Genomic DNA, 57,671 nt, shown 5'->3' on the forward strand with positions numbered 1-57,671 from the left:
CCGACCCCGCCGTATCTGTTCCAAGCGAGAATGTCGCAATTCCGTGCGCCACCGCAACGGCCGATCCCGACGATGAACCACCGGGCACAATTGCCGGATCAACCGCATTCAGTGGTACCGGATAGGGGCTGCGCACCCCGACAAGGCCCGTTGCGAACTGATCAAGATTGGCTTTGCCAAGGCAGATCGCACCGGCCGCACGAAGCTGGGCCACTACAAAGGCATCACGCGTCGCATCATAGGCAAAATCAGGACAGGCTGCCGTAGTTGGCATGCCAAGAACATCGATATTGTCCTTGGCGACATAGGGCACTCCCCAAAGAGGACGTCCGTCATAACTGCCAAGTTCCCTGGCCGCGGCAAGGGCTGCATCGCGTGCAGTATGAATAAAGATGCCCGGGTCATTGGTGGCATCCAGTCGACGAAACGCCTCTTCGATGACTTGCGTCGGACTCACACCTGATGCGTATGCCTGCCGCAGGGCGGCAAGTGTAAAAGGAAGATCAGCAATCATTTTTGCATTCCGTCTGTGGCGTAATTGAAGTTTGAAGGCAGATATCGGTCAGGCGATTTCACGTTCCGGAGCCTGTGGGGCGGCCGAAAGCAATTCGCGGGTATAGGCATGTTGCGGGGTTTCCATCACGGTCGCGACCGGACCGGATTCAACGATTGCACCGTTCTGCATGACGATGACGTGATCACACAGCAACCGCACAACGTTAAGGTCATGACTGACGAACAGGTAACTGATGCCAAGACGCACGCGAAGATCCGCCAGAAGGTTCAAAACCAGCGCCTGGATCGACACATCAAGGGCAGCGGTCGGTTCATCAAGGATCAGAAAATCGGGTTCAGTGGCAAGGGCGCGCGCAATTCCCACACGGGCCTTTTGCCCACCGGAAAGCTGATGGGGGAACCGGTCCAGAAGATGGGCCGGGAAGCCGGTCATTTCGGCCAGTTCCTCGGTCCGTTTGATCACCGTATCCCCGCGCATCCCCATCAACCGGTATAATGGGTCAGCAATGGCCTGACGGGCGGTAAAGCGCGGGTTGAGGCTATCCGTTGCGTCCTGAAAAACCATCTGGATTTTCGAACGCAACGGATGCCTGGCAAAGCTCGCCGCCGGGAGGCTGGCAATATCTTCGCCACGGTAAAAGATGCTGCCCGATGTGGCATCAAGCAACCGTACCAGCATTGAGGACGTGGTCGATTTTCCACAACCGGATTCACCGACCAGACCGACACTTTCGCCTTCGTGGATGGTAAAACTGATCTTCTTGACAGCATGAACCGGGCCGCTTTTGCCCTGATAGGTCTTGGCAAGATTGACCACATCAATCAGCGGCTTCTGACCAACCACATGCGGCGCAAGTTCTGTGCGCTCGCTTTCAGGCAACAAGGCACGGATCGAACCGGTCCGGCGTGGCGTGGCATTGACCAGTTTGCGGGTATAGGCATGTTGCGGATCGGTAAACAGGGTCACCGGATCACCAGCCTCGACGATCAGGCCATCCTTCATCACGACAATCCGGTCGCAATATTGCGATGCCAGTCCAAGGTCATGGGTGATCAGGATTGATGACATGCCACGTGCACGCACCAGATCATCGACCAGATCCATCACGGCCTTTTGGGTGGTGATATCAAGCCCCGTGGTCGGTTCATCGGCAATAATCAGTTTCGGATCGCACGCAAGCGCAAGGGCAATCACCACGCGCTGACACATGCCACCCGAAAGTTCGAACGGATAGGCCTCATAACGGGCAGCGGCATCGCGGATTTTAACCGCTTCGAGTGCTTCAATCGCCTTGGCTTTGGCATTGTGGCGGGTTGCCCGGCTATGACGGCGCAACACGTCTTCGATCTGATGGCCGACCTTGCGGATCGGATTGAGTGCTGCACGCGGGTTCTGGAAAATCATGCTGATTTCACGCCCGCGAATGTCACGCATATCACGTTCGGATGCATTGCGAAGATCGATCCCGCTATAGATCGCATCCCCCGCCTTGATCTGCCCACCGGCATCAAGAATGCGCATCAGCGCATAGGACGTCACCGACTTGCCCGATCCACTTTCCCCGACAATGCCAAGGCGTTCGCCCTTTGCCAGTTCGAAATCGATCCCTTTGACCGCATTGACTTCGCCGTTTCGCGTCCGGAAGGCAACGCTTAATCCCTTGATCGAAAGCATGATCATGTCCTCCGGCGCGGGTCGACGATATCGCGCAGTCCATCGCCCATCAGGTTAAAGGTCAAAACCGCAATCATCAGTGAAAGCCCCGGAAACAGCGCCAGCCACCATTCCCCCGAGACGATGAAATTCGCGCCTTCGGCCACCATGATCCCCCATTCCGGGGTCGGCGGGCGCACACCCAGACCGATGAAGCTGAGCCCTGCGGCATTCAGGATCGCCCAACCCAGGTTAAGCGACACCTGCACCATCATCGGTGGCAGCGCATTGGGGAAGATGTGAAAGGCCAGAATGCGCGCATCACTGTTGCCCGAAAGCTTGGCGGCAAGAGTAAAGCCCGCATTGCGGCGAATATTGACCTCGGCCCGGACCAGTCGGGCATAGAACGGGATATTGATGATTGCGGTTGCGTAAATGATGTTGGCAACCGAATTGCCAAGGGCCGCAACCACCCCCATCGCCAGAACAAACAGCGGAAACGCCATGATGGTATCAAGCACACGGTTCAGCGTAATATCCGTCCAGCCGCCGCGATAGCCGGCAATCGCACCAAGGAATGATCCGATCACAAAGGACAGGGCAACAGCGGCCACCGAAATCACCAGATCAAGACGGGTTGCCACGACAACGCGGCTAAACACATCGCGGCCCAGATTATCGGTGCCGAACCAGTGGGCAAATGACGGCGGCTGCAAGACGCTGCTGGCATCGGTCGCAAGCGGATCATAGGGCACGATCATCGGGCCAAAGATCGCAGCAAAGATCAAAATCCCGAACATGGCAAAGGCAATGCCCGTCACCGGATTTTCACGCAGCACATAGATCAGATGTGCAAAGGCACCCGATTTCGATTTTGCCGGGGTCACGGGGCCATTGGCCGTCGCCACTTGAACCGATGCGGCATCAGACGCGGATGAAACGATCTTGTTCATTTGCCAGATGTCCCGAAACGCGGATCGATCAGCGAATAGGCCAGATCAATCACCAGATTAAGGAAGACGAAAAGAAACGCCATCGCCAGGACAAATCCCTGAACCGCGGCATAGTCCGAAACAATCAGAGCTTCGACCGCATAGGACCCAATCCCCGGCCATGCAAAGACCTTTTCGACCAGCACATTCGCGCCCAGAACAAAGGAAAACACCATGCCAAGCGTGGTCACGACCGGAAGAAGCGCATTGCGAAACGCATAGCCATAAAGAATGCGACCCGATCCAAGGCCCGCCGCACGCGCGGTCCGGATATAATCCGATGACAATGCCGACAACATCGCGGCACGGGTCATGCGGGCAATCGGGGCCAGCGTAAACAGCGACAACGTCACCGCAGGCAGGATCAATTGTTTAAGTGCGCCGAACCATGTTTCCCAATCCCCGTCCAGTGCCGCATCAATCAGGAAGAAGCCGGTCACATGGGGCGGATCAAGATAGATGAAATCAAGTCGCCCAAGCGGGGATGGCGAAACGCCCAGCAAATAATAGAAAATGTAAATCAGCATCACGCCGGTGAAAAATGTCGGAAGCGAAACCCCCATGGTCACCAGCAATCGACAGATCTGGTCAATCCAGCTTCCCGGTCGCGTTGCCGCCAGAACACCCAGCGGCACAGCTACCAGACAGGACAGCAAAAGCGCACTTAACGTCAGTTCAAGCGACGCCGGAAGTCGGCTTGCAAGTTCGGTCAGAACCGGTCGCCCGGTCGAAACCGACTGCCCAAGGTCCCCCTGAAACAATTGACCCAGATAGACCACGAACTGTTCTGGCAGGGGTTTATCAAGACCAAGCTTCGCCCGTGTTTCTTCGATGGTTTCGGGCGTTGCCATGATCCCGGCAAACTGGACAGCCGGGTCACCAGGCAAGGCGCGCGTCAGGACAAAGCTGATAACGATGACCCCGAACAGGACCGGAATGGCCTGTGCGATGCGCGTCAAAACGCTGGTTCCCCGGACTGCCATGATCCTAGCTTTCCACCGTTGTCAGGCCACGGATATCAAGCTGCCGGTGGAACCAGAATTCATATCCACCCGCCCCGTTAAGCGCGACGTTAAGGGCTGGCTGCCACAACGGAATACGCGGCAGGTCTTCATGAACGATGTCGATCATGCGCATGATTTTCGGCGCATATTCCGGATCATCCATGGCCATGTGCAGGGTTTCATTGGTCAGTTGTTCGACCTCGGCATTGGAGTAGTTTGACGAGTTGAACAGATGACCTTCCTGATAGGCCCAGAAGAAATAGTAGTCCGGGGTATTGAGCCAACCGCCAAAGTTTTCCAGATGGAAATCAAGGCGCTTTTCAACCAGTGCCGCCGTACGCCAGTTGGCACCCGGGATCTTTTCAATCTCAACCTTGATGCCAAGCTTGCCAACCGCTTCCTGAATAAGAAGGGCTGCGGGTTCCATCCATGATGACAGATCGGTCGAAATCGAAAGCTTGGTTTCAAATCCGCCGGCGAAGCCGGACTTGGCCATATGTTCCTTGGCCTTTTCAAGGTCGGTGTCATAGGGCGACTTGCGCGGCCATGCGATGTCGGTTGCTTTTGGCTCACCCCCCCAAAGCGGGGCACCACGTCCATATGCCGCCGCATTAAAGATCGCCTCATAGGGCACGGCAAAGGCAATGGCCTTGCGCACATCCGGGTCCTGGAACGGTTCGAACTTGGTGTTCAGGCAAAGCGCATGGATGCAGTTTTCAATCGGGGTTGAATGCACGGTGACCTTCCCTGCCAGCTCGGCTGCATCCTTGTCGGGAATATCAAAGGCAACCTGAACGTCACCACGTTCAATCAGTGCACGGCTGGTTGCCGCAGACGGAACTTCGCGCATGATCACGCGGCGTACCGGCGGGGTCGGACCACCAACCCATTTGTCATTGCGTTCAAAGACAACCTGCTGACCGGCATCCCAACGGGTAACGCTATAGGCGCCCGAACCAATGGTGTGGGTGTGCAGATATTCCATTGCCCAGGGATCATCGGTGGTCGCATTTTCCTTGGCGACCTTGGAATTGATGATAAAGGGCACCGGCACCGCCAGATCGGGCAATGCAAGTTTTGATGCCTGATCAAGCTTCACGACAAAGGTTTCATCGTCGATGGCTTCGAACTGTTCCGGGCGGATAAAGCCGCCTGCCTTCATCTGAACGGTCGGGAAACCACCGACACTGACGGCACGGTCAAACGACCATTTGACGTCTGCTGCGGTGACTTTGCTGCCATCATTGAATACGGCATCGGATTTCAGCTTGAAGGTGATGGTCATGCCATCTTCGGAGAAGGTCCAGCTTTCCGCCAGTTCCGGCACAATGGTCGAATAATCATAGGAAAGTCCGCCGCCTTCAGCCGGTTTGGAGCCAAACGACACCAGACGGTCATAGCAGTTTACCGCAATCTGATAGGACGCACGGTTGGTCCCGGTGCGGTGAAGATCAAGACTGTTGACCGTTTGCGACGATACGGCGACCAGCGTGTCGCTTCCGGCAGCAAGTGCGGAAAATGTCCGGGCGAAAGGCAAGGTACCGGCAAGAACAGCACTACCTTTTAGAAAATTACGTCTGGTAACCATCGTGAAAACCCCCATGAACAGCTTTTTAGAATCCGTTGCTGTCAGTTTGCAGTATTTTGCGTTCGCGAAAACTGCTATGTTTTCACCAATCCGGTGCAAAAAATGCAACACCATCGAAAACGGTTGAGATATGAGATACTTGCAAACCTTCCGACTGATCGAAGCTGTTGCACGGGCGGGTTCAATGCGCAAAGCAGCCGAGGATATGAACCTGACGGCATCAGCGTTGAACCGCCGCATCAACGGGTTTGAAGAAGAATTCGGCGCAGAACTTTTTGAACGTCTGCCCAGTGGTGTGCGTCTTAATCCGGCAGGCGAACTTTTGCTGCATCACTATCGCGCCATGGCGTCCGACCTTGAGCGCGTACAGGGACAGGTCGCCGATCTTAGCGGCGAACGGCGCGGTCACGTATCAATCGCCTGTTCGCAGGCAATGTTGCCCTATTTTCTGCCAGAACAGATTGCGATCTATCGTGCGGCCCATCCGGGCGTGACATTTAGCGTCAATGTCCGGGACCGCGCACAGGCAGAACAGGAACTTGCCAGCTATTCAAGCGATCTGGCACTTGTGTTCGAGCCGATCTATCTGGTGGATTTCGAAGTCATTCATGCCATCCCGCAAACAGTTGATGTTGTCATGCGCGCCGACCATCCGCTGGCCGCACGCGACGAAATCCGCTTGCGGGATTGTCTGGATGTTCCGCATGTCGCACCGACACACCGGTTTGGCGTACGCCATCTCCTTGATTTTGCAGCCCGGCGCGGATCACGACAGGTTTCCCCGGTGGTCGAAACCGAAAGTTTCGAACTTATTCGCCACTATATTCTGCATGAAAATGCCATCGGCTTCCAAATCCCGATTGGCCTTCAAGTACCTGATGATGGTTCCTTGGTCTTTCGGCCGATTTCGGAACGCGACGTACCACCGGGAAATCTGATCCTTGGGCAGATGCGTGGTCGTACTCTGCCTGTGGCCTCGGCACGTTTTGCCATGCAACTTGCCACTGCACTCAAGGATTATCAGATCACCCGCGAGGGTATTTTCTGATCCAATCCGACCTTCCCGGTGATCCACCCTGCATTCGCAGGCCGTATGTGAACTCGTTTACTTAATCAAGGCCAGTAGCACGTTTGTGATTTGCGAAAAGTCCGGCTTGGATGAAACTCATTCGCACATATTGGCGTGCCGCGAAGCGGGTGGCGCCGACGTGCATTGCCTTGCACTTACTTGTCATTGATACCGTCACCACCAGCCCCCCATTCCCCATGTCATTCAGGACAGGAGCGCATGATGGAACGTTTGACTGCCAAGGATTTTTCGCCTGAACTTCTCGAGCTATATGATTTCTATGCCCATGGCATGATTGATCGCCGCGAATTTCTGGATCGTGCCGGTCGATATGCAGTGGGGGGCATGACCGCACTTGCGATCCTGAATGCCATGAGCCCGAATTATGCGATGGCCCATCAGGTTGACTTTACCGATCCCGACATTGTCGCTGAATATATCATGTATCCTTCGCCCAATGGTCATGGCGAAGTACGTGGTTATATGGTCAAACCGGCCAATCTTGCCGGCAAGGTTCCCGGTGTTGTCGTGGTGCACGAAAACCGTGGCCTTAACCCCTATATCGAAGATGTCGCGCGCCGCGTCGCCAAGGCGGGCTTCATTGCACTTGCCCCGGATGGCCTGACATCGGTTGGAGGTTATCCGGGCAATGATGACAAGGGGCGCGAGCTCCAGCGTACTGTCGATCCGACCAAACTGATGAATGATTTCTTTGCCGCGATCGAATTCCTGACTGCGCATGAAGCCACCACCGAGAAAACCGGGATTACCGGATTTTGTTATGGCGGCGGCGTGGCAAATGCCGCAGCCGTTGCCTATCCCGAACTTGGTGCGGCCGTTCCGTTTTATGGACGTCAGGCTGCGGTCGAGGACGTGCCACGCATTCAGGCCCCGATCCTGTTGCAATATGGCGAGCTTGATGAACGGATTAATGCCGGATGGCCCGCCTATGAAGAGGCACTAAAGGCCAATAACAAGGTCTATGAGGCCTATATCTATCCCGGGGCCAATCATGGTTTCCACAATGATTCCACGCCGCGTTACGACAAGGATGCTGCCGAGCTGGCCTGGCAACGCACCATCGACTGGTTCAATAAATATCTGACATGACACGCATTGATACGTAATCGGCCCGACTTCAAGTCCGGGCCGATTACAGTTTCACGCCATGGATGACGTACTCTCGCGGAATATTATTGGCTGCGCACCGCATCAATGATGCCGTCGCGGACGTGACAAACCTGATCGGCGATATGGAACCAGCGATCATCATGGGTCACACAAATGATGACCTTGCCCAGCTTGCGCATGGCGGGCAGGATTTCCTCGTAAAACACCTTGCGGAAATGCGGATCCTGATCGGCGGCCCATTCATCAAGAACCAGAACAGGCTTACCTTCAAGGCGTGCTGCAATCAGTGCCAGACGTTTGCGTTGCCCCTGCGAAAGCGCTGTGGTCGAGAATGACAGGCCATCAAGGGTAACCTTGTGATCAACCTCCATTTCGCGCAGCAGCGCGTTGACCTTTTCCTCGTCAACCTTCTCAATACCATACAGCTCGGAAAACAGATGATAGTCCGAAAGCACTGTGGCAAAACTGTCGCGATAGGCCTGCATGTCATCGGGGCGTAACGCATGGCCATTGATCCGGATCGATCCGCTATCGACATCTCGAAGGCCGGTCAGCAAGGAAATGATCGTTGATTTCCCGGCCCCGTTCCCGCCACTGATAAAGGTAATTTCACCGCGCCTGAACACAGCGTCCAGTGGCCCGACAGCAAATCCGTTTGTCGAAGACCGATAGGCAAAGCGCACATCCTCAAGGGCAATTTCATCGATCTTCTCGTGCCAGTCTGACGATGCTGACGGACTGCTTTCCTGCGGCATTGATCCTGATTTATCGCGCATTTCCGCTTCTTGCGCATCAATGACCCCCGACAGATTGTTTTCAAGTTCAACAATCCGGCCAAGCGATGTTTCCGCATTATTAAAACTTGGGAATGTCATGATTACGGTGCCGATTGGCCCGATCAGGAACATGGTCGCGGTTGTGACCTGCACAGCAACATCATGATAATCCGAGGTAAAGATCGGAACGATAAACACCATGGCCGCCATCATCGCGTAGAAGGCCAGCTGAATGCTGGCGCTTTCGCGCGACCATTGCGCCTTGGACAGCGCCTTTGCGCTACACGCCCGTTTCGAGCGTTCCCCAAGCTGTTCGACGAGCGCATTCCTGCGCCGGGTATTCATTTTGACTTCCTTGAACCCGGCAAGCAGATCATTCAGGCCGTCAAACAGTTTGGCTTCGTCGTCTTCGGACGCACGGGTCGCAGCATTGACCCGGTTGATGCGATGCACATGGATAAAGCCTGCCAGAACAACAAGCACCGCCAGCATGACAAAGGCAAAGATCGACAACCATGCCAGATACAGCCCGACACAAACGACCAGCACAATCTGCTGTGCACCGTTAAGCATAATCGGCAAGCTGTTAGAGATCGTCTGCATTTCCGACGTGATGGCGGCATGAACCGATCCCTGCCCGACCTTTGCCAGAACATCGGGGCCGGCTTTTCGCACCTGATCAAACAGCCTGACACGATATTCGTGCAGCATGGCTTCGACTTCGTCTGAAACCATCACATCGGACTTGTGCTGTGCCCACATATAGCCGCCCAGCGACACAACCATCATCAGCAACAGTTGTAGATTGACCTTATGTTCCTGCGCCTGATCCGAGGCCAGATTGACCACCACCAGCACAAGTGTCGTGGCAATCGCCGACATGGATGAAAGTGCAAAAACAGTCCGAAGGTTCAGACCGACACGAGATTTGAGCAGACGGAACATCAACATGGCTCAGATCCTCCCGCGCGGATCATCAAGGGTGACTTCAGAAAGCTTGCCGTTTTCGAGATGAAGTCTTCTGTCTGCCATTTCGAAATAGTGATCGTCATGGGTCACAGCAATTACCGTGATGCCGCGCTTTTTCAGATCCGGCAGGATTTCTGTATAGAACTTTTTGCGGAAATACGGGTCCTGATCGGCGGCCCATTCATCCAGAACCAGGATCGGCCGTTTTTCCAGAATGGCCGAAATCAGGCCAAGACGTTTACGCTGCCCCGATGACAGGGCCGTTGTTACAAACCGGCCCTCACGGATTGCTGTAACATGCGAAATTTCAAACCGTTCAAGCCAGAAATTTGCCTCGTCCGTATCAAGCGTATCAACGCCGTGCAATTCAGCAAAAAGATGGAAGTCGGAGAACACCGTCGCAATCAAATTGCGGTACGGCGCAATGCTGTGCACACCAAGCTGGGTCTTGTCGATACTGATTTTCCCGCTTTCCGGACGATAAAGACCGGTCAGAAGTTTGACCAGGGTCGATTTCCCCGAACCGTTCCCGCCGGTCACAAACAAAAGTTCGCCGGATTTGACCGAAAGATCAATCGGCCCAAGGACAAACCCGTGTCGCGGGTCGCGGTTGGGATAGGTGAATGTCACAGCTTCGAAGTCGATATGCCCGAATTCCGCGGGAAGTTCCTTGGCGTTTTCTTCGTCGGCCTCTTCACGGATCTCGGCCAGATCATCGGACAATGCCAGCATCCGCGATGCAGAACCTTCGATCTGGCTAAAAACCGACATCGACTGAACCATCACCGAAATCGGGCCGATCATGAACAGGATCGCAACACTGATTTTGGGAATATCAGAGGTCAAACTGCTGGAATAAACCGGGACAATGAAAACAACAATGGCCAGCAGAATGTAAAATGCCGACATCCCCATGATCATCTGACGCGAGATCAGGTCATGGGCCTTGTGACCATATTCTGCCTTTTTCGTCGAAGAAGCATCAAATGCTGCGTAAAGCCTGTCACTGCGCTTTGACCACATCCGGACTTCCTTGATGCCCCGGAACAGATCGGCAATCTTTTCAAACATCTCGGCTTCGACCTGCAGCAGCTTGCCAAACCATTCACCAAGCGCACGCCCCATCCGCAAATAAATGACGATCCCAATCCCGATCACACCAATGATCAGGAAAAAGGCCAGACTTGAAATCCAGAACACATAGATCATCACCGCAATCAGCAACATCACACTGCGGAAACACATGCCGATCAGATGCGCGTTTTGCGAAATGACCTGTGTGCTTTGGGTGATATTCTTGAACAGTCGTTCCTGCCCGATTGCCTCAAGCTTGACGAAGTCGGCCATGGCGATCTGGGTGAACAATCTTTGACGAATGCGGTCAATGCCCTGTTCGATCTGGCGCGCGATGTTGCTCAGAAGGAAAACCTCGGCAAAGAAATAAATGAGTGTGATGGCGACAAAACTGCCTGCCAACACCCAGTTGACACGATCCAGACCATTGTCACTGATTTCTTGGGCGGCGGTATTTACCAGCCCCAGAAGGGCTGCACTTCCCAATCCGGAAAGCAGCCCGGATACGGCAAGCCGGAGCTTTAGTTTGTTATCTTCCAAAGATAACAATTCCAGCAACTTCATTGATTTAACAGCCCCCAAGAACCGACCGATTGTCGACCGTTTCAACTGTAACCACCGGTATGAAATGTGTCCAGCGACGCTTCACTTTTATGAACACACGGTGACCTAAAGATATTCGGGCGGTATTCGGCCTTCGCTATTTACCACCAGAATACGACTATCGGCATCAAGCCCGTGTTTGCGACGAAGTTCCGGATCGCGCGCCACATGCCAAAGCCCCGCGAGGCCTGAAATACCGGTATCCCAGGTATCCACAGGATCATCACCCCCGATACCCGACATAAGCGCGTCTTGCGCTTCCTTGGCGCAGGCATCGTCAATCGCGATGCTGTCAAAACAGACATCTTCAAGAATTCTCAAAGCCGGCAGGCTGGGATATCCGCAAGAAAGCCCGACCATGCGTGTCAGCAACTTTCCCGGCACGCGCGTTGGCCGACCATTTTCAATACTTGCCTTAACACAGGCAGCTGTCTCCGGCTCGACGCTACAGACTTGTGGCTTGGTGCCACTTTCATGCCAAAAGCCAATCGCACAGCCGGCCGCCATGCCACCCACACCACATTGCAAATAGAACTTGTCGATATCCGCACCAAAAGCACGTAACTGACGGGCACATTCGACACCCAGAACGGCATAGCCCGCCATGATATCGCGGGTCACCACAAGATCACCGTGATAATCGGTATCCGTGATCAGCAAAACATGATCGGCCCTGGCATATTCCTCGGCGGCAAGCACGGCATCATCATAGGTTCCGTTGATGGTGACAAGTTCACCACCACAATCAACAATCCTGCGCATGCGGGCCGGATCGACATCCTGCCCGACAAAAATCCTGGCCCGGCAGTTAAACTTTCTTGCCGCCCAGACAACTGCAAGACCGTGATTGCCGTCGGTTGCCGCCACAGCGATAAATGCGTTGCACGCGGCACTACCCGGTTCCAGCCCCTGTTGCAAAAGCTGTTTCTTAAGGCCATAGGGCGCCCCCAGTGCCTTGACCCCGCCCAGCCCGAAGCGTTTGCTTTCGTCCTTGATCCAGATGGTGCGCACGCCCAGTTCCTTTGCCAGCCCCTGTGCACAGATGAGCGGGCTTTCACCATATTCCGGCCAGGACGAAATCAGGGAAAATGCCTGAGCGATTTCTGCCCCTGTCGGTTCGAAGGTGTCCTTTGGGCTCATGCTTTACTCCTGACGGCCGACAACGGCATCTCTATGGTAGGGGCAGGTCACCCCGCCGATCAACCTGCGCATAATGATTGGTTTAGGTGGCGAGGCATACTGCAAAAAGACGCAACTATCTGAGAAACGTATGTTTAAGCGATATTGAATCTCGACGGGCGTGTGTCAAATCCTTTAGACTACCCACTATCGCGCAAACTGCTTTCGGACGTTATCAACTTGCAAAGCTCCGCCCGTCGATCTGCATCGCTCACTGGATGTTTCGTTCTCGGGACGTTGTTGGCCACGCTTGCCGGAAGGCCCGCCATCGCGCAAGCCCCCAATCCCTCGAATATGGAAAACACACAGTCCCTGTCATCGACTGAGGCCATAGAGGCTTATGATGGGGATCAACTTGATATCGACAATTTTGACGATAGCCCGGCGAATGTCGCGTTACCGCAGGATATCGTCGATGGTTATGTTTATAAGCCCGACGCTATTCCCTTGTCACAGTATCGACGGAATTCGCTGGTGGAAGATGGCTTTGCCAATTTCAGCAATAACGCGGAAATCACCGGAAATGGGTCACGTGAAAAATCCTATTACGCAGCGATCTATAGCGGCAGTACCAATGGCGTCTATTTTCAGGTAGCCGCTACCATCTGTGACATGATGAAACGTACTTACAAGCGGCATCGAATTCATTGTGTTCCGTTGCGCTCGCAAGGTGTGGGCAGCAATATCCGCCTGATGAAGGAAGGCCGCGTCCAACTGGCACTGGTGCAGTCCAATAATAACTGGGAAGCCTTCAAGGACATCAATCCGATCCCCGGTGCGCAATCGGTTATGTCGCTCCATGATGAAATGGGATTGCTGGTTGTCCGAAAAGATTCAGGTATCCACAGTGTCGCCGACCTTAAGGGCAAGCGCATCAATATCGGGCCGGAAGGATCCGCAACCCGTGAGTTGTGGCTGGAACTTCTCAAGCAATATGGCATTGCGCAAGACGACCTCGAAACCGTCTATAATGTTGCACAGGACTACAACCGGCTTGGCATCTGCGAGAATTATATCGATGCCTATGGGTTGTGGATCGGTCACCCGGCATCCCTGATTGAGGAAAGCCTTGATTGCGACGCCGAAGTTGTCGGCATGGGTGGCCCTTTGACCCAGAAACTGGTCGAAGCCAACAATTATTTCTTCAATCAGGTTCTTCCTGCGCGCACCTATGCCGGACAGGAAGCCGATATTGAATCTTACGGGTTCAAGGCATCGCTGATCGCCTATGAACCAGCCGACCCTTATGTGGTTTACTGGATCACCCGCATCATCCACGAAAATATTGAACAGCTTAAGGCCGAGAACCCGACCTTCCGCAGTGTGAATGGCGACGATCTCTTTAAAAAGGGTAACTTTCTAACCTTCCACAAAGGTGCAGCATGCTATTGGGAAACCGATCCGCATGCCTGTGACTGGCAATCGCATTATCAGCAACCGGTTGCTGTTAATGGCAGCAACCAGCCAGCTTATCGCCGGACAATGCAATAGGGTCGGAACGGATCAAGCCCGCTCTCTGCGCATCCAACCAATATCCGGACCATTATGCCCGGCCTGCCCTTGACGATACCCAGCACCAACCATTCCATCTGCGATCATGTTCTTGCCAGATATGACATCTGAAACCGGTGACCAGTCATCCATGTGGAGTGTTTCCTGTAACTTTGCCGGTTTATCGCCCGTCAGGTCACATCGAAACAAATATCGCACACCGCCAAATTTTTCCTTCACCCCGCAAATCCGCATTCCGGCGGCCAGAAGGTTAATCACACTTGGCACATTTCCGGGTGCCGCGGTACTCAGCGCAATGACCCGGCCGCATGCCCGCGCGGCTTCAAGCCGGTGTATCACCATGCGTTGCTGCCACTTTGATCCGCGATGGTCCTTGCGAACGGCGACCCCGTCAATATGGGCGACCTGTTGCAAGTCCCCGGCTGACAAGTGATGATCAATCCCGAAATTCGGATCTTCAATACGCGGCAGCCCCAATACACTATAGGCAATCAGGTCACCATCCGACAAAGCACCAAAAATCTGACCGCAATCGTTCATATGGGACTGGAAAAATGCGTCTGTTTCGCTTGCAACCGTTCCGGCAGGCATATCGGCAATAACGTCATGATGAAGTGCTATCACCGCATCAAGATGCGTTTCATCCAGTCGCCTGATGACCGCCGTCATTCGATGATTTCCGCATAATCAAGAAGCAACAAAGGCGGATAAAGCGAAAGCCTGCGTGCCGATGAAAGCCTGATCAGATAGGAAAACCGATCAAGCGTTTCAACCGGTATATCGGCAGGCGAAATCTGGTTGACCAGAATGTCTTCAACCTTGCTGGCGGCCAGTCGCCCGACAAGCTCATATCGACTGACCAGCCCCAGCATCGCCTGACCGTCACGGACTTCAAGTTCGGTGGCACTAAAGGCTGCAAGACCATTGACAAATCCTGCCTCGGTCAGTTCATCACGATACGTCCCGATGAAGTTATCCGGCCCGATATAAAGGAAATCAGCCCCATTTTCCGCCAGCATTTTGACCGCCGGGGCAATGTCTTCGGGTTTGGGTTTTGCATTCTGGCCCAACGGTGCTTCAAGGACTTCGAACCCCATTTCTTCGCCAAGCGCCTTAAGATCGCTGATATTGGACAGGGAATTGTCTTCCTCGGCATTGTAAACCACGCCAAGCTTCGTCATCGGACGATAGGCGCGAATGGCCTGAATTTGCGCCGATAGCGGGGCGATATGTGCTGCCCCGGTGACGTTGGGGCGCCATTGGCCGCGTGGCGCAGCAATGCCTGTTTTCCAGGGTGCAGACACCATGACGAAAACCACCGGAAGCTTGGTGATGTTCTTGGCCGGATCAAAGTCATTATATTTTCCAACCACCCGCGAGGTTACGCCAGTTCCCCACGTGTAAACCAGATCAGGCGGGTCTTTGCGAATTTGCTCGATGATCGCAGGTATCTTGTCAAGATCGCGGGCAATATCATGAATTTGCAGATCAATCGCAATGTCGCGGTCCTTGAAATAGGCACGGAATCCTTCCTCGACCCGGGTCTCTCCGCGCCAAAGGATCATCGCAATTCTCAGGGGATCGTCTTTCTCGCCCTTGGCCTGGACTGCCTGAGCACTAAAAAAGTTCACGGCGACAAGGCACAACAAAAACAAGACAATACTGCTCAAAGACCGGGCAGCATTTCGCGTAAACTGAATGTGTTTCACGATGACGCCCCTTCTTCTAGCGGTTCGGTCTGTTTCTTGGGGCTTGCGTCAACATGCCCGATCAACAATTCGAAACACAAAACCGAAACAAGTGCTATGACGCCAAAAACAGTCACGGCACCAATCGTTCCAAGCCACAAGGCAAGTCCCGCAGCAAGCAATGGTCCTGTCGCCCCACCCAGACGTTCAGCCAACCGCAACACCGCAAGCACAGCCCCCGTACCATGTTCTTCGGTAAAGTCGCGGCTGATCTTCAAACTTGCCGAAACCTGAGCCGGAATTGACGTCGCCTGTGCCAGTCCCAGCAATCCGACGGCCACCGCAAACACACCGTAAAGCGGCATGAAACCCGCCAGAAGAAGACCAAGTGCTGTCAATCCACCACCAATTCCGACCGCCCGGGTTTCGCGCTGTTTGCTATCCGTCCAGCGCGCGACACTCCATCCCGTCAGCAATGCGACAAGACCATAGAGCATGATCACCCGGCCGGTCTCAGCGATTGTTGCCCCCTGTTCGATCAGGATCAGCGGGGTCAGGTAGAATAAAAATCCACTAAGGATCATTTTGGCAGGAACGGCAGCAAACAGGATAAGCACCTGGAACTGCCGGTTTGCCAATAATGCCTTCATGGCTTTACGTGTCGGAACGGGGAGCGGTGTTTGCCCGCGCACATGCGTATCAAGAAGGAAAAAGGCCAGAAATACAGCAAGACTTGCGACAACGGCACCGGCAATGAATGTTGTTGCCTCGCCAAAATGCCCCGCGAAAATCCCGCCGATTGCCGGCCCGCAAATATCTGCAAGCATGATCCCGCTAACCATCATTGCTGTACCCTGGGTACGATTGCGCTCGGTTGTTGCATCAATCACATAGGCCTGGCAGGCGACAAACGTCGTGGCATAGCCGATACCCGAAAATGCCCGCCAGATCAGCAAATCCCACATGCCGGTGGCAAAAGCCGTTCCACAAAGACCAATCGTCGCCAGAAACGCCCCCGTGAGATACATACGAAGCGATCCGACACGTTCCTGAAACAGGCTGCAAACCGGCATGGCAATCGCCACCATCAGCAAGTGAACCGCCATGATGATACCGGCCGCCATATTTCCATCGGCCATGCTCGACGTCACCTTGCCAAAGAAGGTTGGCATGATCGGACGTGCAAGTTCCTCGGCCAGAACAAACAGGAATGCCAGCAACCTGACACCGATCAGCTTGACCTCGCGTTCGGACCGCGGGGTTGTTCCGCGCTTCCTTGCCGTCTGGGTGACGACGGCATTGATGTTTTCCATGAACTTGCCGATTTCGTCCCGCGACGATTGCCCGTGCAGAAGCGTGAACTGCTTTTCGCGAACACTGGTCAAAACCCGCTGCGCCACACGCACCGGCAAGGCGACATTCACCGTCAAAACCAGAAGGACCAGCTCAAACGACAGGGCAAGCGAAATGATCAGGATCACCGCAATATCAAAAAGATTATCCGTCAGGGGCCGCATCAGTGCGGCCCGGTCATGCCCGATTACAATTTCAATATCGTCGGTATTATCGATCTCGTGAGGAAGACTGATTTGGGTGATGATGTAATCGTTGCTCAGCCCGTCATGCTGATCGGCAAGCGCACTTTCCAAGGCACCTTTGCCGAGGCCGCCCGTATGAAGAAGATCGCCATCATGGACAACAGCTGCAAATCGCAAATCCGGGTCTGCTTGCTTTAACTGAACAAGAACATCAGAGAAGCCGACAATTTCCGCGAGTGGAATACCCAGATTGATCGCGCGATTGATCTTGCCTGCCAGTGTTTCGGCCTCGATCTCGGCCTTCTGACTGATTTCGAGTTGCAGGTCACTGCGTGCAAGTTCCGCAGCCCGCCAGGAAATACCGATCAGTGCAACGCACAGCATCAGGATGCTGAACAATGACAAAATCCAGACCGTCCCCTTGGGCAACATACGCCCACGTGGCACGCCGGACTGGGTCTGATCTGTTAACAGAGTCTGCTTATCGGGATGGGTCATTGCGGCTTCTCGTTATTGGTCGGTGACGGAGCATCTGATGACGTGCCATCGCGCAGGTTTTTACGGATATCGCGATACAGCGCGACCATTTCGATTTCGCTTTCCGTCAACAGGTCCCGATCATGGAAATCATCCGTGGAGTTCTGACCAAGAATGGCGCGTTTGACATCGTTATTCAGACTGACAAAGACCCGATGCCGCCGGTTCATCAGCCATAGCAACAGACAAAGGATGGGAAGAACCGCGACCATGCCGATCCCGGCTGACTTCATCATTTCAGCCAATGCGCTTTCAAGGCGCCCGTTCATCACCGACAGATCGGCCGTCAGGCGAAGGCTGCCGGCACATTTGCCAAGACTGTCTTCGAGCTTCGTATCAAGCAATGCGATCGCATCATTGAACTGGATACCACCGGTCTGAACCGGCATTGTGGAAACGGTCGCGCCCTGCTTGGATAATTCACCCGAAATCAGATTTCCCGTGCAATCACGTACCGACATTTCGGCAATCTCGTCAGACATGCCCAGACGGCGCATCAGGATGCCATCAAGGTTTTCCATGTTCTCAAGGCGCAACCCGATATCAATAGCAGCCCTGAGATCCTGAGCGGTTTCATTGGCGATCACATTGATGCGCTGGGTAAGGACGGTTCGAAGCGTCTGTTCAAACCGCATATAGTTGAGCATCGTCGTCATGCCGAGTGCTGCGACAAAGATCAAAATGATCGCCAATGCTATTTTGGCCGTTAAGCTCAAGTGATTTCCCCCAAGTGCATCCTGATCGAATAATGCAAAGCATCACCCGTTCATAACATATTTCCCGCATGGATATTATATCGTTGATTACCAATGTAACAGCGTCGAATGGCTTCTAACCCTCTGAAACAAATTGCAGTGTCTATATTTAGTGTTTATGGTTTCACGAGGAATGAAACTGGGGGGCAATATGGACAGTGAACGCCTTGAACTGCTTAGACGCAAAAAGCTTCACCGCAGGTCCGATGCCATAATCCGGAAAAACACACTTTGGGCAGCTGGTACCGGACTGATCCCGATACCCGTACTGGATTCTGCTGCGATCGTCGCCGTACAGTTGAAAATGCTGGCCGAGCTTAGCAGCATTCACGAGGTGCCCTTTACCGAAAACAGCGGCAAATCGGTGATCGCCAGTTTCGTTGCCAGCCTCACCAGCAGTGTTTTGGGTAAATCCCTGTTGGCGACGGGGCTGTTTTCCAATGTCGCCAAGGCGCTTCCTGTGGTCGGCTCTGCGCTGAGCATTCTGACCATGCCCGGCTTCAATGCAGCCTTCACTTATGCGCTGGGCAAGGTCTTTCAGCAGCATTACGAAGCAGGCGGCACAATGAGCAACTTTGATCCCAAAGCGGCTGAACCATACTTCAAGGAAAAGTTCAAAGAAGGTTTCAAGTTCGGCAACAAGGCACAGGCTGTCTGAGATGCGCGAATTTAACGTATGCTACTTACAGGGCCACGATCCATGCATCTGGTAATTGCTATACTTTATATCCTGGCCGCAGTGATTTGCGGCTTGCTTGGCCGCCGGACATCGTTTGGCTTCCTTGGCCATTTTATTGTGGCCCTGATCATTACTCCGATCGGTGATTTTCTCGTGCAGCTCATCGCGCGCCCGTCCCGTGATGTCCGCGAAAAAATGAACAACTTGGACGATTACTGACGTGCAAACACCATTTTCCGAACGACACCTGAAGACGAGATGATGAATGGCTGAAAGCACGACAGCGCCAAATAGCGGGCCTCAGGGCAATCCTGCGCAAAGCGCCACGGAACAGCGTGGCTTTGGTCATCGGCTGGTGTCCTGGCTGCGGCGTCTGGTTCAGCGTTTTCAGACCAGAATTCTGATCACCCTGTTCTTTATCATCATCGCGATGATTGCCCTTGCACCGCAAATATTCATTACCATCCCTGCTGGCCATGTCGGTGTCATGTGGTACCGGTTCCTTGGGGGAACGGTTGTTGACCGGACCTATGGTGAAGGCATTCAAATGATCTTCCCGTGGGATGAAATGTATGTCTATGACGCCCGCTTGCAAAATCAGGCCCGCGTCTATGACACCATTTCGTCAAACGGCTTGTCTATGGAAGTCGATATCGCGGTGCGTTACCGGATCAACCGCGAAGCTGCGGGTATGCTGCATAAACTTGTTGGCCCGAACTATGCGGAAATTCTCGTCTATCCTGAAATCGGGTCGCATGCCCGTGAACTGATTTCGCGCTACACCCCGGAACAGCTTTACACGGAAACCCGTGCTTTCATTCAGGCCGAAATCCTTGAACGGATGGTCAATGAACTTGGGTCGTCGCTGGTTAATCAAAGTTTCCGCGGGCGTCTGGTCACGGTTGAGGATGTCCTGATTCGTTCTGTCACCCTGCCGCCGCGCGTTGCCGACGCGATCGAGCGCAAGGCAGAACAGTATCAGGCCATGCTTGAATATGATTTCCGTATCGCACGCGAACAGAAAGAAAAAGAACGCAAGAAGATCGAGGCCGAGGGTATCCGCGAGTTCCAGGACATCGTTGCCAAAACAATTACCGAGGAATATTTGCGCCTGCGCGGGATCGAAGCGACCATGTCGCTCGCAACATCAAGAAACAGCAAAACCATCATCATCGGCGGCAAGGATGGCCTTCCGGTTATCCTCAATACTGCAGACGCACCGGTTGCCCGGACCAGTGCAGAAATGGTCGATGACAATGATGATACGCTGCCCGACGCCACACAATTCAATGCACGGTCACAGGAACTTGCGCCACAGAATGCGATTTCTCCGGGATTGAAAATGCCCACCGATCCATCGGGCAAGCCATCCAAAGGCACAAATAGTGCAACCAGCGCACAAACCGACTCCCAACAGACAGATCAGACAAAGTCGGGGAATGAGGCCTCATCGCCGGGAACAATGAGCGAATTGCTTAAGGCTGTTTCGCCAAACTATGACAAAACAGCCGGTGGCAGTGCAAATAGCAACACCCCCAATGCCGATACCATGACATCCCAACATGAACCGGCAGCAACGCCAGAACCCAAGAGCAACCTGAAACAATAAAGCTTTCTGATTGTTGCGACCAACCCCAAGTTGAGATAGTCTGATTTTTGAGTTGAAGATTGAATTTCGGGATAAAGATCAACAGTTCTTATCAAGAGGCGAGAATGACAGAAGCAGAGAACGTACAAGAGACTGATGACGTTGCCGTTGCAGAGGCGGATGAGATCCGTGCACAGTCGCGCGACTGCATTCATCGCCACAGCGTTTATGCTGCTGTTGGCGCACTTGTTCCGATCCCCTTCCTTGAAATGGCCGCATGCAGCACAATTCAGCTGCGCATGATTGCCAAACTTTGTGACATTTACGGGGTATCCTTCTCGGAAAATGCCATCAAGAACTCGGTCGCGACCCTTGTTGCAACGGTTCTGCCGGTTACCGGCATCGGCATTGCGACGGCGAACCTGATCCGTCGCGTGCCGGTCGTCGGAACCGTGTTTGGTGTTGTGGCCATGCCGACTTTCACCGCTGCTTGCACCTACGCGCTTGGCCGTGTCTTTGCCTGGCATTTCGCCAAGGGCGGTACGGTCAGTGATTTCGACGCAGACGAAATGAAAGATCGCTTCAAAGACGAATTTGCCGAAGGCAAGCGTAAGGCATCCGATTTCGTCAAGGGCGGGAAGACAACAGCAAAATCGACCGGTGGTCCGGCGACAGCCAAGGCATAACAAGCCTAGCTTTTCTGATGCAGAATGAACGGAATGCCCAAGGCACTTGTCTTGGGCATTCCTGCTTTTTGAGCCCTGCTTTTGCCGAATGTACCACATGTCAACCTGACTGAGACAATCAGGTTTGACTTGCTGCCGTGCAACATTTGCTTCAGAACTATGACAAATAAAGAATACGCGTTGAAAAATTCAACGTAAGGGAGCCCGTCTGTGTCCGGTTTTCATTGGTCACGCAATCAACGTCTGAGCCTTGTGGGCCGATATACATTATTATCGGTCGGCGTTGTCGTGTGCGCGCTTGTCGCACTGAGCTTCTTTTATCAGCGTTTTTCCAATGAACTGATCGACCGCCTGACCGGCGAACGCCTTAGTGCCCAGGTTGCTGCAACATCGAACAAGTTGTCTGCCTTTCTTGATGCGCGCATTTATCAACTGGTGACGCTATCCAATCACCCTGCGCTCCCTGCATTCATCGAAGCACCAAATTCGCCACAAGCAGAAGAAGCCCTGACCCTGCTTCGAGTTGAGGCAGATTCACCTGATCTTTATGGCGTGCTGTTCTTTGACTGGAACGACAATCTGGATCGTCTGGTCGCCGGGCAAGCGGCATCTGGCCCCCCATACTGGTCAAAAACCGGATGGGATATTCGCGGCCTTCCGCGGGTCGAACATGAAGGTATCGAATTTATCGGCCCGCAACTGCCTGAAAATGGCAATTCCGGCTGGCTTTTGATGCGCCAGCATATTCGTGACACCGGATTTGGGCAGAATACATCGGTTGCCCTGCATGTGCGCCTGTCATCCCTGACCGAACTTCTGGTCAGTGCCGGTGTGGCCGGGGTTATTGAACCGCTTTTGCGCACCCCGGGCGGTATTGTTCTCGACCCGACAGGGCGTCCGGCCGAGGTAACCGGCGAGCTGATCGAAGGTCCCAGCATTCTTCCGGGCTGGAACATCGTCATGAGTGTCCACCCCGGCACCATTTTGCAGCCGATTGATCAGACGCGGTTCTGGCTTTATGTCACGGCGACCTTGATCATCGTGGTTATTCTGGCGATCTTTTTTGCCCTGTCGCGCAGTCTGCGCCGACGGGTTGATACGCTGGTTCAGGGTGCACACAGCATCGCGTCAGGTGATCTTTACTATCGCCTGCCCGAAGGTCGTCGCCGTGATGAGATCAGCACGGTTGCCAAGGCGTTCAACACCATGGCATGGCAACTCAAAGACCTGATCGACCGGACCGTGCGTGCCGAAAAACTTGCAGTTCTCGGTCAGTTTGCCACTGGTGTTGCCCACGAGGTTCGCAATCCGCTTGCCACCATGAAAACCACCGTTCAGGCCCTGACTCGCAAGGAACAGGATGTTGAACGCAAGGTGTTGCTTGATGACATGGGTCATCAGATTGATCGCCTGTCACGTGTGGTGAATGATCTTCTGGCCTATGGCCGTCCGGGTGAAGCAGCCCCGCAAAACACTGAAATTCGCGACCTGTTCCGCCAATCAGCCCGCGTGCTGGAACCGATTGCCAAGGATGCCAATGTCAGGTTCTACACCAGTGGCGATTCCGGCCTGAAACTGTATATCGACCCGGATCAGGTTTTGCAGGTTTTGCTTAATCTGGGCATCAATGCCATTCAGGCCTGCAAGGCGGGCGGCACGGTCGGCTTGCGTGCTGAACAGAACGAAGCGTGGGTGGAAATCCGCGTCACAGACGATGGCGCAGGCATACCCAAACAGCATTTGCTTGACGTGGTTCAGCCATTTTTTACCATGAAAAGCAAAGGAACCGGTCTTGGCCTGACGATCAGTCAACAGCTGGTCGAAGCCAATCATGGTAAAATTCATATTGAAAGTGCCCCGCAAGAGGGCACGACAATCACACTGAAGTTCCCGGCCACAAAGGCGGGAACCGCCCAGGAGGAAGACCCCGAAGATGTCCAAGAGGATCAGATTACTGATCGTCGACGATGAGGAATCATTCGTTCGTTCCCTGAGCTTTGCGCTCAGGACCGAAGGCATGGACGTCACCGGCGTTCATTCCGGCGAAGATGCCTTTCTCGAAGTTCGGAAAAACCAGTTTGATATCATCCTGCTTGATCTGCGCCTTCCCGGTGCCGATGGCATGGAGGTGCTTAACAGCATCCGCAATCTTGATATCGATGTCCCCGTGATCATGATTTCCGCACATGGCGACACCCGTGCTGCGGTAAAGGCCGTCAAGCTCGGTGCTGCGGATTATCTCAGCAAGCCGTTCGAACTTGATGAACTGATCCACACGATCAACAGCGTGCTGGATCAGAACCGGACAGCTCTGGAACTGGCATATCACCGCAAACGCGATGTTCCCGCCAACGGACTGATCGGTGATTGTGCCGCCATGAGCGAATTGCGCACCACCATCGAACGCGTCGCCAAAAGCAGTGCGAGCCGTATTCTGTTGCTGGGTGAGTCCGGAACCGGCAAGGCATTGGTCGCGCGCGCCATCCATGGCGAAAGCCCGCGATCATCGCGCGCCTTTATCGAGGTCAATTGCGCAGCACTGCCAGAACAACTTATTGAGTCCGAGCTTTTTGGCGCGGAAAAGGGATCCTATACCGGCGCCCATCAGAAACGCACCGGTCTGGTCAAACTGGCCGATGGCGGCAGCCTGTTTCTTGATGAAATTGGTGAACTTCCCCTGGCGTTGCAGGCGAAGTTCCTGCATTTCCTTGAAAATGGCGATTATCGACCGGTTGGCAGCGAACATTCGGCGTCGGCAGACGTGCGTGTGATCGCGGCAACCAACCGTGACCTTGCCGAAGAAGTTCGCCTGGGTAACTTCCGTGAAGACCTGTTTTATCGTTTGAATGTCATCACCATTGATATTCCGGCCCTTCGGGCACGCGGTGAGGACATCATCAAGCTGGTCGAACATTTCGCGGACAAACAAGCCAAGGCAGAAGGATGCCATCCGATCAATTTTGCACCGGAAACAATTGATATTTTGCTGGCCCATCGCTGGCGCGGCAATGTGCGCGAGCTCAAAAACCTGATCGAGCGGCTGACAATTCTATATCCTGCCAAGACAATTTCGCCCGAATTACTACCAACCGAGTTTCATGAAACCGATATCTCCGGCGAACGTGAAGCCCATCAAATGGCAAATTCAAACGGGCCGCAATTGCAAGACCGCCTAGATAACACCGAGCGCAATCTTGTACAGGATGCGCTTGACCAGGCGGACGGTCACAAGGGCCGGGCGGCTGAGATTCTTGGAATTTCACGTCACGCCCTGAAACGCAGACTGCAACGGCTGGGTCTGCAATAGTCGTCCTGAGCGATCTCGCATTCACAAACCAAAAGCCATTGAGCGGTTTTCGCTCAATGGCTTTTTCAATTTGGAGCGCCAACCGCTCATTTCTGCGCTCATCCCTCGCAAACAAACCACACATCTTTTGCGCAAAGCCCCGATCTCCCTGCCTTTTTCATTTAGCGGAACAGTTGGCACAGCCTTTGCCAATTACCCGGACAAAGGTACAAACACGAATGGAACAACCATTCGTAGGGAGGATACATCATGGAGATGCTCACACGCCCGGTTTCCGGGTGCATCACCATTATTATTGCCGCGTTCACATTGCTTGTCGCCAATGGCGCACAGGCCGAACGTTTTGAGCTGGGCGCATCGGCGGACGAAGCCGATGCGGTGATCGGCTGTTTGTACCCGATGACCGGTCGCTCGGCGACATATGGTCGCGACAGCATTGTCGGCATTCAAATCGCACTTGATGATTTGGCGGCAGAAACCAAGGCAGGACTGACACCACCAAAACTGCGCGTGATTGCCGATGATCCGCGATCAAAGGCATCCTATGCCGTCCGTCTGGCACAGGATTTCGTCGCAAAGGATAACGCCCGGTTCTTTTGCGGGATCGTTTCATCAGGCGTTGCTCATGCGGTAAGTGACCTTGCACGTCAGGAAAAGATCATCATGGTCGGGACCGACCATGCATCATCGCGGCTGAGCATCGAAGCCGGACACGACTATTATTTCCGGGTCACGAATGACAGCTGGACCAGCATGGCAGCAGGCGCGCGTTATCTGCGCGATCTGCAAAAGGAAACCGGCTGGAAACGTCTCGCTTTTGTCGGACCGGATTATGACTATGGGCATGTTTCCTGGACTGACTTGCAGCTCGCCCTTGATGGGCTTGGCGTTGAGTATGAAACCGTCAGTGCCCTGTGGCCCAAGCTGTATGAACCGGACTATTCGATCTATATCAATGCCCTGCAATCGGCCAAACCCGATGTCGTGGTGACTGCACTTTGGGGCGGTGATTTCATTGCCTTTATCAAACAGGCATCAACGACCCGTTTCTTTGAAACCACCCGTCTGGCAAATTTCGATACCGGTGCCAATTACGATGTGATGATGGCGCTGGGCGATCAGCCCTATCCCGGCCTGATCCTGTCGGCTCGTCATCACAATAACTGGCCGGAAACCGGGCGCAACAAACGATTTGTCGCACAGTTCCATGACCTGACCGGTCGTTATCCGACCTATGCTGCCGAAGGTGCCTATACCGGCGTCATCGCGATAGCACGCGCCATCGAGAAAGCCGGTGGCGCTGATGATGACAGGGCACTGATCAAGGCGCTTGAAGGATTGCAACTGGCCCTGCCCGAAGATCCTCCGGGCTTTGCATCCTATATCGATCCCGACACTCACCAGATTGTCCAGGCGCAAGCCGTGGGCACGGTCGTCCATAACGAAGATTTTCCGCCATCAAAATTGATGGTGGGGAATTGGGCGATCTACGACGCCGAAGACCTCAAACCGTCAAAAGAGATGGTCAAACGCCGCCGCGATGCCGTGGCTGGCGGGTCCGAGGCTGTTCCACCGCCAACTCCATAGACCTTTCCCAAGGGAGGAAAAAAAGTGAAGAACAATAAAACAACTTTCAGCAATTATCTGGTTTCGGGCGTCGCTGCCCTTGCCCTGACGGCTGGCCTTGCATCGGGTGCATCCGCAGCCGAAAACGGCAAGTTCCGCATCGGTATTGTTACCTTCCTGTCCGGTCCTGCGGCCGGCCCGTTTGGTGTTCCATCTGCCAATGCCGCCAAGGTTCTTGTTGAAGCGCTGAACAAGGGTGAACTGCCCGCTCCGTACAACAAGATCGGCATCAATGGTGCAGAAATCGAAGCCGTCATCATTGATGAGGCCGGTGGTGCGACCAAGCAGGTTGAAGAATATCGCAACCTTGTCCAGCGCCAGAAAGTTGATGCCGTGATCGGCTATGTTTCTTCGGGTGATTGCCTTGCTGTCGCACCGGTTGCCGAAGAACTGAAAACCTTCACCATCGCATATGATTGCGGGACCTCCCGCCTGTTCGTTGAAAACAGCGACGCAAAATACATGTTCCGTACCGGCCTTGATGCATCGGTCGACAATATCGGTGCCGTACGTTACCTCGCAGCAACCCGTCCGGATGTAACCCGTCTTTCGGGCATCCAGCAGAACTATTCCTGGGGTCAGGACAGCTGGGCCGACTTCACCGCTGCTGCGGCGAAACTGCTGCCGGAATCTGAAATCGTCGAAGAACAGTTCCCGAAAATCTATCAGGGCCAGTATGGCGCAGAAATCTCTGCCCTGTCGGTCAAGCGTCCGGAAATCGTTCACAGCTCCTTCTGGGGTGGCGACATGGAAGCACTGGTTCTTCAGGCAAATGCCCGTGGCCTGCTTGAAGATGCCACCGGTCTTCTGACTTGCGGTGAAGCAAGCCTTGCGACCTATAAGGATCAGGCGCCGAATGGCATGATCATTGGTGCACGTGGTCCGTTCGGCGCGTTCGCACCGGAAAACGAACTGAACACCTGGTTCAAGGGTGTCTATAACGCCGCCTATGATCTTGATCCGGTTTACCCGGCAACCAAGATGGCGCAGGCGATCCTCGGCCTGAAATTTGCCGCTGAAAATGCCGGTCTGGCAGACAAGGAAATCCCGACCGCAGATCAGCTTGCTGCCGGTCTGAAAGGCGCTTCCTTCCCGTCCGTTTCAGGTACTGTTGAAATGGCACGTGGCAATGGCCATCAGGCAATGCAGGGCATTTCTTACGGCGAATACCACTATGAAGACGGCAAGGCGTCCATCGTCAATTCCGTCTCGTTCTCTGGCGAATGCGTAACCCCGCCAGAAGGTGTTTCTGCCGCAGACTGGATTGCCCAGGGCTTCCCGGGCGCTCAGTGTAACTAAGCACACGCAATCTTCCTGCGATGCGGGCATCTCTTTTGCGGGATGCCCGCCCTTTTCCCTGCACACTGGATATTTGTGATGACAAGTCTTCTTGCCGTCCTGATTGATGGCTCGATCTATGCATCGTGGCTGTTTCTCGTGGCCGCTGGCCTGACCGTAATTTACGGGGTGATGCGCATCCTGAATATGGCCCATGGCAGCTTCTATGCCATCGGTGCCTATTCCGCAGCATCCCTTGTCGGCTGGTATTTCAATAACGGTATTGGCCCGGCCTGGATCAGTTATCTTTTGCTGGTTGGTGCGGCACTGGTTGCCGGACTGATTGTTGGCGTGATCATTGAACGTGGATTGCTGCGCCTGATGTATGGCCGCGATGAAATCCTGATGGTGATCATTACCTATGCGCTTTTGCTGATTCTTGAAGACACGATGAAAATCGTCTGGGGGGTCAACCCGTATTTCGCCTATCAGCCCTATTCCGAACTTGGTCGAACGTCGCTTGGATTATTGAAAGTCTCAAACTACGACCTGTCACTGGTCGGGGTTTCGGCAGTCATCGGTCTTGTTTTGTGGGGACTGCTTGAACGTACCAATACCGGCAAGGTCTTGCGTGCGGTGATCCATGACCGCGAAATCGCGGTTGCGATGGGTGTGAATGTCCGCCTGATGTTCACCATCACCTTTGTCATCGGTACCATCCTTGGCGCGCTTGCCGGTGCGCTGACCGCTCCGGCCATTTCGGTCGTGCCGGGTATCGGGATCGAAGTCATCGTGCTGGCCTTTGCAGTGGTCGTGATTGGCGGACTTGGCAGTATCGGCGGTGCCGCCGTTGGCGCACTGCTTGTCGGATTAAGCCGTGCCGCAGCTGTCCATTATGCCCCCGAGTTCGAACTTTTCGTCATTTACGGCGTGATGTCGCTGGTTCTGGCGTTCCGCCCCGAAGGTCTGTTTGGCCGTACTTTGGCGAGGAAAATCTGACATGCGTTTTGATAAAACTGAAATCTCGCTTGCGGCAGTTGCGATTGCCTTAGTGCTGTTCGGGTTTGTGTCGCCCGGTTGGCTGATCTTCCTTTTGACCATCGCCTTTGCCAAGGCCCTTGTTGTGCAGGGTGTCGTCATGCAGATGCGTTCCGGTCTGGTATCTTTCGGTCAGGGACTGTTTTACTGCATCGGCGGTTATACCGTCGGCATGGGCGGCCAGTTCTTTGGCATCCATGATGCGATTGCCGCCCTTTCGCTTGGCATGCTGGTCGCCATTGCGGTTGCGATGGTGCTGGGCCTGCTGCTGACACGTTATCGCGATATCTTCTTTGCGATGCTGTCGCTGGCCTTTTCGATGATCCTGTTTGGCATTCTGGTCAAAAGCCCGGAACTGGGCAGCACGGACGGCTTTAACGTTCATAACTGGACGATCTTTGGCTGGGCTCCCGACGGCGGGGAAAGCAGCCAGCACACGGTCTTTACCCTGACCATTCTGGCCGGTCTGGTGATTGCTGTTCTGATCCACCGTTACACCAAGGCCGGGATCGGTGTGATTTGCGAAGCCGTTCGCGAAAACGAAGTTCGTGTTGAATATCTTGGTCTTTCGCCGCGCTGGTTGCTGTATGGCAACTATGTCAGTGCGGCCGCGGTTTCCGCCCTTGGGGGTGGATTAACCGCCCTTGCCACCGGGCACGTTGACCCGGAAATGGCCTATTGGACCACGTCAGGCGAATTCATCTTTATCGCGCTTCTGGGTGGATTGGGTCATGTCGCTGCACCGTTCATTGCCGCCGTGGTTTTCTCGGTCGTGCGGACCTATGCCATCGAACTGGTTCCCCATACCTGGCAGATGATCCTCGGCTTTACCCTTCTGGGTGTCATCGTCTTCCTGCCCAAAGGCCTCTGGAGCCTGGTATCGCGTAAAAAAGCAGGAGAACGCGCATGACTGTCATTCTTGAAACCAAATCGCTAAACAAGGAATTTGGTGCGGTCATCGCCGCAAAGGATCTTGATGTCCGGATTTCCAAAGGTGAAATCGTTGGCGTCATCGGGTCCAACGGCGCGGGCAAGACAACCTTCATCAATATGGTGACCGGTTATCTGAAGCCGACCCGTGGTGAAATCCTGTTTAACGGCAAATCAATCCTTGGTCATTCACCGCGTGCCATCACACGCGCAGGCATGGCCCGCTCATTTCAGGTAGCACAGCTGTTTCCTGAAATGACGGTACTCGACAACCTGATCGTTGCCCTTGCCGCTGCCGAAAGCCCGCGTCCTAGTTTCCTAAGCCCGCTTCGCAATGACAAACGCATCGCACGGGCTGAAGACATTCTGCGTGAATTCGGTGTCGAGAACTATCGAGACTCACTGGTAACAGCGGTCCCGCAAGGTGCCCGCAAACTGGTGGATATTGCCATGGCCCTGATCGGAAATCCGCAGATGCTGTTGCTTGATGAACCGACCAGTGGCGTCAGCATGGATGAAAAAACCGGATTGATGGACACCGTGATGAATGCGGTCCGCCAACATGGTGTCACCGTGCTGTTTGTTGAACATGACATGGATGTGGTCGAACGTTACGTATCACGTGTTCTGGCGTTCTATAGCGGCGAGATCATCGCCGACGGGCAGCCTTCGGCGGTTCTTGCCGATGAACGCGTACGTGATCTTGTCACCGGCCATCGTCCCACCCACAAAAAAGGGAATGGCGCATCATGACCCTGGAAATCAAAAATCTGAACGTCTCGATCGGCAATATCCCGATCCTTCGTGATGTCTCCCTGACTGTTCCGTCCGGACAGATGTTTGGCCTGATCGGACATAACGGTGCGGGCAAAACCACATTGATGCGTGCCATCATGGGATTGCTTGAGGCCGATGATGGTTCCATCACCTTTGATGGCAAGGATTTGCGCAAGACGGCTGATTTCGGTCGTGCAAAAGGCGGCATCAGCTATATGCCCGAAGACCGACGCCTGATCCCGTCCCTGACGGTTGAGGAAAACATTCTTCTTCCGGCATGGACCAACGGCATTGCAGATGCCAGGGAACGTCTGGAATGGGTTTATGACCTGCTTCCGGAAATTGCACAGTTCCGTGCCCGGCGCGCCATGCAGCTTTCCGGAGGTCAGCAAAAACTGGTGGCCCTTGGCCGCGCATTGATGCCGGGCCGGAAATTGTTGCTTCTTGATGAACCGTTCGAGGGCGTTGCCCCGGTTCTGTCGCGCCGTCTGTCCGAGGTCATATCCAACCTTGGCAGCAGTGGCTTGTGTGTTCTGATTTCAGAATCGGATGACACCCATTCCGCCGATCTGGTGACAGGCAGCTATCGCATCGAACGCGGCACTGTTTCCTCATCAAACACCCAGCCCGCATAAGCCCGGCCAACGCGAGGATCACCATGTCAGATTTTACATTTGAAACCACGCCCCGCGTCATCTGCGAATTTGATGGCGCACTTCAGCTGGGCAGCCTGTGTAACGAGTTCGGCGCAAAACGCGCCGTTCTCATCACCGATCCGGGCTTGCAGAAAGTCGGATTGATTGATGCCCCCTATCAGGCCCTGATTGATGCCGGGATCGATACCCTTTTGTGGACCCGGGTTGAAGCCGACCCGCCTGAAAGCACCATCCTTGAAGCGGTCAAGGGCGCCCAGGATTTTGGTGCAGACATCATTATCGGCCTTGGCGGCGGATCATCGATGGATACAGCCAAGCTGGTGGCTTTGCTGTGTGGCAATCCCCAGCAACTTGATGCGATCTACGGGATCGGTCTGGCAAATGGTCCAAGATTGCCACTTATTCAGGTTCCGACCACCGCAGGGACCGGATCGGAAGTCACCCCGATTTCCATCGTCACCACCCCGACCCAGGAAAAGAAAGGCGTTGTATCACCGCTTCTTTATCCGGATGTCGCTTTGCTTGACGCCAAACTGACCATGGGTCTTCCGGCATCGATTACCGCAATGACCGGTATTGATGCGATGGTTCATGCCATCGAGGCCTATACCACCAAGCACAAGAAAAACGCGTTGTCTGATGGTCTGGCCATTCGTGGCATGCAGTTGATGACTGCCCATATCGATGATGCGGTTTCGGCAAACCCGTCCCGTGAAGCCCGCGAAGCCATGTTGCAGGGATCGATGATGGCCGGTATGGCATTCGCCAATGCCCCGGTTGCAGCGGTGCATGCGCTGGCCTATCCGCTGGGCGGGCATTTCCATGTTCCCCATGGTCACAGCAACGCACTTGTCCTGATCGAGGTTCTGAAGTTCAACCGCGATGCGGCCTGTACGCAATATGCGGAACTGGCCCGTGCGGTTCTGCCCGGTGAACGGTTTGCCGATGATGATGCCGCCTGTGATCGTTTCATCAGCTACATGACTGACATGGTCGAACGGATGCCCTTTACCCGTCAGTTACGCGATGTTGGCGTGACGGAGGCCGATCTCGACATGCTTGCGACCGATGCGATGAAGGTCGAACGCCTTCTGATCAACAACCCGCGTGAGATGACCTTTGAGGCCGCGCGGGCCATCTATGCCAGCGTACTTTAACCACAGGATAGCCCCATGACGATTGAACTCAATGATACCGGTCTTTGGCAAACCCTTGGTCATGTCGATGGCAAATGGGTGTCGGCCGACAATGGCAAAACCTTTGCCGTGACCGATCCGGCCACCGGCGAACATCTTGCCGATGTCCCCGATATGGGGGCGGCGGAAACCCGGACAGCAATTGATGCCGCCAACGCCGCCCTTCCGGCATGGCGGGCAAAGACCGCCAAGGAGCGGGCCAATATTCTGCGCAAATGGTTTGACCTTTGCATGACAGCGCAGGAAGACCTTGCGTTGCTGATGACCCGTGAACAGGGCAAACCCCTTGCCGAGGCGCGCGGTGAAGTGGCCTATGGCGCGTCCTTCCTTGAATGGTTTGCCGAAGAAGGCAAACGCATTTATGGCGATGTCATTCCGTCACATGGTGCAGATAAACGCATTATCACCGTCAAACAGCCGATCGGTGTTGTGGCCGCGATTACGCCATGGAACTTCCCGATGGCGATGATCACCCGTAAATGTGCCCCGGCGATTGCTGCGGGGTGCACGGTTGTCATCAAACCGGCCGAAGATACTCCCTTGACCGCCCTTGCCCTTGCCGAACTGGCCAAACGTGCCGGTTTCCCCGATGGTGTGATCAATGTTGTCACCGCATCGCACGGTGCGGATATTGGCAATGAACTGACGGCCAATCCGATTGTTCGCAAGCTGTCCTTTACCGGCTCGACCCAGGTCGGCAAACTTCTGATGCGCCAATGTGCCGATACCGTCAAAAAAGTCAGTCTCGAACTGGGCGGCAATGCGCCCTTTATCGTCTTTGACGATGCCGACCTTGACGAGGCCGTTGCCGGTGCCATCGCATCCAAATACCGCAATGCCGGTCAGACCTGCGTCTGCGCCAACCGCATTCTGGTTCAGGAAGGCGTTTATGATGCCTTCGCCGAAAAACTGGCCGCCGCAGTTGCCAAACTGCGCGTCGGTCATGGCACCGAGGATGGCGTAACACAGGGGCCATTGATCAACACCAAGGCGATTGAAAAGGTCGAAACCCTTGTCAATGACGCGATCAACCACGGTGCCAAAGCCGTGCTTGGCGGTGAACGCGCCAAACCGGGCAGCAATTTCTTTAGCCCGACCATTCTGACCGGTGTCACCGCAGAAATGCGGATCTTCTCCGAAGAGATTTTTGGTCCGGTTGCTCCGCTGTTCAAATTCAGTGACGAGGCCGAGGCCATTCGCATGGCCAATGACACGCCCTTTGGACTGGCGGCCTATTTCTATGCCCGTGACATCGGTCGCATCTGGCGCGTTGGCGAGGCACTGGAATACGGCATCGTCGGGATCAATGAAGGGATCATTTCCACAGAATCAGCCCCGTTTGGCGGCGTGAAAGAGTCCGGTATCGGTCGTGAGGGGTCGAAATACGGCATCGATGATTTTGTCGAGATTAAATACATGTGCCTCGGCGGTCTCGCCGGGAAAGCCATCTAACCGGAAACGAGGAGCCCCACCATGAGTTTCATGTTTCGTAGTGTGCCGCGCATCGTTTGCGAGGCAGGCGGCATTACTAAAACCGGCACCCTGATGAAAGAACTGGGCGCAACCCGCGTCACCGTTGTTTGCGATCCGGGCATTGTCACACTTGGCTATGCCGACAAGGTGCAGAAATCACTGGAAGCCGCCGGCATTGCTGTCCAGATCTTTGCCGATGTTCAGGCCGACCCGCCCCAGAACATCGTCCAGCAGGCCATTGATGGCGCCAAGGACTGGAAGGCAGATGGCGTGATTGGTCTTGGCGGCGGCAGTTCGCTTGATAGTGCCAAACTTGTCGCCTTGCTTGCCAATAGCGATCAGACCATCGAAGGCATTTACGGCATCGACAAGGCAACGGGTGACCGTTTGCCCCTGATCCAGATCCCGACCACCGCCGGGACCGGATCAGAAGTCACATGGGTGTCGGTGATTACCGATAACAACAATCTCAAACAGGTTGTTTACACCCCGCAATTGATGCCCGATATCGCGCTTCTGGATGCGGAACTGACCTATGGCCTGCCACAGAAAGTTACCGCAGCAACCGGGCTTGATGCGATGGTGCATGCGATTGAAGGTTACACCAGCCGTACGCGCAAAAACCCGATTGCCGATGGTATGGCGGTGACGGCCTTGTCGCTTTTGGGCAAGAACCTGATGAAGGTGATTGAAAATCCGGGCGACAAGGAAGCACGTTCTGCGATGCTTCAGGGATCATTGATTGCCGGGATGGCCTTTGCCAATGCATCGGTTGCCGCCATTCATGGTTTGGCCTATCCGTTGGGCGCACGGTTCCATATTCCGCATGGTCACGCCAATGCACTGGTCATGGCACAGGTGCTGCGGTTTAACCTGCCAGCAGCGGGTAAACTTTATGCCGAACTGGCCCCGTGCCTGATCGAAGATTGCGATTTTGCATCCGAGGAAGAAGCCGCCGAGGCCTTTGTTCGCCGGATCGAGGAAATGGTCCCGGCCAGCGGCCTTGAAACCCGCCTGCGCGATCTTGGCGTAACCGAAGACTCCCTGTCCGAAATGGCCGAGGAAGTCTTTAGCAAAATCTATCGCCTGATTGAAAGCAACCCGCGCGATATGACGGCAAGCGATATCGAAGCGATCTATCGCGAAGTCTACTGAGCCCGGAGGGTGCTCTGAAATAGCACCCTCGTCTACAAACCGGCGGCTTGCTTGGTCGCTTGGCCGCCGGTTTGTTTGAGGTGCCAAATGGCGCTCGAAGCCGTCATTCGGCTTTCCCCTGACATTGTCCGGCACTCCCCAAACACTATTCTTGGCCCGAACATAAGCTGGTCAGGAGTACATGGAATTGGTTGGGGCAGCTCCCAAATTTGTCAAACGCAATCAGACAAACAAATTTGCTCTGATGCTCTTGCCCTGTTTTGTGCTGTCCCAAGAAATATTCGATCATTTCTGGCCGCTTGGGTGGAAAGTGGCATTTCTCAAACTATTGGTTGCTGATGCGGTGATGATCTTGTTTAAAACGGATCAAGACAATCGCCGAAGGTCGCGATGCCATGAAGCCGTTCCTTGGTGCCTTTTGGGGTCCATATTCCTGGAAGATGGCACCCAAAAAAACTGATGCCCTTTCATCCGGGCGCTGTGAACTATTTTAAAAAGCCGGAATTCCGGTTGACCAGTAAGGAACGCTTGATTGGTACGGCATCGGCATGATGGACGATTGATGCACTTCCTTACGCAAAGCGACAGGAGCATTTTGACATGATGAAAACCATTACCGCAGCAGATGGCCATGCGCTTGATTGCTGGTTTGAACCAGCGGCTGGCGAACGCCGTGGCGGGATTGTCATCCTGCAGGAAATCTTTGGTGTGACCGACCAGCTCAAAGGTGTGGCTGCAAAATATGCTGCCCTTGGTTACGAAGTCGCCATACCTGCCCTGTTTGACCGTCAGGAACGCGATGCGGTTGTTCCCTTTGATCAGGCACTGCGCGGCCGCGACATGATGCTGGCATCCGATCTTGAACAAACCACCCTGGACATTGATGCAGCGGTCAAGGCCCTTGCCGCAAATGGTGGCAAAGTCGGAGTTATCGGTTTTTGCTGGGGCGGCGGCCTTGCCCTGCGCGCAGCACAGGATCTTGACGTTGCAGCCGGGATTGCATTCTATGGCACGCGTTTACCGCAATATCTTGATCGGCCACTCAAGGCCGCATTCCTTGGTCACTTTGGCACCCTGGATGACCATGTTCCGGTCGAAATGCTTGATCAAGCCAAGACTTATTTCCCGGATATGGAAATTCATATGTACGAAGCCGGTCACGCCTTTGCCAATGATGCACGCCTGTCCTATGTCGCGAATGCTGCCGATCTGGCCCATGCCCGTACGATCGAATTTCTTGCAAGGCATGTCGGCTAAACCACGTGCAAAAAGTTCCGGTTAACGCAACTTGCTGATTAACGTCATCCGTCGCAGCCCTCATGACCGGGGGACTGCATCCCTAACCATGATCAAGATCATTGCAAGGCCGCATAGCCCCGATCCCGCTGGCCTTCCATCCCAATCCTTAGAACTAACTCCGTATTCCCCCATCCAAAGGCACATGGGATGCACATTCCCGCTCGTTTAGAGATAGCGAGTTCTGAAACACGTTCGGAAATCCCGAGAAAGGTCGACTAAAATGCAATTACACCGGACAGAAACCAGTCACTGCTTAATGGAAATCGTGACTGTCAATTTTAAGGACCGGAGCCTTTTGCGTTTGTGAGACATGCTCCGCCTCCAATGCATTCAGACCACTGGCCCATTGTAAATTCCGGGGGTGATTGTGGTTGCTGCGGGCGATTTTGGTATTATCCGTCAGTCCTTGCAACATCCCGGTCAGATCGACCAGTCTGTCGGCAATAATATGGGTAACGCCATCTTCACGCTGAAGCTTGCCGGTAACCCCCAGAACCGTGGCCGTCATGACTTCGCGGCGATATTTTTCCATCACCTTGTTCCAGACCACCAGATTGGTGATGCCGGTTTCATCCTCAAGCGTGATGAAAACCACCCCCGATGATGTCCCCGGGCGTTGCCGAACGATGGCAAGACCGGCATGAGTTAACCGTTCACCATCACGCACACCGGGCAGGTCACTTGCCTTGCAGATCCCCGCTTCTTCAAGCGCATTGCGCAACATGCTGACCGGATGACCTTTAAGCGACAGACGCAGGCTGGCGTAATCCTCGATGATCTCCTCGCCCGGTTCCATGATGGGCAAATCGACCGGTGCTTCGGCCCCGAATTCGGCTGAGACACCCATATTATGGTTAAAGTTCTGGGCGGCTTCAAACAAAGGTAATGCAACCGGGGCCTTGCGCCCCTTGCCAAAGCGACGCACCGCCCAAAGGGCTTCTCGCCGCGACAGGCCAAGGGAACCAAAGGCGTCGGCTTCCGCCAGTTTTTCCAAGGCTGCAGGTGACAGACCGGTCTGGCGCGCCATCAGATAGACATCCTGAAATCCGCCAGCCGGACGGTTGGCAATCAGGGCAAGGGCATCAAGTTCGCCAAATCCCTTGATCTGGCGAAAACCAAGTCGCACGGAATGATAGCCACTGGCACGGCCCAGCTCGCGTTCAAGCTGGTTGTCCCAGAAACTGTGATTGATATCGATTTCAAGAACTCTGACCCCATGATTGCGCGCATCATTAACCAGTTGTGCGGGGGCATAAAACCCCATCGGCTGCGCGTTTAAAAGTGCACATAAAAATACATCGGGATGATGGCATTTCAGCCAGGATGACGCATAGGCCAGAATGGCAAAGCTTGCCGCGTGGCTTTCGGGGAAACCGTAATCGGCAAAGCCTTCGATCTGCTTGAAACAGCGTTCGGCGAAATCCATGTCATAGCCGTTTTTCAGCATTCCGTTGATGAATTTGGTCCGGTGTTCGCCAATCGTACCGGTACGTTTGAATGTTGCCATCGCACGTCTGAGATTGTCGGCCTCGCCACCGGAATAGCCCGCAGCAACAATGGCGATCTGCATTGCCTGTTCCTGAAACAGCGGCACACCACAGGTGCGCTTCAAGACGGCTTCCAGTTCCTTTGAAGGATACTCCACCTTTTCCCGGCCCATGCGCCGTTGCAAAAACGGATGAACCATACCGCCCTGAATCGGTCCGGGGCGGACAATCGCCACCTGAATGGTCAGGTCATAAATGCTTTTGGGTTGAAGGCGGGGCAGCATGCTCATTTGCGCACGCGATTCCACCTGAAAGGTGCCAATACTGTCGGCCTTTTCGAGCATCCTATACGTAGCCCTGTCTTCCTTGGGCAGGGTTGCAAGCGTGTAATCAATGTTCTTGTGATTGCGCAGTTCCTCAAACGCCTTGCGAATACAGGTGAGCATTCCCAAGGCCAGCACATCGACCTTAAGAATACCAAGCGCATCAATATCATCCTTGTCCCACTCAATGGTGGTGCGGTCCGCCATCGCCGCATTGGCGATCGGCGACAATTCACAAAGCGGTCCGCGCGTAATGACAAAGCCACCAACATGCTGCGACAGGTGGCGGGGAAACCCTGTCAGTTCCCCCGCCAGATCAAGAACGGCTTTGAGGCGCGGTTCGTCTGGATGAATGCCCGACTGGCGCATCATGGTCTCATGCGCGCCCTTGCTGCTTGATCCCCAGATGGTTTTGGTCAGCTTGACGATGGTGTCCTCGGACAGGCCAAAGACCTTGCCGACATCGCGAATGGCACTGCGCGACCGGTATGAAATCACCGTAGCGGTCAGACCGGCGCGCTCGCGACCATAACGTTCATAGATGAACTGGATGACTTCTTCGCGGCGTTCATGTTCGAAATCGACATCAATATCGGGCGGCTCATTGCGCGCATTGCTGATGAAGCGCGAAAACAGAAGTTCCACCTCATTGGGGTCAACCGATGTGACATGCAGACAAAAGCAGACCGATGAATTGGCCGCCGATCCACGCCCTTGACACAAAATGTCCTTTGACCGGGCAAAGGCAACAATGTCATGCACGGTCAGGAAATAGGGGGCATAACCCAGCTCGTCGATCAGTTTAAGCTCCGTCTCGATCAGTTTCTTGACCTTGTCAGGCACACCATCGGGATAGCGTTTATGTGCCCCCTCCCAAGTCAGGCGGATCAGGCGTTCCTGCGTGCCTTCCCCCGATCCGTCATTTTCATCGGGATATTCATAGCGAAGGTCACTGAGACTGAATGTGCACTGATCGGCAATCTCGACCGTGCGCGCAAGCCAGTGGGGATGATCGGGAAACAGCCGTGCCATTTCCTGCGGGGATTTGATATGGCGTTCACCATTGGGAAACAGCCGATATCCGGCATCCTCAATCCGGCAATGATGGCGAATGCAGGTCAATACATCCTGCAAGGGTTTGCGGGATCGAAGGTGCATATGCACGTCATTGGTCACCACGGCAGGAATGCCAAGACGGGTTTCGACGTCTTCGGCAAAGGCAAGGCGTTCGCTATCAAACCCGTCCATGAAGCGCCCGACAGCAAGCCAAAGCCGATCATTAAAACGGGCTTTCAGATTGATCAATTCGGTGCGAAACCCGTCATCGGGAACCTGCGGCGGGAGAGCAATGAACAAAAGGCCGTCGCCATGATTGATGATATCGCTCTGGTAAATCTCGCACGATCCCTTGGGGGCGCGGCGCTTGCCAAGGGTCAGCAACCGGCACAGCCGGGCATAGGATGCCCGATCCGTCGGATAACACAGCATGGATGGCCCATCCATCGGATCAAGACGGCAGCCGACAATATAATTGAGCCGGTCAGCATAATTACTGTGTGCCGAGTAACCGCGTACGACCCCGGCCAGCGTATTGCGATCCGTAATCGCAATGGCATGAAGCCCCTTGGTCGCAGCCGCAAGCACCAGTTCCTCGGCATGCGATGCGCCGCGCAAAAAGGAGAAATTGCTGCTGACCTGCAGTTCGGCATAGGCCGGTTCCGGGGCGTTTGGGGTACGACCGGTTTGGGGTTTCGTCATGGCATCACCCTGCAAAAAGCCCGTGGACCGACCAGATATCCTGACCGGCAGGTCCGGTACGAAACAGCCACAACATCCGCCCTTTCTGATCACAGATACGGAAATAGTCGCGGGTCATCTGTGACAGGGCGTAATGATCCCGATCAAGATGCCCCCACCATTCAGGACAGAGGCGTTCCGGCCCGTCGGCATGTAAAATATCCACAATCATTTTTCGCCAGCGCAGGCGTGTCGGGGTGCCGGTCGGGTTACGGTCAATCACCTCAACCGGTTCTGGCGGATCGAGCAACCGGACCGGTCGTCTGGGCAAGGTGACATCGGGTAGGCGCGACGTTTTTGCCGGGCCGACCGGGGGTTGTCGAATAGCGGCCCGTTCGGGCAAGTGGCTTGCATGATGGGCAGGGCGATACAGGATATCGTTGGGGCCCAGATGATGACTGATCCGGTCAATCAGTTGGGCGAGCGCGATGGCATCACCGGTCTCATCCTGCTGACGGTCAAGACGCACCTGACGAAAGGCAACATGTTCGACCCAAGGGGCATAGACAATGACCTGTTCAATCCCAAACCCGGTATCGACACCGGGCATTTTTTCTTCCAGTAACCGCAAGACATGGGCTGCTGACTGACAGGGAGCGCCGGTTGTGGTCGTGATGGTATGGGCATGGCCATCAACCCGGATCGACCGGATTACAAGCCGGCGCAGACCAAGGTTATCAGTCTGGAGCCTGTCACAGAGTTTTTCGGTCATGGTCCGAATTGCCAGAGCCAGATTGTCTGCATCGCCCAGTGGCTCGCCAAAGCTTTGCCTTATCAGCCATGGACTATCGGGTAGTTCGAAATTCAGATATTCGGGCAAACGACCATAAAACTGGTCAAGCCGATGCAACACATCAGGCCCCAGTCGGGTGGTGATATTGGCACGCGGCAAGGGGGTAATATCGCCCAGTTGTTTCAGGCCAAGACGCGACAGCAATGTGATGATGTCATCAGACAGACGCAGGGCCGAGACCGGAAATCCGGCCGCCGTCGCGTGATCATTTGGAAGTGACAGGGTACGTTCAGAAACATTCCCCGGATGATGGCGTGCGCAGGCCCATGCAGCCCCGGCTGTATCGGCAATGGCAATCCGGGCCGCGTAACCACGTGCTTTCACATCACGCAGGATGTGCGTGATCATGGCAGTTTCGCCCCCAAACAGATGGCTCCCCCCGGTGATCTCCAACCACAATCCACCATCGCCCTGCAGGCTGTTGTCATGCAGCTCCCGATCCGGGGCAACCCACGGGCTGTATCGATCCATCGCGCGGATCAGACGCGCCAGATGGGCTTGATAAAGATCGACATCCTCGGGGGTATCGATCAGATCAGGCAGGATGCTTCGGGCATCGGACAAACGCATGCCCCCGTGCAGACCAGCCATCCGCGCCGCATGATTCAGCCCGCAGACAAAGACCCCCTTATGATCGACACGTGTCACCACATGCGCACGATCTGCCGTGGGCTTGGTTGCGGTTTCAGATATGGCTGTACTGCCGATTTCACGGGGATGATCAGCCGTGGAGAGGCTGATCGTCTGACAGTCGGTTTTCCAGTGGGTCAACCACAGATAAAGAAAGCGTTGCTGCATCGGTTTTGACTTTCCAGCTTCCCGGTCGGACCCCGCGTCCCCCGATCAGGCTGAGATGATGGATGCTCCCTGTCATATTCTGCTGCGTGTTCAGTTCCGGCTCGATCTTCCAGCGTGTCAGCGCACTTGACGGCATCAACCGTCCGATCCGTGAAGCCTGGCGTAACACAATGATTCGCGTCCCCGCGGCCTCGCACGCCAGCTGCAAGCGCCGCGCAACCGTCAAATCGTAATCCGTGGTTTCAAGAATGATTGATGCGATCTGCCCGGTTCTGGCGATCTCGGCACACGCCCACATTGCTGTTGCTTGCTGATCAACTGTCATCATCAAGGGGCAACATTCCCCCCCGGATCGGGCAGGAAAGCTCAGATGATAAAATCGCCCCTGATCAATGGCCCGTCTTTGCCGGATCCAGAAAACAGACCGTCCTGCTGATTTACCATCCTGATTTCTCTGATCAATCTGGGCCAGGGACCAGGCCAAAACCGATGCAGCACCCGCGTCATGACTGCAAATAATCTCATGCAGACCAACCGGTGCGAAACCGCCCAGACTGATATTTCCAGATAACACGATGTGTCCGAACACACGCGGTATTGCTTCTCCTGCTGCATCAGAAAAACAGGAGGCACTTATTTTCCACTGCTTCTCTGCCTGCGCCAAAGCGACACGGGCATCATGAAGTCGTTCCGCCAGCATCATACCTACACAAGACAAATGTTCACTATTTGTTCTTATTTAAGGATTGTCCTTGGCAGAGTCAAATCAAAAGCCTTCCTCAAGACGTGCGGCCAATGCTGTCTTGCGGATACCTCAACAACAAAGTCAGGCTGAACTGCAACATAAAATTCAACCCTTGATAGAAAATCATCGCGTAATTATATCGCATCATTGAGTGCACTCAACCTGGCCCCGGGCCGGGTGCCAACCATCAAAATGAAAAGAAGCCTCCACTTGATCACTATCAATAGTTTGCCCTCCTCGTTGTAGTACGAGAAAAACTATGAAAAACATGCTTCGCACACTCCTGTCGCTTCTGATTGTCCTGTCCGTGATCGGCACCGGGACAAATCAGGCCTTTGCGCAAACGGCGAAGCATTCTTCTCGTGCAGATCTTGTTGAAATCACGATCTGTTCCGCGGAACAAACTCCTAAAACGATACTGATTGATCAGAACGGAAACCAGGTTCCCGAACCTGCCCAATGCGACTGCCCAACATGCCCGAACTGTCTGATCGGATCTGCATTCAAACTTCCGCTTCCAATCGGTGAAATCGGGCATGACCGCAAAGTCATTCTGACCGTCATCCCGCAGTCATTTGACATCACAGGCGCAGCTTCGACTGCGCCTGCGACAGCACGCGCGCCCCCGCACAAGGTTTGAATTCATGAAAACGCCATCTTACCAATGCTGTCCTCAAACAATCACTTGTTCGCGTCGCCCGCGTGCCCGTCTGACAAGACTACTGATTCTGGCAATTGTCTGTCTTCTGCCAGTTCTTCTGTCGGCATCTCCGGCATGGGCACAAAACAAACCCGTCCTTGCCCAATTCATCGACAAAATTCCTGCCGCATCGCTTGTAAATGGCGCCGAGGCCTATGGCCCTGTTCGCGATGATCTTCCCGTTGCACCGATTCTCAAACAGGGCAATCAGATCGGTTGGGCATTCATTACATCGGATTTCGTCGGCACAACCGGTTATTCCGGAAAACCCATTCATGTCATGGTTGCTGTTGGTCAGGATGCCAAAATCATTGGTGTCAAACTGGTCAAGCATTCTGAACCGATTGTTCTGATCGGTATCCCCGAAGCGCGCATCGCTGCCCTGACCGAGGGATATGTCGGATTTGACCTTGTTGCGGCGACCCAAAATGCCGACCATGACCTGAACATTATTTCCGGTGCGACTGTCACCATCATGGTGATTGATGACTCGATCCTTCGTTCCGGGATCAAGGTTGCGCGCGCGCTTGGACTGGGGGGACTTACTGCCCCTAAGGCCTCGACAGCCCAACAATTCAAAATCAATCCTGACGCCACCGCACCGGCCGACTGGCTAACACTGGTCGGGGACGGCACCATTCGCCGGATGTCTCTGGATGTCGGGCAAATCAATGATGCCTTTGCCGCGATGGATGATCCACGCGCAACCGAACGTCCGATCACCGCTCCGGCCGAAGACACCTTTATCGATATGTATGCAACCCTTGTCAGCATCCCCGCAATTGGCAAGGCAACGCTGGGCGAGCGCGGTTACAATAACTTGCGCAACTGGCTCAAGGAAGGCGAGCAGGCCATTCTTGTGACTGCACGCGGACAATATTCCTTCAAGGGATCCGGTTATGTCCGTGGCGGCCTGTTTGATCGTATCCAGCTGATCCAGGGCGACATGTCGGTACGTTTCCGTGATCGTAACCATCGGCGTGTCGGTGACATCATGGCCGATGGTGCACCGGAACTGACCGAGATGGATCTGTTCAAGATTCCGGCTTCGAACAATTTTGACCCGACACAACCATGGCGGCTGGAGCTTCTTGTCCATCGTGATATCGGGGCTATCGAGCGTCTTTATACGACCTTTGACATGGGCTGGCAGCCGCCAGAAAACTATCTTGAAAAAGTAGCCCCCCCGGCACAGGTCGCAGCACCAACAGAAGAACCTGCGCTTGAAAGCGACGAACAGGCTGCCAAAACAGCGCTGTGGCAGCGGATCTGGCGCGACAAGTCGCTCGAAATCATCGTTCTCAGCATCATGCTGCTGACCTTGACGACGGCCTTCTTCTTCCAGGGGATTCTGACGCGCTCTGCGAAATTTACCTTCTGGTTCCGCATTTCGTTCCTGACAGTCACCCTTGTTTTCCTCGGCTGGTATGCAAACGCCCAACTTTCCGTCGTCAACCTGATGGCGCTGACAAGTTCACTGGTGACCGGGTTCACCTGGGAAGCCTTCCTGCTTGATCCGCTGACCTTCATTCTGTGGTTCTCGGTTGCGGCTGCACTTATTTTCTGGGGACGCGGGGCTTATTGCGGATGGCTTTGCCCGTTTGGTGCCCTGCAGGAACTGACCAACCGGATTGCCAAGTTCTTCCATGTGCCGCAATGGACCCTTCCATGGGGCCTGCATGAACGTCTTTGGGCGGTCAAATACATCATTTTCCTCGGCCTTTTCGGCACCATGCTGGCTTCGATTGACCAGGCCGAAAAACTTGCCGAAGTCGAACCCTTCAAAACCGCCATCATTCTTAAATTCGACCGGGCTTGGCCATTTGTTCTTTATGCCCTTGTCCTTCTTGGTGCCGGACTTTTCGTCGAGCGTTTCTATTGCCGCTATCTGTGCCCACTGGGTGCAGCGCTGGCAATTCCGGCACGCATCCGGATGTTTGACTGGCTCAAACGCTACAAGGAATGCGGCAGCCCCTGCCAGAGTTGCGCGCATGAATGCATGGTCCAGGCCATCCACCCAACAGGAGAAATCAACCCGAACGAGTGTCACAACTGTCTTCACTGCCAGGTGCTGTATCAAAGCAAAACAATTTGTCCGGTCGTGATCAAGAAACTCAAGCGGCAAGAAAGCCTCTTGGCGAGCATGGAAGGTGCGAAAAAAGCACTGAACCGGACCCAGACGACAAAGCAAAATCCCAAGGAGAATTCGTGATGTCTGACAATACAGAAAAAACCGGCGTAACCCGCCGTGGCCTTTTGACTGCCGCCGCAGGTGGTGCTGCCTTTGCCGGCGCTGCTGGTGCAGCACGTCTGGCCATGGTTGGTGGGGCAACAGGTGCTGCAACCGCGCTTTCTGTTGGAAGTGCACAGGCTGCAGCCGGCTCGGAAGTGAACCTTGCCCCTGGGCAGCTTGATGAATATTACGGTTTCTGGTCATCGGGCCAGACCGGCGAAATGCGTATTCTGGGCATTCCGTCGATGCGCGAACTGATGCGCGTCCCGGTTTTCAACCGCTGTTCAGCAACCGGTTGGGGTCAAACCAACGAAAGTCTGGAAGTTCTGACCGAGAACATGCTGCCGAAAACCAAGGATTTTCTCGCTGCAAACGGGAAGAAAGTCCACGACAATGGCGACCTGCACCACGTTCATATGTCCTTTACCGAGGGCAAGTATGACGGGCGCTATCTGTTCATGAATGACAAGGCAAACACCCGTGTTGCGCGTGTTCGCTGCGACGTCATGAAAACAGATAAAATCCTTGAAATTCCGAATGCCAAGGCCATCCACGGTCTGCGTCCGCAAAAATGGCCGCGCACCAACTATGTCTTTGCCAATGGCGAAGACGAGACCCCGATGGTCAATGATGGTTCGGTGCTCGATGATCCGTCAAAATACGTCAACTTCTATACCGCTATTGACGCGGACAAGATGCAGGTTGCCTGGCAGGTTATGGTTTCGGGTAACCTTGACAATACCGATGCCGACTATGAAGGCAAATATGCCTTCTCGACCAGCTACAACTCGGAAATGGGTATGAACCTTGCGGAAATGACCGCATCCGAGCTCGACCATGTTGTTGTTTTCAACATCAAGGAAATCGAAAAAGGCATTGCTGCGGGCGATTTTATTGAACTGAACGGCGTCAAGGTCATTGACGGCCGCAAAGGTCAGAACAAGAACTACACCCGCTATATTCCGATCCCCAACAGCCCGCATGGCTGCAACATGGCACCGGACAAAAAACACCTTTGCATCGCGGGCAAACTGTCCCCGACCGTTTCGGTGATTGATGTCACCAAACTTGATGCCGTGTTCTATGACGGTGCTGAACCGCGTTCAGCCGTTGTTGCCGAACCGGAACTGGGTCTTGGTCCGCTACATACTGCCTTTGACGGCAAGGGTAACGCTCTGACCACCCTGTTCCTCGACAGCCAGGTCGTAAAGTGGAATATCGAAAAAGCCGTTCGGGCCTATGCCGGTGAAAACGTTGATCCGATCATCAAGAAGGTCGACGTCCATTACCAGCCGGGTCACAACTCGACCTCGATGGGTGAAACACTGGAAGCCGACGGAAAATGGTTCATTTCGATGAACAAATTCTCCAAGGACCGCTTCCTCAATGTCGGCCCGCTCAAGCCGGAAAACGAACAGCTCTTCTCAATGGAAGGCGATGATCTTGTTCTGGTCCATGATGGCCCGACATTTGCCGAACCTCATGACTCGATCATTGTTCATCGTTCTGTGGTCAACCCGCTAAGCGTCTGGAACCGTCAGGACCCGATGTGGGCAAAAACCCGTGCACAAGCCGAAGCTGATGGCGTCAATATTGACGACTGGGCCGATACCATTGTTCGCGACGGCAACAAGGTCCGCGTCTATATGAGTTCGTCGGCACCGACTTTCAGCCTTGAATCCTTTACTGTGAAACAAGGTGACGAGGTCACGGTCATTATCACCAACATGGATGATATCGACGACCTTACCCACGGCTTTACCATGGGCGATCACGGGGTTGCCTTTGAAATTGCCCCGCAGGCAACGGCATCAGCAACCTTCGTTGCGTCGAAAGCCGGTGTCTACTGGTACTATTGCCAGTGGTTCTGCCATGCCCTGCACATGGAAATGCGCGGTCGCATGATTGTTGAACCGCGGAGTTAACCATCATGTTGCGTCCCGTTCTGATAGTACTGGCCCTGATTTTCTTGCCGCTGAATGTTTTTGCGGCAACCCGATCCGTGCCCGCAACGAACGGGGCGCTTGCTTCAGCCATCGCCGGGGCAGCCCCCGGCGATGTGCTTGTCCTTGAACCCGGACAACATCAGGGTCCGGTATTACTCGACAAACCGATCACACTTGACGGTCAGAACAAGGCGACACTGAATGGCAATGAAACCGGTAGCGTCATCACGATCACCGGACAGGATATTACCGTTCGTGGCCTTGAAGTTATCGGCTCCGGATCGTCACATGAAACCATTGATTCAGGCATTCAGCTTGAACGCACTGCTGCCCGTATCCTGATCGAGGAAAACCGGCTTCTGGGCAACTTGTATGGTGTCGACGTTCATGGTGCCCGCAACGCAACCGTTCGTGCCAATATCATTGTCGGGCGTCGTGATCACCGAATGAATTCGCGCGGCAATGGTATCTATATCTGGAATTCGCCCGGGACATTGATCGAAGAAAACGACATTCAATATGGTCGTGACGGCATTTTCGTAAACACATCCAATCGCGGAACATTCCGCAACAACCTGATGCGCGATCTGCGTTTTGCCGTGCATTACATGTATGCCCACGATTCAGAAGTGTCGGGAAACATATCGGTTGGCAATCATCTTGGCTTTGCACTGATGTATTCAAAGCGGATCACAGTGCGCGACAATATGTCGCTTGCCGACCGTGATCAGGGGCTGATGCTGAATTACACCAACAATGCCGATCTGGTCGGAAATCTCGTCCGCGGCACCGGGGAAAAATGCCTGTTCCTTTATAATGCCCATCGCAATCTGGTCAGCGACAACCGATTTGAAGGATGCGGCATCGGCATTCACTTTACAGCCGGTTCTGAAAGCAATGCCATTACCGGTAATGCCTTTGTCGCCAATCAGACCCAGGTCAAATATGTCGGCACACGCGACGTGGAATGGAGTTTCGATGGGCAGGGAAACTTCTGGTCGGATCATCCGGCATTTGATCTTGATGGCAACGGGATTGCCGATAGCCGGTTCCGTCCCAACGATCTGATGGACCATATTTTATGGTCACAACCAGCAGCGGGAATGTTGCTGGGGTCACCCGCCGTGCAATTGATCCGGTGGAGCCAGGCACATTTTCCCGCAACCCTGCCCGGTGGCGTCATCGACAGTTATCCGTTGATGGAACCATTAGACATTCCCGTTTCCGATAAGATCGCAACACTTGAAATGGCTGCTCGCACCAACCCTGTTTGGCTGCGTGAAAGGACTGAAGATGTGTCTGACCCTCTCGCAAGTCACTAAGTGCTACGATGATCATACCGTTCTGAACGCGGTCGGATTTGACGTCGCGGCCGGTGAACGTGTCGCTCTGCTTGGCCATAACGGCGCAGGAAAATCGACTTTAATGAAGATTATCCTCGGCCTTATTCCGGCCGACAAGGGGACGATAAAGGTGCTTGGCACCGAACCCGGCAGCAATATCGCCAAAACAGGCACGGCATATCTTCCGGAAAATGCCGCCTTTCACCCGGCGCTAAGCGGTTATGAACAGCTTTGTTACTATCTTCGTCTGCGCGGCGAAAACACCAATCAGGCCATGCCGCTGCTTGAGCGCGTCGGACTGGCACAGGCCGCAAAACGACGGATCGGCACATATTCCAAAGGTATGCGGCAACGTGTCGGACTGGCACAGGCTTTGATCGGTAAACCCAGACTTCTCATCCTTGATGAACCGACCAGCGGGCTGGATCCTGTTTCGCGGCGGGAATTCTATGTCATCCTTGATGAACTTGCGGCTCAGGGGACTGCCATTTTGCTGTCTTCCCATGCCCTTACCGAAGTTGAAGCCAGAACCGACCGTATCGTTATTCTTTCATCCGGGGTCATGGTGGCAAACGACACGCTGGCCAGTTTGCGACGGCAGGCATCCCTGCCGATCCGCTTGCAGGTTTCTGCGTCTGTCGGCAAGGCCGATGAAGTCGCCAGCAAGCTTTCGGGGGATCGCCGTAACGGGGTGATGGTCGATCTGGTTTGCAGATCCGATGAAAAACTCGCACGTCTTGGCGATATTTCCGCACTTGGCTCCCTGATCGAGGATGTCGACGTCATTCAGCCCAGTCTGGAAGATATTTACAGCCATTTCAGCAAGGGAGGTGACGCATGAACCGCATTCTGGCATCGGCCCGTACCGAATTTATCATTGCCTTGCGCAATCGCTGGATTACCATTTCCGTCGCGATGATGGTGCTTTTTTCACTTGTTCTTTCTGCCGCCGGAAGTGCCCCGACTGGCGCACTTGGCGCAGACAAGCTTTCCGTCACAGTCGCAAGCCTGACATCGCTTGCCGTATATCTGGTGCCACTGGTTGCGCTTTTGATGTCCTTTGACGCCATTGCCGGTGAGATTGAACGTGGCACCCTGCCCCTTGTTCTGACCTATCCCGTCAAACGCGGCGAGCTTGTTCTGGGAAAATTCACCGCACATCTTGCCATCCTTGCCATTGCGATTGCGGCTGGTTACGGCATCGCAGCCATTGCGGCTGTTGCGACCGATCAGAATGCGGTTCTGGGTTTGCCGGCATTGCTGCGGCTGTTCTGGTCGTCACTTCTGCTTGGGGCGACCTTTATCGGTATCGGGTACGGGATTTCGGCCTTTGCACGACGGCCCGGTGCCGCAGCCGGACTGGTCATTGGATTGTGGCTTGTTCTGATCGTACTTTACGATCTTGGGCTTCTTGCTGCCATTGTTGCAGATGATGGCGGCACCTTTACCAATGACTATTTCCAGTGGTTACTGCTTGGCAATCCCGCCGATGCCTTTCGTTTATATAACCTTGCCGCATCTGATGCGACCGCGGCTGCCGCCGGACTGGCAGGGGCCGCCAACAGCATCCCGCCTGTCCATGCCCTGATATCCATTCTGGCATGGCCGGTTGCTGCCATCGGTATCGCGCTCTTGGCGTTTCGGAGGGTTACACCATGAAACCCCGCAAATTTAACCTGTCTGTACTTGTGGTCGCTGGTGGTCTTTTGGGACTGGCTGCCTGTCAGGAACAGGTTGCAGAAACCCTGCCGCCCCCGCTAGCAATGACCGAGGAATCAGTTGGGCATTTTTGCCAGATGAATATTCTCGAACATCCCGGCCCCAAGGCACAAATTCATCTTGAAGGCCTGCCTTATCCCCTGTTTTTCAGTCAGGTTCGCGACGGCATTGCCTATGAACGCATGCCCGAACAGAATTATAAAATCCGCGTCATATATGTCACGGACATGTCAAAGACCACCGACTGGGACAATGTCGGGGAGCAGAACTGGATACCGGCGGTGTCGGCACATTATGTCGTTGGATCGCGCATGGCCGGGGGGATGGGATCACCGGAACTTGTTCCCTTTTCGAGCCAGGACGATGCCCGGGCCTTTGCCGATCAATATGGGGGTCAGGTCATGACGCTTGGTGATGTTGATGATGCGCTGGTCTTTAGCAACACCACCCCTGATGCACCAGTAAACGTCCCTGAAACTGCAAACCTGCCCGAAGACACCGACTATCGCAGCCGTCTTGAAAGTCTTCGCAAAAAATGAGGTCCGCCATGCCCGCTATTTCACGACGCCGGTTTCTGACCATTTCTGCTGCGGCTGGCGCAATCAGCAGCATGCCTTTTGCCATATCCCATGCGCAAACTCCGGTCCAAAGCTGGAAAGGGATCGCAATGGGTGCTGCTGCATCGATCACATTGTCCCATCCTGATGCAGACAAGATCCTTGCAGGTGCGACCCGGGAGCTCGACAGACTGGAAAATATTTTCAGCCTCTATCGCGAAAACTCGACACTTTCCCGGTTAAACAGCACAGGAATCCTTGACACCCCACCATTCGAACTTCTGGAATGCCTCGGGATTTGCGGCACCATCAACCGTGCAAGCAACGGGCTTTTCGATCCGACGATACAGCCGTTGTGGCAGCTCTATGCGACAAGCTATGCGCAAGGTCACGGGCCTGAAACTTCTGCGATCAAAGACACACTTACCCTGACCGGCTGGGAAAAACTGTCGGTCTCCGAAAACCGGATTGCATTTGATCGTCCTGGCATGGCCCTGACCCTGAACGGCATTGCCCAAGGATATGTTGCCGACCGGATTGCATCACTGCTTCGCAGCAACGGACTGACCAACGTGCTCGTCAATACCGGAGAATTTCACGCAATTGGCGGCCATCCTGACGGCAATCCCTGGCCGATTTCCATTGATACCGGTTCGGGTATCAGAAAAGATCGGGAAATGTTGCGTGATAATGCTCTGGCCACTTCGTTGCCAACCGGAACGTTTTTTGATCAGGCTGGCCTGATCGGTCACATTCTTGATCCCCGCTCCGGCCTGCCCGCACAGGCGCGTCGCCAAAGCATCACGGTCACCGCGCCCAAGGCCGCCATCGCAGATGGATTAAGCACGGCCATGTGCCTGATGAATGATGAAGAATGCGCACACCTTCTTGGGCAGTTTCCGGCTGCAAAACTGGTCTAGGCGGGGCATTTCCCCTTGCCTGGAGATACCTCAGCCTGTTGAAGCCCAGCATAGCAACAAAGGAACCTGCCTCTCGCCGGGTTGGTAAGGCATGATATGCGCACAATCCGCACAGACTTTGTCACATTATTCATACTGGCCGGGTTGCTTGCCCTTGTTGCTGTTCCGCTAAAATTATTGTTCTGGGTTCCTGGCAGCGATGAAATCCTGACCCTTTTGCCCGTTCCGCAACGGGATTTCTGGCATGGTCATGAATTGCTGGCAGGTTACGGACAACTTGTTCTGGGCGGCTATTTGCTAACGCGGCCGGGAAAGCGAACCATCCGCTTTCTGATCATGCTCTGGCTTGTCGCCCGTATTTCGATCTTTGTCCCGGGTCTGGCCGGTCTTTATCTTGGTGCCTTTGGAAACCTTGCGACCTTCGGCTTGTTGTTCTTTTACGCCGGGCTTGCATTTTTCCGTGCCGCCAAGCGTCTGAAATCTGCCCTGCCCGGATTGATCATATTTCTACTTCTTTCTTCCGAAGCCGTTTTTCAGGCGGGCGGGATTCTTGCGAACCGGGCCCTTTCAGAAACAGCCTTGCTTGCAATGATATGGTTGCTGATTGTGTTGCTGTTCCTGATGGGGGGACGCATAATTGCCGCCCCCCCTCAGCGCGCTGCTCGGGCTGCTGGCGGCGATGGTCATCATGCGTCGTCTCTGGAACTGGCGCGTCTGGCTGGTCGCTGATGGCTTTGACCTGACATCCTTGCATTTGGGATACGCGATGCTGGCGGTCGGACTGTGCTTTAACTCTGTCCTGACGCTTATCCTTGGCCGACAGGGGCTGATTGGATTTCATGGCGCAATGATCGGCGGTTTTGCACTACTTTCCATCACCGTCATGTGCCGCACAGTTTTACAACGGTTTCGCTTTTCTCTTAGCTTGCCGGTCTCGATGCGTATTTCCTGCGCCTGTGTGGCGGTTGCTTCCCTTACCCGAATGGCGGCAATTCAGGATACAGGCACAACTGAGCTCCTGGTCATGTCAGCCTTACTTTGGGAACTCGCATTTGCCGGATTTGTCTTCACATTGATCGCCCTTATATGGCGATTTAAAAAGACAAACTGATCCTGACGGATACGTATCTATCCGCTCCTGATGTCTCATCTCCATGCCGATCTTCTGGCAACCTGTTAGCGCGACAGTTCGATCAACGCAGCACGGTCAAGAATTTGAAGTTTAGGCCCAGCAGCAATTGCGCCAGATGCCTCCAACTTCCGTAAAGAACGCGAAAAGGTTTCGGGTGTGATGCCGATCCGGCTTGCGATCTGACGTTTTTCCGGGAAGCTTGTGCCTCCCTGATCATCAAGAGGTTCACCACTACGTTCTTCGAAATCGATCAGGAAGGATGCGATTCTTTGTAATGGTCGTGTGTGGCGGATCTTGTAGATTTCCTCAAGGAAGAAACGTTCCCACCGCAGAAGACCGCTCAATACATCGCCCAGAACATCCGGGGCACTTCGCAATATAGACAGATAGGCTGCGCGCGGAATTTCAACAATCTCGCAATCTTCCATCACCTCGCAATCCACAGGATAGGGGCGACCGGCAAATGAAACCGCTTCGGCAAATGCGCCCGGCTGGGTCAGAAAATGCATGACGGTTTCTTCCCCGAGCGGCGACGTTTTCACAAGCCGCAAATGACCGGACAACAATATATAGAAATTCTCTGCGACATCACCGGCACGGAAAAGATGTTCGCCACGCGCATGACATGCAACCCTGCATCTCGCGATCAGACCTTCAATGCGGTCTTCACCAAGGGCAAAAAGCAACGGCACATTCATCATGATTTCGCGGTCGGAATCAGACAGCGGCTTTGAACGCATCTTCCTGCTCCTCTTTGCCCTGATTGCTGGAAAGACCGCACCATTCAGCAAGCATTTCAGCATCGGCAATCCGGATGATATGACCATTGGAATGCTGTGACACACCCATTTCGGAAAGCTTTTTCAGTGCCCGGGAAATGGTTTCACTCGTCATGCCAAGCTTGCGCGCAAGGGCCGATTTTTCGATGGTCAGCGGCGTTTCATGTACGCCATCAATCGGGACAGCATCCGCCAGAAGATAAATACCCAATCGCTGAGCTGCAGAACGACATTTGAGTTCTTCGGCCTGACGTAACATCTGACACAACCGCTCGGTCATGGCAGACATCATGGTCAAGGCTCGGTCGAAATGGGCCGAAAGGAATTCCGAGAATGCCAGGCCATCAATGCGAATCGCCGTTGTGGCCTCCAGCGTTCGGAGTGACACGGCATAATAACCGTCCGGGACAAGTGCGCATTCCCCGACCAGCTGTCCGTCGCCCATAAGATCAATGACGCCATCCTTGCCGTCCCCGTCCTTGTAAGACAGCTCGACATGACCATTGACGATCAGATAAAGCGCCGAGGCAGGTTCCCCTGCCGTAATCATCGCAGTGTCGGTATCAAGGCGAACCCATTGGCATAGACTTGCCAACTCAAGAATATCTTCCTGTGGCCAGGTTCTGAAATAACGCGCAAAGCGAAGGACGCCCGAAATGCGCTCAATATCGTTCGTCATGGCATTGTCCATGGTGATAACGGAGCAGTGAGTTACTTACTGGAACCAATCTAACATCTGATGGAGGGGTTAGATTTGCTCCAAGTCAATATGGCGACCGAAAATATCTACTGCCGGGTGAACTGTTGCAGTCGGTCGAGATCAAGAATGCTCATTTTGGGGTCGCGCGCGATCAGCCCGTCTTCTTCAAGCTTCCGTAATGCCCGAGAGAAGGTCTCTGGCGTCACCCCGATCCGGTTGGCAATCACATGTTTTGGTACATGCTGTGGCTGATCATTCTGGGAAAGCAAAAATTCCGCCAGTCGCTGCGATGGATTGAGTTGCCGCAAACCGTTCAGTTCCTTGAAGAAGAATCGCTCACGCTCGATCAGGGACTGCATCATTCGACCAATCATGAAGCGATCATTCTTCAGACGGCTGATCAATTGCGAGCGACTGACAGCCGCAATCTCGCATCCTGCCTCGCATTCGGCCGAGACAGGATAACGCACACCTGCCAGTACCACCGCTTCGGCAAAGGATTCTCCTGGCCCGACCAGATGGAACAAGGGAACCCGACCATCATCAAGAACCCGGAACAGACGCACTTGCCCTTTTAACAGAATGAAAAACTGATCAGCGTCTTCTCCTTCGCTAAACAGCAGTTCCCGATGCGGATAAATAGTTACAAAGGAGCCGCGGACAATGGCCGGAATTTCGGTGCGCGCAAATGCGGACATCACCGGAATTTTTGAGATCAGATCAATATCCGCACTGGTTATTTTTCGACAAGACATCTGCACGTCCTCGTCAGTTTGCGGGATATCGGCCCAGAATATTCAGAGCCACCATCGAGCCAGCGAAGATTGACATATTCGGCCAGCAATACCGACAGTTCCCACCAGGTTCCAACAGGAGAAAGTATCCGGAGATTTTCGTCTGGACGCATATCAACAGCAGCCGGAATATCGACCCTGCAATGGAAGCCATCCCCCGCCATCAATGGAATGAAAACAGCCTTGCGGTTTTGCGTCCTTTCCCGCCACTGATCGAGCGGGAAACAGCCTTCGAGCTGCACGTTATATACTTCATTATGCCCAAGAGATCGGGCAACTGCGTTTCTGATTTCAAGGAAGTTTCGCGCCGGTCGCCTATCGCTTTTGCGTCCGTGCGAGACCAAGAAAACCGCAGGGTTTCTGACTTTACCATTCAAGGGCAAGGTCGAGTCGACTACTCGATGAGTCAGCATCCGGCCAAACCCCGGCAAACATCCGGCAGCGGGCAATATCTGAGCACGACTGCCTTCAATATTTTCTGTCGTCGGAGACAAGAGATTGACGGTGTCAATACTCTGAGAAAACAGAAGCGGGAACAGAAGAATATCTGCCGGCTGGTTCTTGAGAACATCTTCCAGAACAGCCTGAATATCCGGAGAGCTGTGCAAGAATGCCAGCCGAACCTCAAAATGCGGCAAGAGCTGTTGCAAACGTCCCTGAAAGACTTCTCCTGGCAATGCACCTGATCGCTGCGTTCCGTGAGCAACAATGATCAGAACCGGATCACGGATCAACATGCCGTCACCTCATTAATTGATCTCTCTTTTCCCGATTTTCTTTGATTTTGGTGGTCCCGTATTGATTCCGGTCAAGGATCGAACCACCGAAACCCATAATGTCCGTATGGTTATTTGATCATCGTCAAGGCTGACCATCCTCGAAAGGTAAACTCTCCGCAGCCGGGAGCGAGGGCTTTCATTTTCCTAAGGAGGGACGCATGACACTCACAACCCGACTAAGACGTACTGCAGCGCCGCTTGCATTTGGCTTTGGCCTTATTCTGACAACAGCGGCTTTTGCACAGGACAAACATCCGGAAGGCGAAAGTACTTATGAACCAAGCTTGGAATCCATTCCAAGCACGGGGGATCAACCCGGTGTTCATGAAGGCGTGCCTACCATGACATCTGATGAATTCGATCAGGGGCGCAAGATTTTCTTCGAGCGCTGTGCAGGGTGCCACGGTGTATTGCGCAATGGCGCAACCGGACCGGCACTGACAACTGATCGGACCCGTGATTTGGGGTACGATTATCTTCGTGATTTCATCACCTATGGATCACCAGCCGGGATGCCGAACTGGGGCACCTCGGGTGACCTGACCGAAGAACAGGTCGATATCATGGCACGCTATGTCATGCAGGACCCGCCGCAGCCCCCGGAATGGGGTATGACCGCAATGAAGGAAAGCTGGAAAGTCATCGTTCCGGTTGACCAGCGTCCGACCAAAAAGATGAATGATCTCGATATCGAGAACCTGTTCTCGGTAACATTGCGCGATGCGGGTCAAATCGCCCTGATTGATGGTAACGATTACAAAATCAAATATGTAATCGACACTGGCTACGCTGTTCACATTTCACGCGTATCAGCATCCGGACGTTATCTTTTCGTGATCGGCCGCGATGCCAAAATCGACATGATCGATCTGTGGATGAAAGACCCGATCGTGGTTGCCTCCATCAAGGTTGGCCTTGAAGCACGTTCTGTCGAAACATCCAAGATGAAAGGATGGGAAGACAAATACGCCATTGCCGGTTCCTACTGGCCACCGCAATTCACGATCATGGATGGCGAAACACTGGAACCGCTTGAAATCGTATCGACGCGTGGCATGACCACCGACGAGAAGGAATTCCATCCAGAACCGCGTGTTGCAGCGATCGTTTCGTCGCACTACAACCCGGAATTCGTCGTTAACGTCAAGGAGACCGGTCAGGTTCTTCTGGTAAACTACGAAAATCTGGATGCCCTGCAGGTCACCGCAATTGATGCAGAACGTTTCCTGCATGACGGCGGATTCGATGCCAGTGGCCGCTATTTCCTTGTTGCAGCCAACGCCCGTAACACCGTCGCGGTGATCGACACCAAGGACCGCGTTCTGACCAAACTTGTTGAAGTCGGAACAACGCCGCATCCGGGGCGCGGGGCGAACTTTGTTCATCCTGAACTCGGACCGGTCTGGGCTACCAGCCATCTGGGCGACGAAACCATTGCCCTGATCGGAACGGACCCGGAAAAACACCCGGACAGTGCCTGGAAAATGGCAGCGTCTATTGATGGTCAAGGAGGTGGTTCCCTGTTCATCAAGACCCATCCGAATTCGACCAACCTTTGGGTGGATACGCCGCTGAACTCGGATGCTGAAATCTACCAGTCGGTTGCCGTGTTCAACATCAACGATCTTGAAGCCGGATATGACATTCTCCCGATCGCAGAGTGGGCCGATGTCGGTGAAGGCGCCAAACGTGTCGTTCAGGGTGAATACAACAAGCAGGGAACTGAAATCTGGTTCTCTGTCTGGAACGGCAAAGCCGAGAAATCAGCTATCGTTGTCGTTGACGACAAAACCCGCAAGCTCAAGAAGGTCATCAAGGATGATCGTCTTGTGACCCCGACCGGGAAATTCAAC

At 54.2% G+C, this 57,671-nt stretch carries 47 protein-coding genes and 1 pseudogene (2 of these 48 running past the window's edge); 29 read left to right on the forward strand and 19 right to left on the reverse strand.

What is annotated here, in order from left to right; genetic code table 11:
- The 5 genes in view from atzF to WA318_RS19955 are tightly spaced (at most 48 nt apart) and all read right to left on the reverse strand, a layout consistent with a single transcriptional unit that may run on beyond the window.
- Positions 1-514, reverse strand: partial view of an allophanate hydrolase gene (gene atzF, locus WA318_RS19935; RefSeq protein ID WP_336083945.1) — the beginning only. 1,271 nt of this gene lie to the left of the window's left edge; only the first 514 of its 1,785 coding nucleotides appear in the window; its start codon is at positions 512-514; the stop codon falls past the left edge of the window.
- A gap of 48 nt (positions 515-562) precedes the next feature.
- Positions 563-2,191, reverse strand: coding sequence for an ABC transporter ATP-binding protein (locus tag WA318_RS19940; protein WP_336083947.1), 1,629 nt, complete (start codon positions 2,189-2,191; stop codon positions 563-565).
- A 2-nt stretch (positions 2,192-2,193) separates the two neighbouring features.
- Positions 2,194-3,123: an ABC transporter permease gene (locus tag WA318_RS19945; protein WP_336083949.1), complete on the reverse strand. Its 930-nt coding sequence runs from the start codon at positions 3,121-3,123 to the stop codon at positions 2,194-2,196.
- Positions 3,120-4,145 (reverse strand): ABC transporter permease, encoded by a 1,026-nt coding sequence (locus WA318_RS19950; protein WP_336083951.1) that lies wholly within the window; start codon positions 4,143-4,145, stop codon positions 3,120-3,122. Before WA318_RS19950 ends, WA318_RS19945 begins: the two co-directional genes overlap by 4 nt.
- A 4-nt stretch (positions 4,146-4,149) precedes the next feature.
- Complete coding sequence (locus WA318_RS19955) at positions 4,150-5,754, reverse strand: ABC transporter substrate-binding protein (RefSeq protein WP_336083953.1); 1,605 nt, start codon at positions 5,752-5,754, stop codon at positions 4,150-4,152.
- Between the two features lie 130 nt (positions 5,755-5,884).
- Between WA318_RS19955 and WA318_RS19960 the strand changes: the two genes are divergently transcribed.
- On the forward strand, positions 5,885-6,802 hold the full coding sequence (locus tag WA318_RS19960) for a LysR family transcriptional regulator (RefSeq protein WP_336083955.1): 918 nt from the start codon (positions 5,885-5,887) through the stop codon (positions 6,800-6,802).
- 240 nt (positions 6,803-7,042) lie between these two features.
- A complete protein-coding gene (gene yghX, locus WA318_RS19965; protein WP_336083958.1) occupies positions 7,043-7,933 on the forward strand; it encodes a YghX family hydrolase in 891 nt (296 codons plus the stop codon).
- An 83-nt stretch (positions 7,934-8,016) separates the two neighbouring features.
- Here yghX and WA318_RS19970 read toward each other — a convergent pair whose 3' ends face one another.
- From WA318_RS19970 to WA318_RS19980, 3 genes are all read right to left on the reverse strand, one after another.
- Positions 8,017-9,681 carry a cyclic peptide export ABC transporter gene (locus WA318_RS19970; protein ID WP_336083960.1) on the reverse strand — a complete coding sequence of 555 codons (1,665 nt, stop codon included), beginning with the start codon at positions 9,679-9,681 and terminating at the stop codon, positions 8,017-8,019.
- A 3-nt stretch (positions 9,682-9,684) separates the two neighbouring features.
- Positions 9,685-11,337 (reverse strand): cyclic peptide export ABC transporter, encoded by a 1,653-nt coding sequence (locus WA318_RS19975; RefSeq protein ID WP_114098114.1) that lies wholly within the window; start codon positions 11,335-11,337, stop codon positions 9,685-9,687.
- Positions 11,338-11,442: 105 nt separating this feature from the next.
- On the reverse strand, positions 11,443-12,516 hold the full coding sequence (locus WA318_RS19980) for a pyridoxal-phosphate dependent enzyme (RefSeq protein ID WP_336083963.1): 1,074 nt from the start codon (positions 12,514-12,516) through the stop codon (positions 11,443-11,445).
- A gap of 279 nt (positions 12,517-12,795) precedes the next feature.
- Here WA318_RS19980 and WA318_RS19985 point away from each other — a divergent pair, with 279 nt between their 5' ends.
- A complete protein-coding gene (locus tag WA318_RS19985; RefSeq protein WP_336083965.1) occupies positions 12,796-14,046 on the forward strand; it encodes a TAXI family TRAP transporter solute-binding subunit in 1,251 nt (416 codons plus the stop codon).
- A 12-nt stretch (positions 14,047-14,058) separates the two neighbouring features.
- Here the strand turns inward: WA318_RS19985 and WA318_RS19990 are convergent, their stop codons facing one another.
- From WA318_RS19990 to WA318_RS20005, 4 genes are all read right to left on the reverse strand, one after another.
- Complete coding sequence (locus WA318_RS19990; protein WP_336083967.1) at positions 14,059-14,736, reverse strand: GNAT family N-acetyltransferase; 678 nt, start codon at positions 14,734-14,736, stop codon at positions 14,059-14,061.
- Positions 14,733-15,698, reverse strand: coding sequence for an ABC transporter substrate-binding protein (locus WA318_RS19995; RefSeq protein WP_336083969.1), 966 nt, complete (start codon positions 15,696-15,698; stop codon positions 14,733-14,735). Before WA318_RS19995 ends, WA318_RS19990 begins: the two co-directional genes overlap by 4 nt.
- A gap of 74 nt (positions 15,699-15,772) precedes the next feature.
- Positions 15,773-17,791 (reverse strand): MFS transporter, encoded by a 2,019-nt coding sequence (locus WA318_RS20000; protein WP_336083971.1) that lies wholly within the window; start codon positions 17,789-17,791, stop codon positions 15,773-15,775.
- Entirely contained in the window at positions 17,788-18,546 is a 759-nt protein-coding gene (locus WA318_RS20005) for a hypothetical protein (RefSeq protein WP_336083973.1), read from the reverse strand. The genes WA318_RS20000 and WA318_RS20005 overlap by 4 nt, the downstream gene beginning before the upstream one ends.
- Positions 18,547-18,736: 190 nt before the next feature.
- On the opposite strand from WA318_RS20005, the gene WA318_RS20010 reads away from it, so the two are divergent.
- From WA318_RS20010 to WA318_RS20085, 16 genes are all read left to right on the forward strand, one after another.
- Complete coding sequence (locus WA318_RS20010; protein ID WP_181850240.1) at positions 18,737-19,243, forward strand: YcjF family protein; 507 nt, start codon at positions 18,737-18,739, stop codon at positions 19,241-19,243.
- A gap of 42 nt (positions 19,244-19,285) precedes the next feature.
- Positions 19,286-19,483, forward strand: coding sequence for a hypothetical protein (locus tag WA318_RS20015; protein WP_114098106.1), 198 nt, complete (start codon positions 19,286-19,288; stop codon positions 19,481-19,483).
- A gap of 46 nt (positions 19,484-19,529) precedes the next feature.
- Positions 19,530-20,873, forward strand: coding sequence for a prohibitin family protein (locus WA318_RS20020; RefSeq protein ID WP_114098105.1), 1,344 nt, complete (start codon positions 19,530-19,532; stop codon positions 20,871-20,873).
- Positions 20,874-20,977: 104 nt separating this feature from the next.
- A complete protein-coding gene (locus tag WA318_RS20025; RefSeq protein ID WP_114098104.1) occupies positions 20,978-21,538 on the forward strand; it encodes a YcjF family protein in 561 nt (186 codons plus the stop codon).
- A gap of 210 nt (positions 21,539-21,748) precedes the next feature.
- Positions 21,749-23,509, forward strand: a complete 1,761-nt coding sequence (locus WA318_RS20030; RefSeq protein ID WP_114098103.1) for a sensor histidine kinase — start codon at positions 21,749-21,751, stop codon at positions 23,507-23,509.
- Entirely contained in the window at positions 23,472-24,845 is a 1,374-nt protein-coding gene (locus WA318_RS20035) for a sigma-54-dependent transcriptional regulator (protein WP_336083978.1), read from the forward strand. The genes WA318_RS20030 and WA318_RS20035 overlap by 38 nt, the downstream gene beginning before the upstream one ends.
- Positions 24,846-25,094: 249 nt before the next feature.
- Positions 25,095-26,432, forward strand: coding sequence for an ABC transporter substrate-binding protein (locus tag WA318_RS20040; protein ID WP_336083980.1), 1,338 nt, complete (start codon positions 25,095-25,097; stop codon positions 26,430-26,432).
- A gap of 24 nt (positions 26,433-26,456) precedes the next feature.
- A complete protein-coding gene (locus WA318_RS20045; protein WP_336083982.1) occupies positions 26,457-27,770 on the forward strand; it encodes an ABC transporter substrate-binding protein in 1,314 nt (437 codons plus the stop codon).
- A gap of 78 nt (positions 27,771-27,848) precedes the next feature.
- On the forward strand, positions 27,849-28,748 hold the full coding sequence (locus WA318_RS20050) for a branched-chain amino acid ABC transporter permease (RefSeq protein ID WP_114098263.1): 900 nt from the start codon (positions 27,849-27,851) through the stop codon (positions 28,746-28,748).
- Between the two features lies 1 nt (position 28,749).
- The gene (locus WA318_RS20055) at positions 28,750-29,697 is read left to right on the forward strand and encodes a branched-chain amino acid ABC transporter permease (RefSeq protein WP_114098099.1); all 948 of its coding nucleotides are present in this window, start codon (positions 28,750-28,752) and stop codon (positions 29,695-29,697) included.
- Entirely contained in the window at positions 29,694-30,470 is a 777-nt protein-coding gene (locus WA318_RS20060) for an ABC transporter ATP-binding protein (protein ID WP_336083984.1), read from the forward strand. The genes WA318_RS20055 and WA318_RS20060 overlap by 4 nt, the downstream gene beginning before the upstream one ends.
- On the forward strand, positions 30,467-31,129 hold the full coding sequence (locus WA318_RS20065) for an ABC transporter ATP-binding protein (RefSeq protein ID WP_114098097.1): 663 nt from the start codon (positions 30,467-30,469) through the stop codon (positions 31,127-31,129). The genes WA318_RS20060 and WA318_RS20065 overlap by 4 nt, the downstream gene beginning before the upstream one ends.
- A gap of 23 nt (positions 31,130-31,152) precedes the next feature.
- Positions 31,153-32,307, forward strand: coding sequence for an iron-containing alcohol dehydrogenase (locus tag WA318_RS20070; protein ID WP_336083988.1), 1,155 nt, complete (start codon positions 31,153-31,155; stop codon positions 32,305-32,307).
- A 15-nt stretch (positions 32,308-32,322) separates the two neighbouring features.
- The gene (locus WA318_RS20075) at positions 32,323-33,798 is read left to right on the forward strand and encodes an NAD-dependent succinate-semialdehyde dehydrogenase (RefSeq protein WP_336083990.1); all 1,476 of its coding nucleotides are present in this window, start codon (positions 32,323-32,325) and stop codon (positions 33,796-33,798) included.
- Between the two features lie 21 nt (positions 33,799-33,819).
- Positions 33,820-34,974: an iron-containing alcohol dehydrogenase gene (locus WA318_RS20080; RefSeq protein ID WP_336083992.1), complete on the forward strand. Its 1,155-nt coding sequence runs from the start codon at positions 33,820-33,822 to the stop codon at positions 34,972-34,974.
- 600 nt (positions 34,975-35,574) lie between these two features.
- Positions 35,575-36,231, forward strand: a complete 657-nt coding sequence (locus WA318_RS20085) for a dienelactone hydrolase family protein (protein ID WP_336083994.1) — start codon at positions 35,575-35,577, stop codon at positions 36,229-36,231.
- Positions 36,232-36,526: 295 nt separating this feature from the next.
- Here WA318_RS20085 and WA318_RS20090 read toward each other — a convergent pair whose 3' ends face one another.
- Genes WA318_RS20090 through WA318_RS20100 form a run of 3 tightly spaced genes read right to left on the reverse strand, consistent with a single transcriptional unit; the run spans position 36,527 to position 41,799 of the window.
- The gene (locus tag WA318_RS20090) at positions 36,527-39,841 is read right to left on the reverse strand and encodes an error-prone DNA polymerase (RefSeq protein ID WP_336083996.1); all 3,315 of its coding nucleotides are present in this window, start codon (positions 39,839-39,841) and stop codon (positions 36,527-36,529) included.
- Between the two features lie 4 nt (positions 39,842-39,845).
- Positions 39,846-41,471, reverse strand: coding sequence for a Y-family DNA polymerase (locus WA318_RS20095; protein WP_336083998.1), 1,626 nt, complete (start codon positions 41,469-41,471; stop codon positions 39,846-39,848).
- The gene (locus WA318_RS20100; RefSeq protein ID WP_258548685.1) at positions 41,395-41,799 is read right to left on the reverse strand and encodes a hypothetical protein; all 405 of its coding nucleotides are present in this window, start codon (positions 41,797-41,799) and stop codon (positions 41,395-41,397) included. Before WA318_RS20100 ends, WA318_RS20095 begins: the two co-directional genes overlap by 77 nt.
- A gap of 676 nt (positions 41,800-42,475) precedes the next feature.
- Here WA318_RS20100 and WA318_RS20105 point away from each other — a divergent pair.
- The 9 genes and pseudogenes from WA318_RS20105 (at position 42,476) to WA318_RS20145 (ending at position 52,745) form a co-directional block, all read left to right on the forward strand.
- On the forward strand, positions 42,476-42,856 hold the full coding sequence (locus WA318_RS20105) for a hypothetical protein (protein ID WP_336084000.1): 381 nt from the start codon (positions 42,476-42,478) through the stop codon (positions 42,854-42,856).
- A gap of 4 nt (positions 42,857-42,860) precedes the next feature.
- Complete coding sequence (locus WA318_RS20110) at positions 42,861-45,128, forward strand: NosR/NirI family protein (RefSeq protein WP_114098091.1); 2,268 nt, start codon at positions 42,861-42,863, stop codon at positions 45,126-45,128.
- Positions 45,128-47,074: a TAT-dependent nitrous-oxide reductase gene (gene nosZ, locus WA318_RS20115; protein WP_114098090.1), complete on the forward strand. Its 1,947-nt coding sequence runs from the start codon at positions 45,128-45,130 to the stop codon at positions 47,072-47,074. Before WA318_RS20110 ends, nosZ begins: the two co-directional genes overlap by 1 nt.
- Positions 47,075-47,079: 5 nt before the next feature.
- Positions 47,080-48,417, forward strand: a complete 1,338-nt coding sequence (locus WA318_RS20120; RefSeq protein WP_114098089.1) for a nitrous oxide reductase family maturation protein NosD — start codon at positions 47,080-47,082, stop codon at positions 48,415-48,417.
- Positions 48,389-49,279 carry an ABC transporter ATP-binding protein gene (locus WA318_RS20125; protein ID WP_114098088.1) on the forward strand — a complete coding sequence of 297 codons (891 nt, stop codon included), beginning with the start codon at positions 48,389-48,391 and terminating at the stop codon, positions 49,277-49,279. The genes WA318_RS20120 and WA318_RS20125 overlap by 29 nt, the downstream gene beginning before the upstream one ends.
- Complete coding sequence (locus WA318_RS20130; RefSeq protein ID WP_336084003.1) at positions 49,276-50,097, forward strand: ABC transporter permease; 822 nt, start codon at positions 49,276-49,278, stop codon at positions 50,095-50,097. Before WA318_RS20125 ends, WA318_RS20130 begins: the two co-directional genes overlap by 4 nt.
- Positions 50,094-50,696: a nitrous oxide reductase accessory protein NosL gene (locus WA318_RS20135; protein WP_336084005.1), complete on the forward strand. Its 603-nt coding sequence runs from the start codon at positions 50,094-50,096 to the stop codon at positions 50,694-50,696. Before WA318_RS20130 ends, WA318_RS20135 begins: the two co-directional genes overlap by 4 nt.
- A gap of 8 nt (positions 50,697-50,704) precedes the next feature.
- Positions 50,705-51,634, forward strand: a complete 930-nt coding sequence (locus WA318_RS20140; protein ID WP_336084006.1) for an FAD:protein FMN transferase — start codon at positions 50,705-50,707, stop codon at positions 51,632-51,634.
- A 96-nt stretch (positions 51,635-51,730) separates the two neighbouring features.
- Positions 51,731-52,745, forward strand: a pseudogene (locus WA318_RS20145) (NnrS family protein).
- Between the two features lie 65 nt (positions 52,746-52,810).
- Here the strand turns inward: WA318_RS20145 and WA318_RS20150 are convergent.
- The 4 genes from WA318_RS20150 to WA318_RS20165 all read right to left on the reverse strand — a co-directional run bounded on the left by WA318_RS20150 (position 52,811) and on the right by WA318_RS20165 (position 55,776).
- Positions 52,811-53,506: a Crp/Fnr family transcriptional regulator gene (locus tag WA318_RS20150; RefSeq protein WP_181850238.1), complete on the reverse strand. Its 696-nt coding sequence runs from the start codon at positions 53,504-53,506 to the stop codon at positions 52,811-52,813.
- Entirely contained in the window at positions 53,484-54,224 is a 741-nt protein-coding gene (locus WA318_RS20155; protein ID WP_181850236.1) for a Crp/Fnr family transcriptional regulator, read from the reverse strand. The genes WA318_RS20150 and WA318_RS20155 overlap by 23 nt, the downstream gene beginning before the upstream one ends.
- A gap of 107 nt (positions 54,225-54,331) precedes the next feature.
- A complete protein-coding gene (locus tag WA318_RS20160; protein WP_114098082.1) occupies positions 54,332-55,000 on the reverse strand; it encodes a Crp/Fnr family transcriptional regulator in 669 nt (222 codons plus the stop codon).
- Positions 54,982-55,776, reverse strand: coding sequence for a sirohydrochlorin chelatase (locus tag WA318_RS20165; protein WP_336084011.1), 795 nt, complete (start codon positions 55,774-55,776; stop codon positions 54,982-54,984). Before WA318_RS20165 ends, WA318_RS20160 begins: the two co-directional genes overlap by 19 nt.
- A gap of 200 nt (positions 55,777-55,976) precedes the next feature.
- Here WA318_RS20165 and WA318_RS20170 point away from each other — a divergent pair, with 200 nt between their 5' ends.
- Positions 55,977-57,671: the 5' portion of a cytochrome D1 domain-containing protein gene (locus tag WA318_RS20170; protein ID WP_336084013.1), read on the forward strand. It continues 30 nt past the right edge of the window; 1,695 of the gene's 1,725 nt are visible here — the first part of the coding sequence; its start codon is at positions 55,977-55,979; its stop codon lies beyond the right edge, outside the window.

Origin of the sequence: Thalassospira sp. CH_XMU1448-2, assembly GCF_037027285.1 — a bacterium.
Classification (GTDB): Bacteria; Pseudomonadota; Alphaproteobacteria; order Rhodospirillales; family Thalassospiraceae; genus Thalassospira; species Thalassospira profundimaris_C.

Excerpts from the sequence above, each read along its gene's own strand:
- WA318_RS19940 (WP_336083947.1), bottom strand. The coding sequence starts at position 2,191 with ATGCTTTCGATCAAGGGATTAAGCGTTGCCTTCCGGACGCGAAACGGC.
- WA318_RS19945 (WP_336083949.1), bottom strand. The coding sequence starts at position 3,123 with ATGAACAAGATCGTTTCATCCGCGTCTGATGCCGCATCGGTTCAAGTG.
- WA318_RS19950 (WP_336083951.1), bottom strand. The coding sequence starts at position 4,145 with ATGGCAGTCCGGGGAACCAGCGTTTTGACGCGCATCGCACAGGCCATT.
- WA318_RS19955 (WP_336083953.1), bottom strand. The coding sequence starts at position 5,754 with ATGGTTACCAGACGTAATTTTCTAAAAGGTAGTGCTGTTCTTGCCGGT.
- WA318_RS19960 (WP_336083955.1), top strand. The coding sequence starts at position 5,885 with ATGAGATACTTGCAAACCTTCCGACTGATCGAAGCTGTTGCACGGGCG.
- yghX (WP_336083958.1), top strand. The coding sequence starts at position 7,043 with ATGATGGAACGTTTGACTGCCAAGGATTTTTCGCCTGAACTTCTCGAG.
- WA318_RS19970 (WP_336083960.1), bottom strand. The coding sequence starts at position 9,681 with ATGTTGATGTTCCGTCTGCTCAAATCTCGTGTCGGTCTGAACCTTCGG.
- WA318_RS19975 (WP_114098114.1), bottom strand. The coding sequence starts at position 11,337 with ATGAAGTTGCTGGAATTGTTATCTTTGGAAGATAACAAACTAAAGCTC.
- WA318_RS19980 (WP_336083963.1), bottom strand. The coding sequence starts at position 12,516 with ATGAGCCCAAAGGACACCTTCGAACCGACAGGGGCAGAAATCGCTCAG.
- WA318_RS19990 (WP_336083967.1), bottom strand. The coding sequence starts at position 14,736 with ATGACGGCGGTCATCAGGCGACTGGATGAAACGCATCTTGATGCGGTG.
- WA318_RS20000 (WP_336083971.1), bottom strand. The coding sequence starts at position 17,791 with ATGACCCATCCCGATAAGCAGACTCTGTTAACAGATCAGACCCAGTCC.
- WA318_RS20010 (WP_181850240.1), top strand. The coding sequence starts at position 18,737 with ATGGACAGTGAACGCCTTGAACTGCTTAGACGCAAAAAGCTTCACCGC.
- WA318_RS20015 (WP_114098106.1), top strand. The coding sequence starts at position 19,286 with ATGCATCTGGTAATTGCTATACTTTATATCCTGGCCGCAGTGATTTGC.
- WA318_RS20020 (WP_114098105.1), top strand. The coding sequence starts at position 19,530 with ATGGCTGAAAGCACGACAGCGCCAAATAGCGGGCCTCAGGGCAATCCT.
- WA318_RS20025 (WP_114098104.1), top strand. The coding sequence starts at position 20,978 with ATGACAGAAGCAGAGAACGTACAAGAGACTGATGACGTTGCCGTTGCA.
- WA318_RS20035 (WP_336083978.1), top strand. The coding sequence starts at position 23,472 with ATGTCCAAGAGGATCAGATTACTGATCGTCGACGATGAGGAATCATTC.
- WA318_RS20040 (WP_336083980.1), top strand. The coding sequence starts at position 25,095 with ATGGAGATGCTCACACGCCCGGTTTCCGGGTGCATCACCATTATTATT.
- WA318_RS20050 (WP_114098263.1), top strand. The coding sequence starts at position 27,849 with ATGACAAGTCTTCTTGCCGTCCTGATTGATGGCTCGATCTATGCATCG.
- WA318_RS20055 (WP_114098099.1), top strand. The coding sequence starts at position 28,750 with ATGCGTTTTGATAAAACTGAAATCTCGCTTGCGGCAGTTGCGATTGCC.
- WA318_RS20060 (WP_336083984.1), top strand. The coding sequence starts at position 29,694 with ATGACTGTCATTCTTGAAACCAAATCGCTAAACAAGGAATTTGGTGCG.
- WA318_RS20065 (WP_114098097.1), top strand. The coding sequence starts at position 30,467 with ATGACCCTGGAAATCAAAAATCTGAACGTCTCGATCGGCAATATCCCG.
- WA318_RS20070 (WP_336083988.1), top strand. The coding sequence starts at position 31,153 with ATGTCAGATTTTACATTTGAAACCACGCCCCGCGTCATCTGCGAATTT.
- WA318_RS20075 (WP_336083990.1), top strand. The coding sequence starts at position 32,323 with ATGACGATTGAACTCAATGATACCGGTCTTTGGCAAACCCTTGGTCAT.
- WA318_RS20080 (WP_336083992.1), top strand. The coding sequence starts at position 33,820 with ATGAGTTTCATGTTTCGTAGTGTGCCGCGCATCGTTTGCGAGGCAGGC.
- WA318_RS20085 (WP_336083994.1), top strand. The coding sequence starts at position 35,575 with ATGATGAAAACCATTACCGCAGCAGATGGCCATGCGCTTGATTGCTGG.
- WA318_RS20090 (WP_336083996.1), bottom strand. The coding sequence starts at position 39,841 with ATGACGAAACCCCAAACCGGTCGTACCCCAAACGCCCCGGAACCGGCC.
- WA318_RS20095 (WP_336083998.1), bottom strand. The coding sequence starts at position 41,471 with ATGCAGCAACGCTTTCTTTATCTGTGGTTGACCCACTGGAAAACCGAC.
- WA318_RS20100 (WP_258548685.1), bottom strand. The coding sequence starts at position 41,799 with ATGATGACAGTTGATCAGCAAGCAACAGCAATGTGGGCGTGTGCCGAG.
- WA318_RS20105 (WP_336084000.1), top strand. The coding sequence starts at position 42,476 with ATGAAAAACATGCTTCGCACACTCCTGTCGCTTCTGATTGTCCTGTCC.
- WA318_RS20110 (WP_114098091.1), top strand. The coding sequence starts at position 42,861 with ATGAAAACGCCATCTTACCAATGCTGTCCTCAAACAATCACTTGTTCG.
- nosZ (WP_114098090.1), top strand. The coding sequence starts at position 45,128 with ATGTCTGACAATACAGAAAAAACCGGCGTAACCCGCCGTGGCCTTTTG.
- WA318_RS20120 (WP_114098089.1), top strand. The coding sequence starts at position 47,080 with ATGTTGCGTCCCGTTCTGATAGTACTGGCCCTGATTTTCTTGCCGCTG.
- WA318_RS20125 (WP_114098088.1), top strand. The coding sequence starts at position 48,389 with ATGTGTCTGACCCTCTCGCAAGTCACTAAGTGCTACGATGATCATACC.
- WA318_RS20130 (WP_336084003.1), top strand. The coding sequence starts at position 49,276 with ATGAACCGCATTCTGGCATCGGCCCGTACCGAATTTATCATTGCCTTG.
- WA318_RS20135 (WP_336084005.1), top strand. The coding sequence starts at position 50,094 with ATGAAACCCCGCAAATTTAACCTGTCTGTACTTGTGGTCGCTGGTGGT.
- WA318_RS20140 (WP_336084006.1), top strand. The coding sequence starts at position 50,705 with ATGCCCGCTATTTCACGACGCCGGTTTCTGACCATTTCTGCTGCGGCT.
- WA318_RS20150 (WP_181850238.1), bottom strand. The coding sequence starts at position 53,506 with ATGCGTTCAAAGCCGCTGTCTGATTCCGACCGCGAAATCATGATGAAT.
- WA318_RS20155 (WP_181850236.1), bottom strand. The coding sequence starts at position 54,224 with ATGACGAACGATATTGAGCGCATTTCGGGCGTCCTTCGCTTTGCGCGT.
- WA318_RS20160 (WP_114098082.1), bottom strand. The coding sequence starts at position 55,000 with ATGTCTTGTCGAAAAATAACCAGTGCGGATATTGATCTGATCTCAAAA.
- WA318_RS20165 (WP_336084011.1), bottom strand. The coding sequence starts at position 55,776 with ATGTTGATCCGTGATCCGGTTCTGATCATTGTTGCTCACGGAACGCAG.